This window comes from Pseudomonas sp. RG1 (assembly GCF_025910115.1).
Taxonomy (GTDB): domain Bacteria; phylum Pseudomonadota; class Gammaproteobacteria; order Pseudomonadales; family Pseudomonadaceae; genus Aquipseudomonas; species Aquipseudomonas atacamensis.
This window is the reverse complement of record NZ_JAPCIK010000043.1, coordinates 57672-115342: the sequence shown is the minus strand read 5'-3', so window position 1 is coordinate 115342 and position 57671 is coordinate 57672. Positions and strand designations below refer to the sequence as shown.

Below are 57671 nucleotides of genomic sequence, written 5' to 3'. Positions count from 1 at the left end.
CGCAGCGATCATCTCAAGTTTTTATCGTTTGGTGTCGCTGCCCCGGCTGTTGAACATCACACCGGTTGAAGGTGTACTGATGCTGTCGATGCTGGGCGGCGATGAGTGGATCAGCCGCTTCGCCGGTGTCCCTGTCATTCACGATGTTCCGGACGGTTTACCGGATGCGCTGGAACTGATCGAGGCTATGCAAAGTTGCGTGCAGTGGTGCGCGCAAAACAATCTGCCGGTGTCGTGGATGTTGCAGCATGCGGTCGACGCGCCACCGGTACAGGAACTGTCCGAACAGGATGAGCAGTTTTTCGAGCAGATTCGCAATTTGCTGCCGACGGCACAGCTGTCCAATAGCACTTTCCTCATGGCTGGCGTACCGACCGCCGGTGCTACCGACTGGATCGAATTCCTCGCGACGTCCGCCGACAGCCTGGGGCCGATAACCGATTTGTATGGTCTGATCCTGCCCTATGAGCAAGGCGCTGAGACGTATCCGGCCTTCGTCCTTCAAAAGATCTCATGGGCGGTCAATAGCGCCTTGGGTGAGATCGAGCCAGCATTGCGGCAGAACATCATCACCAGCATGGTCAGTGCTTTTCTACAGATGCGCGATGCTCAGACTTCGCTGGTAAGGGAGACGCTGGCGGCATACGCCGGCGTGGGTGTGGATCAAGCGTTGCTGGTCCTGGATTGGGCAGGCGTCACGGTGCATCAATTACTCCTGCATGTATTGGAGCGAACCGATATGCAAGCCGAGGCGTCCGGCCGTACACGCGACCGAGCCGCAAGCGCATCATTTGATCTGCTGGCTGAAATTCGTCGGCGCAGTGAGGTGGTGTCGACACTTGGGTTAAGCGCCGCGCTGTTGCAGGAATATCTGGATAGCGGCTACACGGACTGGCTTGTTCAGGCCGACAAACATACGTTGACGGTGCGCACTCTTTATTACCTGACGACGCTCACTCGCGCTTTTGCCCTCGCCTCAGCCGCGAGCGGCCAATCGCCACAGAAGCTTTTGGATTACCTGCGTCAGGTCAACGCATTGCCGGCAGTCAGCGGTGATGCGAAAAGGCTTGCGCAACAAGCGTCTGCCATCAAGCTGGCGAATTTTTTTGGCTGGAGCGTGCAGGAAGTGCGCGAATGTGTCAGCCGCATCGATGCCGACGGGATTCTGAAGAACCTCAGCCAGCTCGATTTGTTGATGCGCGTGCTGACGCTGTCCACCGCGACCGGTATGGATGCGTTAACGATTTTTCTGATCGGTAATCTGCCCGAGACGGTCGACAAAAGTTCCTACGCCAAGGCCGCTGAACATGCCCTGCTCGGCGAGTCCAGTGCGCAGGCGCCAATTGTGCATGCACCGGGCGACGTCACAGGGCTGGTCACGATGACGTGCGAAGTGGTGGATAACAGCACCGTTGTGGCCAATAAGCCAGGCGAAAAAGTCACTTACAAGGTGACCCTCAAAGACGCCAACGGGGAGCCGCTGAGTGGCGTCACCGTCCATTGGCGCGCCACTTTGGGCACCATTAAGGACGACACCACCCTGATCGACGGGACGCTTGTGGCCGAGTTTATTCCCGGCAATGTCATGGGTCACGACACGCCATTGCTCTGGCTGGATTTGTTCGAGCCGCAATATGCCCCTTCCATCGAGATCACGGCCGATTTCGCTACGCTGTTTTTCCCGCTTGAGGAACTTTCACCTACGCCTCTGGATACAGTGGAATACGGCCATGAAGTAGAACTTTATGCGGTGCTGGAAGACGCCTACGGAAACCGCGGACAGAACTCGCTGGTGGAGTGGTTCTGGACAATCGAAGCGCCCGCCAAGAGGGATGCCGTCACTATTCGGCCGGCGCAGGGTTTTACTGATCAGCAGGGGCTTACACGGGTTTTTGTTTCAAGCAGGACGGGCGGCACATTCGTGTTCAGTGTTCGCACTCAGTCTGGGGAAAGCGAAAGAATATTCACCAATGCCATCACGTTCGCCCGGAGCTAGTGGCAGGACGTTGCGTACTGCCTGGCGAACGTTTGTCCCCGGGCCATATTCCAAGGAGCGAGATCATGGCACTGAGTAACATTGGCGGGCTGCTGGAAAAACGTCGCTCGGCCCTGCTCGAATACTGCATTGGTCAAGTGGCCAATACCCGATACCCGTTTCTGAAAACGCCTGACGATCTGTTTGAATTGCTGCGCATCGACCCGCTTGACACCTATCAGGTGAAGAGTTCCAGAGTTGCCGAAGCGACAAGCTGTGTGCAGCAGTACATTCATGCGGTGTATCGAAAGCTGGAGCCAGGCTTTGGAGATCATGAGTTCGACAAGCGTCATCTGCACGAATGGATTTTTTACAGCAATTATTCCGATTGGGCGGCGATGCAAAAAATTCCATGCTATCCGGAAAATTTCATCATTCCATCAGTGCGACTGCGCAAAACCAGTCTGTTCAGAAATCTGGAAAACAACCTTAACCAGGCCCGTTTGAACAACGATACCGTGCAGGCTGCGCTGCAGGAGTATCTACAGGCATTCGAAAAAATTTGCGATCTCGATGTGATCAGCTGTTTCATGGATGGCATGACACCGGCCAAAGCCGATTACTACTTCCTGGGGCGGCAGCGAGTGCAGCCGTTTCAGTATTTTTGGCGCAAGGCCGAGATCGAACTGAGCCCGGCCAGCGCGGCGGTCAACCCGGCGGCCTGGAGTGAATGGCAAGCGGTGGAAATCCCCACCACCAATCAGGTGCTGGATATCCGCCCGGTGTTCTGGAATGGCCGGTTATGTGTGGTCTGGGCCGAATGGCGTGACGCGGTCGTCGGCAGCGCAGCGGAGGCTTTCAGCCCGAGCAAATTGGTGATCAATCTGGCATTCATGACACAGAACGGGCAGTGGTCGGCGCCGTTGTGTGTGCACAGTTCAGAGTGCAAGGACAACCTTTTGGCGAGCCCCCCCCGACTGATTGCGACTGTGCATGCTGATTACCTTAATCCGAAGGGCAAGTTGGGGATTCTGTTAAGTGGCAAGTTCTCTGAGAAGTCACCCGCAGATTCTCCACCGGAAGATTCTGCTGAAACGGATCTGACAGTGCATGCGATTTACGACGTGCTGATGCGCCCCCTCCTGGACGGTGGCGCGTGGCTGGATCTGGCACTTGAGGAGCGATTCGTCAGCAGCGATACGGTTCAGCACCCGCTCGACATTCAGGTTACTGCTGTCCCTCGCATAACGAACCATGGTTCTCTGACTCCCTATCTTGGTCTGAACGTTATGGCAACGCGCGTCGATGACAAGGATGTGCTGACGGTGCAGGGTTTCTGCAGTCCCACGGGACTTGAAAGCGCTACGTTGAATATGGTGCTGCAAGTGACGGGATCGTCTGATATCGATCCGCCGCCGATTAGTGAACTCCAGGATGCAAGCGGTGGCTGGACAACTCAAGCGTGGACTTCCTCGCGGACGAAAGGCACCTGGCCCACACCAGTCACGTTTTTATTCGCCTCTCCCAGTTCCCCTACAGGACAGAAAGAGTTCGACCTGACGATTGTCGATCTCATGGACTTCGTCCCGCCAACTCTGCACAGGAGCAGTGCAGGCACGGCACAGTTCCTGTCATTCAATCAAGCTGGACTGGCGTTGAAATACGTTCGGCTCAATTCATTATTCGGTTCGGAACTGGTAAGGCGTTCGAATATTTCCGTGGACGCCGTGCTGGACTGGTCCAACCAGTTCATTCTCGAACCGTCGCCGACCGGCGCAGAATTTGTTGAACTCAATGGTCCCTTCAACGGTGCCAACGGTCTGAATTTCTGGGAATTGTTTTTTCACCTGCCGCATTTGATTGCCACCCGGTTGCGTGATGAAGAGCGCTTCCAGGAAGCGCAGGACTGGCTGCATTACGTGTTCGATCCACAGGCAACCCAGGATCGGAAAGATCCGCCGGTCCCGATCATGAACCCGAAACCGGCGTACTGGCGTTGCCGGCCTCTGGATTTAGAGGGGGCGGGAAGTAATCCGGGGTGGGAAATCCAGAATCCCTCTGATCCGGATGCCATTGGCTATGCCGCACCCGCGCATTTTCAGATCCTGATGTTCACTGAGTATGTGGAAAACCTGATGGCGTGGGGCGATTGGTATTACCGCCAATTGACCCGTGACAGTCTGGTGGCCGCCAAGCTTTGCTACGTCCAGGCCGGGTTTCTGATGGGCAAGGCGCCCACCGCCGACACAGCGACTCGTTGGCAGACCGCCACCGTTGAAAACCTTCTGGCCCAGAGTGATTCACGACCGCCTCTTGAAGCGCTTGAAGATACGCAGGATTTCAACCTGGCGGATTACCCGATCGCTTCCGATACCCCGCCGATGCTGGGATTGTTGGCAAGCAAACCTTTTGAAATTCCGATCAATCAATCGCTGCTCGACCTGTTTGCAAGGCCGCAGCAACGGCTTGGTTACCTGCGCGACAATCTCACCATCGATGGCAAACCGCTGGACATATTGCTGTTCAGCCCGATGACGGATCCCAGGCAATTGCTCCGCGATCTGGCCGCTGGCAGCGCGGCCGGACCCAGACCGATGGGGGGGCGGCTGGTGGTCAATGCCTACCGTTGGCGTGTCACGTTCGAAGTCGCACTGCGTGGGGTACAGAGTCTGCGGGATTTCGGCAGTCTGGTGCTGCGACTGCTTGAACAACGCGACCGTGCCGAACAAGAAGAACTGCAGCAGAACCATCTGCTGGAGTTGGGCCGTTACGCCGAAACGGTGCAGGAACAATCCATCGCCCAACTGGAGGCGAATGTAACAGCGCTTCAGCAAAGCCGGGCAATGGCGCAGGAGCGGGCCGATGCCTATGCAACGCGTTACAACGAGAACGTTTCGCCGATCGAGTACCAGGTCATGGCCAGCCTGCAGCAGTCGAAAACATCAGCCCTGCAGGCCAAAGCCGTCAGAGTGGCAGGGGGCGTCATCGCGGCGTTGCCGAAAATCTATGGTACTTCCAACGGTGGCTTCAAGCCCGAACACGCATTCGATGCAATGGCTTTCGGTTTTGACGTCTCTTCGTCACTGCTGCAAATCGACGCCGACCGACAAGCCACGACCGAAGGCTATCGTCGCCGCCGCACTGAATGGGCGCTGCAACGCGATCAGGCGCTGGCGGAGGTGGGCGCAATCAATGCGCAGATCGAAGCGCAAAGCCATGCGGTCAACGCAGCAAGATCCAGCCTTGAACAGACGCTTCGGGCCAACAGTCAAGCGTTGACCATGTTCAACTTCCTCAAAAAACGCGCGAGCAATGCCGAATTGTTCGGCTGGATGCTTGGCCAGCTAAAAGCCCTGCACTACCAGGCGTACGACGCGGTCGTCAGTCTGTGCCTCAGTGCGCAGGCTTCGCTGGCTGCTGAAACCGGCGATTATGATGCACCGGTCCCTTTGCCTCAGGCCTGGCTCGATCACCGTTATGGTCTGGGCTCTGGCGAACAGTTGCACATGTATCTGCTGGACCAGGAACGCAGGCGCTTGCAAAGCTACGAGCGGCGGCTGGAGCTGGTCAAAACAGTTTCCTTGCGGCAGTTGTGCGACGACGGCATCGAGCCTCAAGAGGGCGTGAGCAGTTGGGCAGATGCACACCAGCAATTGATGGCAACAGGTGTATTGGAGTTCAGACTGACCCAGTTGCTGTTCGACCGGGATTACCCCGGCCATTTCTGCAGGCAGATCAGTTCAGTGGAGGTGGATCTGCCTGTCCTGACCGGTCCTTACGAGGATGTCCGGGCAACCTTGCTGCAGATCAGTAGCGTGACGGCGACCCGGCCCACCACACAGTCTGTGCAGTACCTGCATACGCCGACCTCAGGCGTACCTGGCGATCTGGTGTTCAACCTGCGCAGCGCTCAGCAGATCGTTTTATCGGTAGGGCTTTCCGACAGTGGCCTGACCCACCAGAAACCTGATGAAGGTTTACTCAACCCGTTTGAATGCACGGGTGCGGTTTCCCACTGGCGACTGAGTTTTCCTCGACCGCTAAAACAGCCACAAGCTGCAATGCTCAAATCCTTGACCGATATCATTATCCGCGTGCGCTACACCGCCAAAGCCGGCGAGCCGACGTTCGCCCAAAAAGTCACAGACCTGGTTACCAAGGCTGAAAACGCCAGTTTGAAGATGCCAGTCGAAGGAGCAGGCGACCATGAATGATCCCGTCGTGCAAAACAATCAGAATCTGGTGCTCAATGGTGACTTCAACGATCGGCTCAAAGAGTGGCGCCCCAGCGGGATGATTGGCCTGGCGAGAGAATTCTATGCTGACGAGTTAGTCAATTTCATGGAGGTCGGTGTCGGGGCTTCGGCTACACAGGTAATCAAGGCACCCAAGACCCCCGGCGCCCGCGCGGGTTACGAACTGACGTTTCTATGCGAACTGCGGCCCGGAGTTTCATGGTCGGGCGAATCGGGCTGGTTGCACATCCGCAAGAGCGGCGATGTGTTAATGAGCATCGAACTCACGGCAGAAGAAGGCCGGAAACAGGTGCACGAAGACGCCGGACTGGGGGCGGAGCAGCCGCTGGAATTCAAGCCCCGGGTGTATCAAAGATCACTGGATCAATTGGCGTTCGTCGAAGATGACGAATTGAGCTTCGAGGTCAGCGGTGTCCCGCGCAACGCTGGCGACCGTAGTTCGACAATCTGCATCACTCGAATCGACCTGCAGCTGAAGCTTGAACCGTTGCAACTGCAGACGGTGCGACTGGATGACGAAGTTTTGCCACCAGGCCAGACGTTACACCTTTGCCTGGGCGCTTCCCTTGGCGATGACCCGGACGGCTCTTTGTACATTGCGCATCGTCTGTCTTTTACCCCTGTAGACGGCAGCGTCTGGCTGGGTACGGATATCGCACTGATCATTCAGGGCAACCCATTGGAAGCAGTCAAGGCAACCCCTGACTGGGGAGTCGATCAACCGCTGCTGTCGCAGTGGTCGCTCGACTGCCCGGATATGGGAGAAGAGAAAAGTCATGACTTCACAATAAACCTGGTGAACCAGTACAACACCGAGCCTTATGCGATTGACGTGTCGCTGGGGCATCATCGATTGGCGCTTCGCGAAGTGCAGACCGCGGCGTATTACCCCGTCCTCGAGTATGCACAAAGCGTCCGGTTGGGCGTGCAGGTCCTTTCGTTCTACACCGGCCGTTCGCTTGATGGTCGAGAGGTCAGGTGGACGAGTATCGGGCAGGGCGTGCAGGGCACCGCAGTCACTGATGAACAGGGCCTGGCTTACTTCGATTTCGTCCCTGAGCAAGCCGGCGATTTTGTCATCACAGCGTCGGTCGACAGCGCTTATTACGGCAATGGCGAGGTGACTCACGAATTTCCAGTCACGGTGCTGGCGACCGACCCCTGGCGGGACTTGCGTTGCGTTGTCGAAGAGCAGGTAACCCTGTGGGACGCGACCGGTTATCCCAATCGCGGCACTGATTACCCCTTCATCGTGCGCTTGCCCGCCGACAGCCCTTTGCTGGCGACTGATCTATCGCTGCACTGGAGCGGCGTCGGGCATGAAGAGTTGAAGGTCACGGTCAACCCGCCACTCCAGCAACCGGTCGCTTTCAATGGCGACGATAGTCTCTGGACGCTGGCCTGCGAGGACTGGCTGGATGGTCGCTTCGAACTGTCATTGGTCTGCTCGAAGTTGTTACTGCCATCGCCGCGTAAACCCATGTCGCTGGCGCGCAACAAGGTCAGGATCGCTGACACGCGCGGCCCGAATATTTCGCCGGTTGTCGAGAACTACGAAAAGACCTTGATGCGAGTGCAGGTGGTGCATGTCACTGACAAAGGTGCCGGTGAGCCAGTAATTGATGCGTTCGTCGACTGGCAAACCCCCGAGGGTATTGTCAGGTCTCGTACTGGCAGTGGTGGCTGGGCCAGCCTGTATTACTGGCCGTTGAAGGCTTTGAGCAACGAGACGATTACTGCCAGTGTGAGAGCCTACGAAGGCGGGCCGGCAGATGGACACACGTTTTCGGTCACGGCGTTTGCACGAGACGAGTGGAAGGACAAGGTCAGGATCACGTTTGATGGCTTTCAAATTTCCAGTGACGGAATCGCTTGCAAGCGAGGCAAGACGCACATCCTGACGGTCCGTGCATATGAGAATAGCCCGCTGATTGGCGAGGCAATTAGGCTCGGTTGGCGCAACGCAAAGCCAGAGATCGGGCTTGCGGTGAGCGACCTTGATATGCCGAGAATATTGCGCGAAGGGGAAGATCTGAGTTGGTTGTTCAGCTCTGATCGTATCGAAAGTACCAGCAGTATTTTCGAGGTAAGTTTGCTCACCGACACTCTCACGAACAAGGATTTTTCTTGCCGACTGTTATCACCTGACCTCCATGAAGAAATGACCGTGGTCCTGGATCAGATGACCGATCTCAGGGGGCAGCCGCTCTTTCCGTGTATTGGCGCTATACATCGCTATATCTTCCGCACCAATGCGCTGAGTCCTTTAGTGGGTATCCCCATGGATTTGCTGTGGAGTGGAAGCCCGGCGGCAGAGCTCGGAATCGAGTTGAGCCCACCCCCCAATAGCGAAAATGTTGTGGACGACAGCGGGTTTACCTGGACGCTGGACTGTTCAAAAAGTACCAAACCCGGGGTTTTCAAACTTCAGTTCATTATCAGTTTCTTTGGCGTGAGCGACATCAATACGATGACCCTGGCCCACAATAAAATCACGATCGAAGACGTCCGTGCATCTGCGGTGGATCCGGTCATTGGGCAGGATCCTGCGTGGATGTGGCTGAAGGTACGCTCCCCTTATCGTCCCGACCTCCCTCTGGAGCAAGTGGCTGTTCAATGGACAGCCGACGGCAGCACCGAAGTGCACGGGACGGGGGCCGACGGCTGGAGTGGTTTTCCCTTTGCGCCAACCACGGCAGGTGAGCATGTGGTGACAGCGGCGGTTATCAGCCCTTATGACCGTTTTGAAGAGCGCCGCTCCATGCAGGTTCTAGCGCTGGAAGGGGATCCGTGGGACGGATTCGAATACAGTTTCGACTCCAGACCGTTTCAGCCGCTGGGTCAAAGCGCTGAATTCCCCCGGCGCAAGGGGCAGCATCAACTGAGCGTGAGTGCTCCGGCTGGCAGTGCGCTGCATGACCAATATCTGACACTGGGCATGACCGGCACCGGGCCGGCGGAATTGGGCTTGCGCTTCGAGGAACCACGTCTGGGTGATCCCAGGTTTTTTTCGGAAGCTGGAATGACCTATCGGTTCAACGCGGGCGACCTCAAGGACGGGAGTTTCGGCCTGCGCTTTGCCTCGGCGCGGTTGGCCAGGCTTTCTCCAGTTATTGCGATGTCGCTGGGGCAAGGCGCGCAGGTGGTAAAAATTGCGGATCGTTCGCGCAGCAGTCAGACGCTGTTTTGGGGCGAGGCTGTATCGGAGCGGATCACCATTGTGTCGGGCATCAGTGGCAGACCGATGGTAGGGATGAAGGTTGTCTGGCGCAGTCCGGACCTTGGTGAGGTGACCACCACTACCAACTTCTACGGTGAAGCGCGGATACGGTTCGTGCCGACAACACCGGGTGCGGCGCAACTGACCGCCACGGTGGGCGATGCGCTGTATTCGGAGTCGATTTCCTTAGCGTTTTTGCTGCACGAGCCCCGGGAGATCAAGGAACTGGTCAGCGATTATCCGAGCGGGTATCCGGGGCAACAGATGACCGCGCAAGTCCTGGTAGTGTCAGCGAGTACCGCGCAACCCTTGGCCAATGTTGAAGTGATGTGGGAGTACGACCGCACCTCGCTGCCGACAACCCTGACGGATGCCGAAGGCAAGGCAACGGCGCGCATTGTCTTGGACGGAGCAGGCGAGGCTGCGTTGCGGGCGTCGGTAAAGGGTGGTTTGGCTGGCTGGGTGGTAAAAACGCTCTGGTTGACCGTCACTGAGTGTCCAGCAGCGGTGGAATCCGTTGTTGCGTCGCCTAATCCGGTTCCCTTGCAGACCTACGTCTCCATGACCGCGCTGATTGTGGCCAAGGAGGGGCGAGAGCCCATGCCCAGACGGAAAATCCTTGTCTCCACTAATGGAGCACCGTTCACTGAGTCGTTTACCGATCACAGCGGGCGATACCAGGCTCACTGGCGGCCGATGAGCCTTACGGATCAGATTTCACTGGTCGTCAAAGTAGAAAACAGCGACGGCACTTCGGACAGCGACGCTGTGTATGTTGCAGTCACTAACTGATCGAATCTGTCAGATCGCAGCGGTCTTTTTCCAACTCATGTAGCTTGTCACCAGTCCGGCCCCCAGCTCGGCGGGCCGAACATCCATCACTGCAACGCCATGGGCAGTCAGCCGCTCATGGAGTTGCGAGCGGTCATTGAGAAAATCGATGGTGCCGCAGTAGGCTAATGCTTCGGGCAGTGTTTGCACTGGCGTCTGGCGTAACGTATCCAGCGCTTCCTCGCGCAGGCTCGCCACCAGCACCCGATGTTGCGCGCTCAACCGTCTGACCGCGCCCAGCACTTGATCATTGTCATCGCGCAGATTGGTCACCAGCACCACCAGTGCCCGGCGTTTTTGTCGGGCCAGTAACTGGCTGGCGGCGGCCTGATAATCAGCAGGGAACTGGGTGTTCCCAAGGTCATAAACAGCGTTGAGCAGGACGTTCAGTTGGCCGCTGCCTTTGACTGGCGCGACATGGCACGGCTTATCACCGGCGAAGGTACTCATGCCCACCGCATCCCCTTGGCGCAACGCCACATAACTGAGCAGCAGGCAGGCATTAAGCGCGTGATCGAAGTGCGACAGCTCACCATCGTGACTGCGCATCTGCCGGCCGCAATCGAGCAGGAAGATGATCTGTTGATCGCGCTCATCTTCGTACTCGCGGGCAATCGGCGTGCGCTGGCGGGCGGTGGCTTTCCAGTCGATCTGGCGCAGGCTGTCGCCCTCGCGAAATTCGCGCAACTGATGGAATTCCTGACCCTGACCGCGACGTTGCCGCTGACGTATGCCGAGCTGGCTCAGCCAGTTGTCGACGGCGCGCAACTCACCGCCGTAAAGCCGGGCGAAGTCCGGGTAGACACGGGTCTCGTCGCGGACGCTGAGCAGGCGTTTGCCGGACCATAATCCCAAGGGGCTGGGCAGGTTGACTTCGCACTGTTCGAAGCAGAAATGCCCGCGTTCGAGAGGTCGCAGACGGTAGGTGAGCTGACTGACATGGCCGGGTTGAAGCTCGACAACTGTTGGCAGATATTCAAACGCGAGGCCGTCGGGTACGTGGTCGAAGAAATTGATGTTCAGTGGCTCGGCAAACTCATGGGCGACCTCCAGCTTCACCTCTCCCCAGCGCCCGAGCGCCAGGCTGCCGGGCATCTGTCGTTTGATGCGCGGCGAGGGCAGGCGTCTGAGGCGTACGGCGTCGATAACCGCCAAGGCCAACAGCGCCAGGAGCAACCCCCAGTTGATCGAAATCAGGCTCGACGGGAGCTCTCTGCCGAGTGCCTGAAAGGCGCCAAGCACGATGCTGACGCCCAGCAGCAGCGCCAGCCAGATCAGCAGCAAACGCGAGGGTTTCACAGGCGCGGCGCCGGCACTTGATCGAGCAATTGCGCGAGCACCTGATCGACCTGCAGGCCTTCGATGTCTAGCTCCGGTGCGATGCGCACGCGATGGCGCAGCACAGCGAGTGCGCAGCCTTTGATGTCATCCGGAATCACGAACTCGCCGCCGCGCAACAATGCCCGGGCACGGGCACAGCGAACCAGTGCAATCGAGGCGCGCGGTCCGGCGCCGAGGGTCAGGCCCGGCCAGGTGCGCGTGCTGCGCGCCAGACGCACGGCGTAATCGAGGACCTGATCATCCAGCGGCAGATCGCTGGCAATACGCTGCAACGCCTGCACGTCTTTGGCTTGCAACACGGTGCGCAGCGGTTGCACATCGAGCATGTCGGCGCGGGTCGAACGACAGACCTGACGGACCATGTTCAGCTCCTGATCGGCGTCGGGGTAATCCATGCGCACCTTGAGCATGAAGCGGTCGAGCTCGGCTTCCGGCAGCGGATAGGTGCCTTCCTGTTCGATCGGGTTCTGTGTCGCCAAAACCATGAACGGTTGCGCGATGGGCAGGGCGCGACCTTCGAGTGTCACCTGGCGCTCCTGCATGGCTTCGAGCAGCGCTGCCTGGGTTTTTGCCGGGGCGCGGTTGATCTCGTCGGCCAGCAGCAGGTTGGTGAACAGCGGGCCTTTGCGCAGCTTGAACTGCTCGGTCTGCAGGTCATACACGGCATGGCCGGTAACGTCGCTGGGCATCAGGTCCGGGGTGAACTGGATGCGCGCGAACTCGCCGCCGAAGCATCGCGCCAGTGCCCGCACCAGCAAGGTCTTGCCCAGACCGGGCACGCCTTCGAGCAGCACGTGGCCGCCGGCGATCAGCGCGGTCAGGACATCGTCGACCACCGCATCCTGGCCGATCAGCGCCTTGTTCAATTCATTGCGCACTGCCTGCGCCAACTGGCTGGCACGCTGGCGCTGCTGGGCGGCGTGCGTCGCGCTGCCGGGCTCGATCTGTTCAGTCATAACGCGTTCCTCAAGGTTTGCAGATGAGCGACCTGCCGGCTGAATTCGGCGCTGGACAAACGCTGCTTCGGACGTGGGCTCAGGGCCTGGCTGATGGCGCGGGTGGGTTGCCGGGTCAGGCGCGATAACGCCAGCCATTGTTCGGCCACATTCAATTGATCGAAACCGGGATGGCGGCGGCGCGCGCGGCGCAGGATGTCTTGTTGCAAGGCTTGCAGCAGCGCTTGCTGGCCGTTGTGGCGCAGGAGGAAGTCGGCACTGGCACGCAGATGCTCCAGCAGTTGGCGCCGACCCGCTGGCGCCGGCATTTGCACCGGGCCGTGACGCACGCCGGCCTGCCACAACCACAAGCCGATCAAGGCGAGCAGGGCGACGATGGCCTGCGGGAAGTAGCGCCAGAGCAAGGTCCACAAACCATCGTGCGTCGTGTTGTAAATCAGCGTGACGTCGGTGTCGGCGCTCAGATACCAGAGTAGCCAGGCGTTGTCGTATTTGCCGATAGCGCCGGTTTTCCACAGCTCGGCATCGGTGACCACGGTGATCGTGCCAAGGCCGTACACCCGTTGCATCATGTGCGTGGCTTTGGCGCTGTTGGCCCAGGCTTGCGCGACATTATTCGGGTCGTCGAGGTGGAAGTCGGTGTCGAAACCGGCGTAGGCCGGCGCGTCTTCGTCTTCCAGGTACAGTTTGGTCAGTTTCGGGAAGCGGTCCTTTTCCACTTCCTCGGGAGGATCTTTCAAGTCCTTGCTCAGCGATTGGTGCAGTTGCACCTTGTCGAGCAGCAGATCATTGCTTTGCCCGGTTTGCGCATCCCACAACGATTCGGCGACGAACACCAGACGTCCTCCGGCGCGAGTCCAGTTCAACACCTGATCGACTTCACGCGGCGTCATCCGCGCGCGCTCGCCGAACAACAACAAGGTGTGGCTGTGCGGATCAATCTGCGGCAGCACCGCCAGGGTCTCGGCGTGATTGACCGCGAGGCCGCGCTCGCGCAGGAACATTTCTGCCGCCAGATAAGGATTGGCTTGCGCGGCAGGCGAGGGGCCGTGATCGACGGTTTCCTGATAGGGCCGGGCCTTGAGGTAGAGGAACAGGCTCAAGCCGCCAAGCAGCACAAGCGCCAGCGCAGCCAACGACCAGCCGATGCGCCGGTTCAATGCCCGGATCCTTTGCCGAACAATTCACGCCAGCCGTTGCACAGCTCTGCTTGCAGGTGCGCAGCTGGTAGTCGGTGCCCGTAGGCCATGTTCTGCCAGTGAACAGTGAGGTTGCGGCTGTAGGCGAGCAGGTCCGGGCGTTGCAATTGCTCAATGCGGTTGAGGATCTGGCTCTCGGTGTCGGCGGCTTTCAGCGTCAGGTCGAAATCCTGCAACAGATGGCTGAGCAGGCCGCGATAGAGCAGGCCCAGCGCGGCGCGAGGTTCGCTCAGCCACAATTGTTCGGCGCTGCTGGCAATGTCATCCGGCAGGGTTTCACGGTTCAGATCGAGGCCGAAGACTTGTGGCGACGCCGGCGGTTTGCTGCGCGCTGGCAGGTTCGGGCGGCGGCTGACGAAAGCCCGGAGGAATTCGCGATAACGCCAGATCAGCCAGCCCAGCGCGGCAATCAGCGCGCCCCACAACAGCACCTCAATCACGTTCGCCAAGGCATCAAGGTGTCGACCATCGAGCCAGCCGAGCAGGGTTTTCAGCCACTGCGGTGCCTCACCCGCTTGCGCGTCTTTGGCCGGACTTGCCGGGTCGTCGCCAAAGCGATAACGGGTGACGCTTTCCTTGTTCTTGAACGGCGGTTGTTCGAGCAGCGACTCAATGCTGTCGCGCGAGGCCTGACTGGTCAGCGGCTGATTGAGCAACCGTGGAGCATCCGGCGCATCGCTGGCCCACACCGGTTGCAGGTTCGGCAGCAGCAGACACGCCGCCAGCAACACGCCGAGCACGCCGTTGTTCAAGCGCTGGCGCAGACGGCGGAAGACCAGCTCGATGTCCCAGGCTTCCAGTTGTGTGCGGCGGTTCAGGTACAGGCTGAAACCGCAGGCGACATACACCGGTCCCCAGGCCACCAGGATCAGCGCGTAAAAAACGTTGGTCAGGTGCTCCAGCCAGCGCCAATCCTGATCGGCGGCTAGCAGAAGCGATTGCCAGTCCCAGTCGGTCTCGATCTGCTGCGGCAAGAGCATGTAGAACAGCAGCATCAAGCCGATCCACAGTGCGGTTTCCAGATGCACGCCGATAATCGTCAACCATTGCGCGGCGCCGCCGTTGCGTTGCAGTAGCACCTGCAGACGTTGTTGTCTGGCCTCGCCGTCGAGACCTTCGAGTTGCGTCACCGGCAGCACAAAGCTGCGACTCAGGCTCAGCCGGCGCCAGGTCAGACTCGCCAACAGTTGCGGCCTGAGCAGGCGCGGCCATTCACGCAAGGCTTGCTTGAGCGTCGGGGTTTCACCGAACAGCGCTTTGGAGAGGATGTACAGCGGCAGGCGTTCGTAGGCCGGTTTCAGCCACCAGAAAATGAACACCGCCAGTGATGGCGAATCCCACAGCAACAGGCTGAGCAGGGCGAACAGCGGCAGGGTGACTATCGCCCAACTGGTCATCAACAACCGCCGATGCTGCTGGCTCATCAACACGCCCAGGTCTATGGCTTCCCAGGTCGTGCGCGGGCGGATCACTACGCTGGCGTCACTCAGGCGCATGACGAATCCTTCCGGCAAATAGCAGATACACCGCGACGGCCAACCATAGCGCGGCGCCGACGGCGTATTTGGTCAGCGGCGTGACACTGGTTTTCGACGACCAGTAAGCCTCGATAAAGGCTGCGATCAACAGGAACAGCATCGCCCCACACACCAGCAACACGCTTTTGCGCGCGGCCAGGCGCAGCGCCTCGCCACATGTCAGGCGTCCGGGGGCGATCAGCGCCCAGCCCAGCTTCAGGCCCGCCGCTCCGGCGAGGGCGATGGCGCTCAGTTCGAACGCGCCGTGACCGATCACGAACGACCAGAAGGTCTGGCCGAAACCGATCTCGCTGAGATGCCCGGCCACCGCGCCGATGATCATGCCGTTGTATAGCAGAAAGAATCCGCTGCCCATGCCCATCAACAAACCGCTGGCGAATGTCTGAAAGGCGATGCCCGTGTTGTGCATCACGTAATAGCCGAACATCACCCAGTCTTCGCTGGCCGCCCGTTCGGCCGAGCGTCCGAGGTGGCCGGCAACGGGGTCGTACATGCCCTGCATCTCGCGCACCTGTTCGGCCGGAATCAGGTTGTAGATCAGTTCCGGGTTCAGATAAACCAGCACGCCGAAACCGATCAGGCTGCCGAAGAACAACAGGCTGGCGGCCGCAACGAAGCGCCACTGTTCGCGCACCAGTCGCGGGAAGTCCGCGAGGATAAAGCTGATGATGAGCGCCCCGAGGCGACTGCGATGCCAATAGAGCTGTTGATGGCCGCGCAGCACTTGCTGTTGCAATGAATCGATCAGAAAACTGCTGTAGCCGCGCGCCTGGGCCAGAGCCAGATGTTGGCAGAGACGTCGATAGGCCTTGGGAAAATCGCTGACTTGCGCTGTCTCCTTGCCGTGTTCGAGGCGTTCGAGCGCCACGGCGAAGCGCTCCCATTCGGCCTTGTGGCGACTTTCGAACAGGCTCTGCTTCATGGGGTCGGCCCCAACAAACCGCGCGCGATGCCGTTGAGTTCAGACACGGCCTTGGGCGCAGAGATGTGCAGCGGCTGCGCCAGCAATGCCGCCAGCTCGTTGACCCGTGCGGGAGAGAGCTCGGCCTGACGCTCGGCGAAACCGAGTACCGCGCGTTGTTCGCTCAAGGTCAGCGGAACGGGACAGCGACGAGGTTCGGCATAAGGCAATTGCGGTCGGCTCAGCGGCCGTTCGCTGTAAACCACCAACGTGCCGGCGGCAATGTCGCCGAGGCGTTTGAAGGTCGGGTGTTGCAGGCAACTGAGCGCACCGAGGAAATAGCCGAAGGGCAGTAGATCGACAAAGCGCAGCAGGTTGCGCAATAGCGAGGCCGACCAACCGATCGGCGTGCCGTCGTCGTGCACCACGCGCAAGCCCAGCCATTGTTTGCCCGGCGAACGGCCCTGACGCAGCACCTCGAACAACACCATGTACCACCAGCTGATGGCAAACAGCAGCAAAGAACCGAGGCCCATGCCGAGCTTGCCGAGAAATGCCAGCGCGATGAACAGCACGCCGAGGATCAAGCCGCGAATGCCCAGATCGATGGCAAACGCCACGGCGCGCACCATCAGCCCAGCGGGACGCAACGGCAGATCGATGCCTTCCGGCGTTTCGACCTGATGGCGCGTATCCAGCGGTGCTTTCCTTCGCGGTGCTGTGGGCTCGAGCATGGGCTACCTGATGTTCGCCTGTTCGGGGTGCAAGTGCGCCTGATGCTAGCAGCCTCTCGGGTGTGGGAGCGAGCCTGCTCGCGAATGTGGTGGGTCAGTCAGCCTGTGGGCAACTGACAGAAAGCCTTCGCGGGCAGGCTCGCTCCCACAAGGGCAATGCATTCAAGTTGTAGGAATCTGGAGAAATTGCTGTTCGAGGGCGACCAGGCTGGCCGTGGCAGCCCTGAAACGCCTAGACTTCGCCGATCTTCTGTTCAGGATTCGCCCGTGACTTCAATCTTTTGGTACGACTACGAAACCACTGGCATCAATCCGCGCAACGACCGACCGCTGCAGGTGGCCGGGATTCGCACCGACCATGCGCTCAACGAGATCGACGAGCCGGTCAACCTCTATTGCCAGCCCAGCGAAGACATCCTGCCGCACCCGGCGGCGTGCGCGATCACCGGCATCACCCCCGGCCAGCTCGCTGAAAAAGGCCTGAGCGAAGCCGATTTCATGACTCGCGTGCATGCGCAACTGGCCGCACCGGGGACCTGTGGCGCCGGTTACAACACCTTGCGTTTCGACGATGAGATGACTCGCTACAGCCTGTATCGCAATTTCTTCGACCCCTACGCCCGTGAATGGCAGGGTGGCAACAGCCGCTGGGATCTGATCGACGTAGTGCGCGCCGCTTACGCATTGCGCCCGGACGGTCTGGTCTGGCCTACCGATGACGAAGGCCGCGTGACCCTCAAGCTTGAACGCCTCACGGCGGCCAACAATATCGATCACGGGCACGCTCACGAAGCCCTGTCGGATGTGCGCGCCACCATCGCGTTGGCGCGGCTGATTCGCGAGAAACAACCCAAGCTCTACGAATGGCTGTTCCAGTTGCGCAGCAAACAGAAGGTGATGGATCAGATCCGCCTGTTGCAGCCACTGGTGCATGTGTCCGGGCGTTTCTCGGCGGCGCGCAGTTATGTCGGCGTGGTGCTGCCGCTGGCCTGGCACCCGAAGAATCGCAACGCCCTGATCGTCTGTGATCTGCATCTTGATCCGCAGGGGTTGCTGGACCTCGATGCGCAAGCCCTGCGTCAGCGTCTTTATACCCGTCGCGATGAGTTGGCCGAAGGTGAGTTACCGGTACCGCTCAAGCTGATTCATATCAATCGTTGTCCGGTTGTAGCGCCGCTGGCGGTATTGCGCGCACAAGACCAGCAGCGCCTTGGGCTGGACATGGCGCTTTATCAGGAGCGGACAGTGCGACTAACTGACGCACAACAAGTCTGGAAAGATAAAGTCGCGGCGATATATGCCAGCGAAGATTTCACTCCCAGCGAAGATCCCGAGCAGCAGTTGTACGATGGATTTATCGGTGATCGTGATCGTCGTTTATGCGAACAAGTTCGAACGGCCGACCCTGCGCAATTGGCGCAAGAGCAGTGGCCTTTCGATGATGAACGTTTGCCTGAATTACTTTTTCGATATCGAGCACGCAACTTTCCGGACACCCTGGATGTGGCCGAGCAAGAGCGCTGGAAATTATTTTGTCAGCAGCGCCTGACGCAACCCGAGGCAGGTGCGCCGAATACCGTGCAGTCATTTATCGAGGCCGCCGAGCAATGGTCGCTTAGTGCGTCACCGATGCAGCGAGAGGTGCTCAATGACTGGCAGAATTATGTCCAGGCATTACGCAAACGTTTGAATCTGTGAAATCGAACATGCCCGGACAATAAATTACGGGCATAAAAAAACGCCAGCGCTAGCTGGCGTTCTTTTGTTCGCGGATCGCTCTGCGAAGGCGTCGCGGCTTAGCCCAGCAGGGTCGCCCAGCCTTCAACCACGTCGCCGCCCCACTTGGCTTTCCACTCTTTCAGAGTCTTGTGGTTGCCACCTTTGGTTTCGATGACTTCACCGTTGTGCGGGTTTTTGTATTGCTTAACTTTGCGTGCACGCTTGGTGCCGGTAGTTTTTACTGCGCCGCCACGTGGAGCCTTGGATTTGGCTTCTGGATCCAGCAGCGCGATGATGTCACGCAGCGACTTGGAGTATTCACCCATCAGCGTGCGCAGTTTGCCTTCGAATTCCAGTTCGGCTTGCAGTTTGTCGTCTTCGGACAGGTTCTTCAGACGGGCTTGCAGCTCTTTGATGGCTTCTTCGGTGGCGCGATATTCGTTGATCAAGGACATGAGTACTACCTTTTGTAGAATGCTGAATGACAGGGGACAGTGCCGCAATAATAGTCAGGCTGTTTCATCAAGTAAACATTTAGATCAGCTTTTTATTTAAATGAGTTACAGGAATTAGCCGCGATTTGAATGTTCAGTTAAATAATGTGATGCAGTCAGCACAGATATTTACAGTTGTCTGACAAAAGCCCCGCTAAAGCGTCACGGTCTTGACGGAAGAGCTGCGTCAGAAAGCCGTTTCGCCATGCTTTGTCCCACCCGGCGCGTATGCGTACTGCAGTTTTCCTGCACAGTCGCTAGAATGGCGGCCTTTGTGAAGTTCTGGAGTTTCCCCCTCATGCGCACTTTTCGGCTGGTGATCTCTTGCCCGGACCGCGTTGGCATCGTTGCCAAAGTCAGTAATTTTCTGGCCTCTCATAATGGCTGGATCACCGAAGCGAGCCACCACTCTGACAATCAAGTGGGCTGGTTCTTCATGCGTCACGAAATCCGTGCCGATTCGCTGCCGTTCGGTATTGAAGAGTTGCGCGAGAAGTTCGCGCCGATCGCCGAAGAGTTCTCGATGGACTGGCGCATCACCGACACCGAGCAGAAAAAACGCGTGGTGCTGATGGCCAGCCGCGAATCCCACTGCCTGGCCGACCTGCTGCACCGCTGGCACAGCGATGAACTGGATTGCGAAATCGCCTGCGTGATCTCCAACCACGACGACCTGCGCAGCATGGTCGAGTGGCACGGCATCCCTTACTACCACGTGCCGGTCAATCCGCAGGACAAGCAGCCGGCATTCGACGAAGTGTCGCGGCTGGTCAAACAGCACGACGCCGAAGTGGTAGTGCTGGCGCGCTACATGCAGATCCTGCCGCCGGACATGTGCCGCGAATACGCGCACAAAGTCATCAACATCCACCACAGCTTCCTGCCATCGTTCGTCGGCGCCAAGCCGTATCACCAAGCGTCGCTGCGTGGTGTGAAACTGATCGGCGCAACCTGCCATTACGTGACCGAAGAGCTGGACGCCGGCCCGATCATCGAGCAGGACGTGGTGCGTGTCAGCCACAGCGACAGCATCGAAGACATGGTGCGTTTCGGCCGTGACGTCGAGAAGATGGTGCTGGCCCGCGGCCTGCGTTATCACCTGGAAGACCGCGTGCTGGTGCACGGCAACAAGACGGTTGTGTTCTGATCGAGCACGCCACGCTTGAAAAACCAGGGGCCTGGGCGTTGAATCGCTCAGGCCCTTGTCATTTGAGCCCGAGGAAAAGCCATGAGCGATCCACTGGACAAAGCCACTTCCAAAGCCCCCGCCACCCTTGGTGAAGGTTGCCTGAGTCGTTACGACCCGGATGACATGAGCCCGGACGACGGCACCGAATTCCCGGGGGCCGCCGAGCTTTGGGAGCAACTCCAGCAAGAGCAGGACGAACCTAAGAAGCCTGCCTGACGTTCATCAACTTCTTCAGCAACGGCTTGCCCAGCATCAACACGAACACCGGCCCGCCCACCAACAGATAGAAGTAATACGTCACCACGCGCCAGATCAGGATCGCCGCCGCTGCGGTGGACTTGCCCACCATGGGTGCGAGCAGCGCGGCCGAGGTCAATTCTGCGGCTCCCGCGCCGCCGGGTAATAGGCTGAACTGGCCGGCGCCGAGCGAGAGCATCTGCACCAGAAAGCTCCACGCCCACTGCAAATCCGCGCCGAGCCCGCGCAGGGCCAGATACAGCACGCTGTAGCGCAGCAACCAGTGCACGCAGGTCAGAGCAAAAACCTGAACCAGCGTTTGCCAAGGCAGTTTCAAGGTATCGGTAAATGCCGCGAGAAAGTGCAGCAACTTGCGCGCCCAGCGACGGCGAGTACTTGTCGTGATGTTCATCCCCGCCAACAGCCGCCCGCTCAGGCGAATCAACGCTCGGTGATAACGCGCGATCAACACGCAACTGAACAAACCGCCAAACAGCGAAACGGCGCTGACGGTCAGCAGCCACTCGAGACGAACGCTGAGGTGCTGGAACAGCGCGTAAATCAGAATCCCGCTCAGGGCGCAGAGAAAGAACAGCAGATCGCTGAGCTGATCCATGGCAAACACCGCGCTGCCCCGCGCCGGACGCACGCCGCAACGGGCGAGCAGAGCCATGATCGTCAGCGGCCCGCCGCTGCCGCCGGGCGTGGCGCAGTACGCGAACTCGGCCGCCATCACCACGCCGAGGCTTTTCAATGGCGCGACCTTTTCACGCTGGTCGCCGAGCAACAAACGCAGGCGCAACGTATTGATGCCCCAGCACAGCAGAATCATGCCGAACATGATCAACAGCCAGTTCAGCGGGAAGCTGCGCAGGCGCGCCCAGGTTTCGCCGCCGCCGAGCAGTACCGGAATCAGCACCGCCGCGAGCAGGCCGATCAGCAACAACAGGCTGCGCTTCATGCTGCGCGTTCCAGTTGTCCGCGCTGTCGGGCCAGCCAGTCGATTTTGGTCAGCGGCATGCGTCCTTCCGCCAGCAGCCGCTGCAACGTGTGCAACCAGTAATCGCGAGAAAAGCGGTGACGCATGTCCACCGGATGCAGCCCCAGGCGAATCACCGATGCCTCGCGCCAGCGCTGTTCACGCTGCTCGCTGACGATTTTCGACAAGCCGCGCCGCCAGGCACTGCGCGCGCTCCACACCAGCCCCGGTGCAGCGATAGCGCTGAAGTCGGGCAAGCGATAAAGGTGCTGCGGATCGCTGGTGTAGCTGAGCGGCAATTCACGCAAGGCCTGGCGGGTGCCGTCGCTCATCAGCCAGGCCGGAGCGACGAAACCCTGCACCGGCCAGTCGTAGCGCTGAAACATCTCCAGACCCGCATGCAGGCGGGCCAAGGCTGCTTCGCGGGACAAGCGATAGAACTCACCTTCATGGGTGTAGACCCGGCGCATGAACCAGTCGCGCGGGTTGTTCGGCAGGGGTTCCTGATCGTCGTGGTAGTAGCCGTGCAGCGCCAGTTCATCGCCTCGGGCGACACGGGCATCGAGCACTCGGCGAAACGCCGGGTTGGCGTCAAGGGCATCTTGGCGATGGAAGTCCGGCACCACCAACCACGTCATCGGCACATCACCCAAGGCATCGACAGCCTCGACGAAGGGCTGGTAATCCGCCCAGGTCGAGGGCGCCACATCATGCAACACCAGGCAAACAGCTTTCATTTCTTCAACCATTGGCCACCCGTGGCAGCGTATGGCCGAGCACGGCGTGGTAGTGGCTGAGCAGACTGTCGACCACGGTGTCCCAGGCGTAATGCCGTTCGACGTGCTGGCGCGCCTGTTGGCCGAGCCGATCGCAGCCGCGACTGAACAGCTCACGCACGGCATTGGCCATGGCCTGGGGATTGTTCGGCGCGCAGAGCAGACCGCAGGAATCGTTGACGATCTCTTCAAACGCCCCGGCCGCCACCGCCACCACGGGAATGCCGCAGGCCATGGCCTCAAGGATGACCAGTCCGAAGGTTTCCTGGTCGCCGGCATGCAGCAGCGCATCGGCGCTGGCCATCAGCCGCGCGACTTTCGGCGCCGGGCAGAATTCGTCGATGACGCTGACGTTGTCCGGCACCGCCGCAGGCATCGACGAGCCGACCAACAACAAGTGATAGCGCGGACCGAGGCGTTGCATGCACTTGAGCAGCACCGGCAGGTTTTTCTCCTTGGAACCGCGCCCGGCAAAGATCAGCAGGCGCGTGTCTTCGGCAATGCCCAGCTCAGCCCGCAAGCCAGGATCGCGGGCGTCGGGATGGAAAGTGTGCAGATCCACGCCTAGCGGTTGCACATGGACATTGCGTACACCAAGCCCGATGAGCTTGTCGGCCATGACCTGGCTCGGGGCGAGGACACGATCGAAATTGCCGTACAGACGAGTCACGTAAGCCTCGACATTCGCCGTGACCCAATGGCCCATGCGATTGCCCGCCAGCAGCGGCAGATCCGAGTGATAGAAGCCGATCACCGGCACATCCAGCTGCCGCCGCGCATCCAGCGCCGCCCATGCGGTGAGGTAGGGGTCGCCGACTTCGATCAGATCCGGCTGCAAATCCTGCAGGACGTTTCGCCATGGCGCCAGGCGCAGGGGGAAGCGATAGCCTTTGCCAAAGGGCAGGGCGGGCGCTGGAACCGTATAAATGCCGTCATGTTCACCCAGCCTCGCGCCGGGGATCAGCAGGCTGTGGCGAATGGCGTTGCGCTCGCCAAGGCGACGGTGTTTGGCATCAAGGTAAGTCCGCACGCCTCCGCTGGCCGGGGCGTAGAACATGGTGATGTCGGCGATATGCACGGTGAGCAACCCTCCGCTGTGTCGTTCTCCCTTGATTGACCTTTATCCAGAATAGATGTTCGGTCGGGATTGCGCGGTGGGGTGTCAGTCGGGTTTCGTTGAAAGGTAGATATTCGCGAGCAGGCTCGCTCCCACAATGGAATGCATTTTCCCTGTGGGAGCGAGCCTGCTCGCGAAGTGGCCAGTCGCCGCAGCTTAAATCCTGAAGCTGCCAACCAACTGCTTGAGACGCGAAGCCTGCTGCTCCAGATCCGAGCACGCGCGCAAGGTCGCTTGCAGGTTCTCTACACCCTCCTGGTTCAGCGTGTTGATCTCGGTGATATCGACGTTGATCGACTCAACCACCGCAGTCTGCTCCTCGGTCGCGGTTGCCACCGACTGGTTCATCCCATCAATCTCGCCAATGCGCAGGGTCACGCTGTTCAGGCGTTCGCCGGCGAGGTTGGCGATCTCGACGCTGTCCTGGCTGTGGCGCTGGCTGTCGCTCATGGTGCTCACCGATTCCCGGGCGCCGACTTGCAGCTCCTCGATCATGGTCTGCACCTGCTGTGCCGATTCCTGAGTGCGGTGCGCGAGGTTGCGCACTTCGTCGGCCACCACGGCGAAACCACGACCGGCCTCACCGGCGCGCGCCGCTTCGATCGCCGCGTTCAGCGCCAACAGGTTGGTCTGTTGGGAAATGCTGGTGATCACTTCGAGAATCTGGCCGATGTTGACGGTCTTGCTGTTCAGCGACTCGATGTTGGTGCTGGACGCGCTGAGCATGCTCGACAGTTGGTTCATCGCTTTGATGCTGCGCTCGACCACCTGCTGGCCATCTTCGGCCAGACCCCGGGCGTCGCTGGCCTGATTCGACGCTTGGGCGGCGTTGCGGGCAATTTCCTGGGCGGCGGCGCCGAGTTGATTGATCGCGGCGGCAACACTGCTGGTGCGCGAAGCTTGCTGGTCAGAGTTGTACATCGACGAGTTTGACGCTGCGACCACGCGCAAGGCGACCTCGTTGACCTGGCCGGTGGCCGAGGACACTTCGCGGATCGAACCGTGAATACGCTCGACGAAGCGGTTGAACGCGGTGCCGAGGATGCCGAATTCATCGTTATTGACGATGTTCAGGCGTTTGGTCAGGTCGCCTTCGCCGTCGGCGATGTCTTCCATGGCGCGGGTCATCACGTGCAGCGGCTGGATCAGCAGGCGGATCAGCATGCCGAGCAGGGCGATGATGATTGCTACCGCAATAATGGTTGCGATTACCGCTGAGGTACGGAATTCGCTGAGCATCGAGTAGGCCTGATCCTTGTCGATCGACAGGCCGATGTACCAGTTCACCGACGGCAGGCCTTTGATCGGGGCGAAGGTGACGATGCGGGTTTTGCCGTCGACGCTCACTTCGCTGAAATCGCTGCTGATGCGCGGCGTGTCCTGCGGGTAGGCTTCTTTCAGTGACTTCATCACCAAGGCCTTGTCCGGGTGGACGAGGATCTTGCCGTCAGCGCTGACCAGGAATACGTAGCCCATGCCGTCGAAATCCCGTGCGGCGAGGGTGTCGACCAGCGATTGCAGGCTCAGATCGCCGCCGACCACGCCGACGCTCTGCCCGGCCTTTTTCGACGCGGTGGCGATGGAGATGATCAACTGGCCGGTGGCCGCATCGATGTAGGGTTCGGTCAGGGTCGAGGTGCTGCTGCTTTCGGCACCTTTATACCAAGGGCGTACGCGCGGATCGAAACCGTCCGGCATCTTCACGTCCGGGCGGATGGTGAAATGCCCGGTGGCATCGCCCAGATAGGTGGCCATGAACGTCGAGGTCAGGCTTTTCTGTTCCAGCAGGCTGGCGACCGTGGCAGGTTCCGGGTTGATGGCGATGTTCTGCGCGGCGTTCTCGATCAGCAGGATGCGCCCGCTGAGCCAGGTCTGGATGTTGCCGGCGGTGACCTCGCCCATTTCGTTGAGGTAGTTGTTCAGATCATCGCGGATCGCATTGCGTTGCAGCCAGTCGTTGTACAACGTGAACGAGGCGAAAGCGGCAATGACGATGAGAGCGGCGGCAAGCAAAATCTTATGGCTGAAGCGCAGGTTTTTGTTCACGGCTTGGGGTTCCGCTAAGGTCTTAATGTCCTGGGCGTGCTTTGATAGAGACGCGCACTATGGGCAAGGTTGAAAAATTGATATTTCCGGCTCTCCTTAGGGAAATGTCCGACCCGATTTTCTGATGGGTCTATCCAATTTATGTATCGGCCATGTGTCATCAAAGATTAACCATTGGGTGAGAAAATGCCTGACTCTTCGCAACTCGTTATCGGCGCTGATCCGGCCGCGCAACCCATCGCTCAGGCCATGCGCCTGGCCAACCGCCACGGGCTGATCGCTGGCGCCACCGGCACCGGTAAAACCGTGACATTGCAGCGTCTGGCCGAAGCGTTCAGCGACGCCGGTGTGGCGGTGTTCGCCGCCGACATCAAGGGCGACCTCTGCGGGCTCGGCGCCGCTGGCAACCCGCAGGGCAAAGTGGCCGAGCGCATCGCCGGCATGCCCTGGCTCGGTCACACGCCGCAGGCTTATCCCGTCACGCTGTGGGACATCCACGGCGAATCCGGACACCCGCTGCGCACCACCCTGAGCGAAATGGGTCCGCTACTGATCGGCAGCCTGCTCGAGCTGACCGACAGTCAGCAGTCGGCGCTGTACGCTGCCTTCAAGGTGGCGGATCGCGAAGGGTTGTTGCTGCTGGATCTCAAGGATCTGAAAGCGCTGCTCAACCACCTCAAGGACAACCCGCAGTTGCTCGGCGAAGACGCGGCGCTGATGACCACCGGTTCCAGCCAGGCGCTGCTGCGCCGTTTGGCGACGCTGGAACAGCAGGGCGCCGAAGCCTTGTTCGGCGAGCCGGCGCTGCAACTTGAAGACATCCTGCAACCGGGCGCCGATGGCCGGGGACGTATCCATCTGCTCGACGCCAGCCGTCTGGTGCACGAGGCGCCGAAGGTTTACGCAACGTTCCTGCTGTGGCTGCTGGCCGAGTTGTTCGAGCAACTGCCCGAGCGCGGCGATGCTGACAAGCCGCTGCTGGCGCTGTTCTTCGATGAGGCGCACTTGTTGTTCGGCGACACGCCCAAGGCCTTGCAGGAGCGGCTTGAGCAAGTGGTGCGTTTGATTCGTTCCAAAGGCGTGGGCGTGTACTTCGTCACCCAGTCGCCAGCGGACCTGCCGGATGACGTGCTGGCGCAGTTGGGCTTGCGCATTCAACACGGCCTGCGTGCGTTCACCGCCAAAGAGCAGAAATCCCTGCGTGCGGTGGCGGATGGCTTTCGGCCGAATCCGGCGTTCGACAGTCTGTCGGTGCTGACTGAGTTAGGTATTGGTGAGGCGTTGGTCGGCACGCTGACCGAGAAGGGCACGCCGGAAATGGTCCAGCGTGTGTTGGTGGCACCGCCGCAATCGCGGATCGGTCCGCTGACTGAAACCGAGCGCACCGTGCTTATCGCCGGCTCACCGTTCAAGGGCCGTTATGACAAGCCGATCGATCGCGAGTCGGCCTACGAGATTTTGATGGGCCGCAAAGGGCTGGCGCCCGAGGCTGAAACACCAGCGGGCAAAGCGGCGGCCGAAGAGCCGAGCCTGGCTGATCGTGCGGGCGAATTCCTCGGCACGGCGGCAGGCCAGGCGTTGAAATCGGCCATGCGCCAGGCGGCTAATAACCTTGGCAAGCAGTTGGTGCGGGGGTTGATGGGGTCTTTATTGGGCGGCAGCAAGCGCCGCTGAACTGAGGAGAATCGGAGATCAAAACTGTGGGAGCGAGCCTGCTCGCGAAAGCGCTGTGTCGTTCAACATCAATGTCGTCTGACATGGCCTCTTCGCGAGCAGGCTCGCTCCCACATGGCAATGGTGTGCACGGTCAGGTTTTGCTTTTGGCATGCGCCGCCAACCGCTCCAGCGCCGCGCGCAATCCCGGATCGCTGATCCCGTCGGCCGTCGACTGAATCGTCTCCGCCGCACTGCTGGACAAATCCATGGTGTGTCCAACCGCCCGATGCTGGACGATCGGCGGGCGCACGCTGAATTTGATCCGCGTCAGGTTGGCGAACTCTTCGAACAATTGCAGCTGTCGTTGCAGACGTTTCTGCTGATAGCGCAGGCGCGTTGCCCAATGGCCGTCAGTGACCACCAGCGACAGCTCGCCTTCGCGCCACTTGGCTACCCGGCAATGCTCGCGGGCGGCCGGTTGCAGCTGGCTTTCGAGCAGGCGCTGCAAATGCTCCAGACGCTGGGCATGGCCGAGGATGGCCTTCAGCGGTTTGGCTTCACGTAACAGAACGGCGGGTGCTCTGGCCGTGAGAGGGCGAAACGCCATGATCGAACACCTGAAGGAACAGAGGCGCCATGGTAGCAGAAAGCTGCGGAACCTCTGGGCCATTGCTTTTGTCCCTGATTTGCTCATTAAATCAACGCCTGACTTCTTTCCCCCGACGGGTTGAAGTTGAGCAAAACGCCCCTATTTTAAGTGAGCCCCGTCAAAGCGCAGTGCCAGCATCGTGGAACATCGCCACTTTCCTCACCACCGTTTCCGGGTAGAATGCTCGTTCGCATGCGGCCATGAGGGCTGCACGGGCGACTCACGGGGCCGCCCTCCATCCCTTTAGTGTGGAAGATCCTGCCGATATGTTTGCGCCTTTGTTAAAGAAACTTTTTGGAAGCAAGAACGAGCGTGAAGTCAAACGCATGCTCAAGACGGTGCAGCTCGTCAATGCCTTCGAAGAGCAAATGGTGGCCCTTTCGGACGATCAATTGCGCGCCAAGACCGCCGAGTTCAAGGCCCGTATCGCCAAGGGGGAAACCCTCGACAAGCTGTTGCCGGAAGCCTTTGCCGTCGCCCGCGAGGCCGGCAAGCGTGTGATGGGCATGCGCCACTTCGACGTGCAACTCGTCGGCGGCATGACTCTGCACGAAGGCAAGATTGCCGAAATGCGCACCGGTGAGGGCAAGACCCTCGTGGCCACCCTGGGTGTTTACCTCAACGCACTGTCCGGCAAGGGCGTGCACGTTGTGACCGTGAACGACTACCTGGCCCGCCGTGACGCCAACTGGATGCGCCCGCTGTATGAATTCCTCGGCCTGACCGTCGGCGTCGTAACGCCGTTCCAGCCGCCGGAAGAGAAGCGCGCCGCCTACGCCGCCGACATCACCTACGGCACCAACAACGAATTCGGTTTCGACTACCTGCGCGACAACATGGCGTTCAGCATGGATGAAAAATTCCAGCGCGAACTCAACTTTGCCGTGATCGACGAAGTCGACTCCATCCTCATCGACGAAGCGCGTACTCCGCTGATCATTTCCGGTCAGGCCGAGGACAGCTCCAAGCTGTACATGGAGATCAACAAACTGATCCCGCAGCTGGAACTGCACGTCGAGGAAGTCGAAGGCCAGGTCACCAAGGCCGGTCACTACACCGTTGACGAAAAGACCCGTCAGGTCGAACTCAACGAAGCCGGTCACCAGTTCATCGAAGAAATGCTCACCCGCGTCGGCCTGCTGGCCGAAGGCGAGAGCCTGTACTCGGCGCACAACCTTGGCCTGCTGACCCACGTCTACGCCGGTCTGCGTGCGCACAAGCTGTTCAACCGCAACATCGAATACATCGTCCAGGACGGTCAGGTCGTGCTGGTCGACGAACACACCGGTCGTACCATGCCGGGTCGTCGTCTGTCCGAAGGCCTGCACCAGGCTATCGAAGCCAAGGAAGGTCTGAACATTCAGGCCGAGAGCCAGACCCTGGCCTCGACCACCTTCCAGAACTACTTCCGTCTGTACACCAAGCTGTCCGGCATGACCGGTACCGCCGACACCGAAGCGTTCGAATTCCACCAGATCTATGGTCTGGAAGTCATGGTCATCCCGCCGAACAAACCGTTGGCGCGTAAAGACTACAACGACCTGGTGTTCCTCACCGCCGAAGAGAAATATGCGGCGATCGTCGCGGACATCAAGGAAAGCATGGCCGCCGGTCGTCCGGTGCTGGTGGGTACCGCGACCATCGAGACCTCCGAGCACATGTCCGAGTTGCTCGTCAAAGAAGGCATCGAACACAAGGTTCTCAACGCCAAGTTCCACGAAAAAGAAGCTGAAATCATTGCTCAGGCCGGTCGTCCGGGTGCGCTGACCATCGCCACCAACATGGCCGGTCGTGGTACCGACATCCTGTTGGGCGGCAATTGGGAAGTGGAAGTCGCTTCGCTGGAAAATCCGACTCCTGAGCAGATCGCCCAGATCAAGGCCGACTGGCAGAAGCGTCACCAGCAAGTGCTGGAGTCCGGCGGTTTGCAGGTGATCGCTTCCGAGCGTCATGAATCGCGCCGTATCGACAACCAGCTGCGTGGCCGTGCCGGCCGTCAGGGCGATGCCGGTTCGAGCCGCTTCTACCTGTCGCTGGAAGACAGCCTGATGCGCATCTTCGCCTCTGACCGGGTGAAGAACTTCATGAAAGCCCTGGGCATGCAGCCGGGTGAAGCGATCGAGCACCGCATGGTGACCAACGCGATCGAGAAGGCGCAGCGCAAGGTTGAAGGCCGCAACTTCGACATCCGCAAGCAACTGCTCGAGTTCGACGACGTTAACAACGAACAGCGTAAAGTGATCTATCACATGCGTAACACGTTGCTGGCCGCTGACAACATCGGCGAAACCATCGCCGACTTCCGTCAGGACGTGCTCAACGCTACCGTCAGCGCCCACATTCCGCCGCAATCGCTGCCAGAGCAGTGGGACGTGGCCGGTCTGGAAGCGTCGATCGAAAGCGATTTCGGCGTGAAACTGCCGATCCAGCAATGGCTCGACGAAGACGATCACCTGTACGAAGAAACCCTGCGCGAGAAGCTCATGACCGAGCTGATGGCGGCGTACAACGAGAAAGAAGATCAGGCCGGTGCCGAGGCGCTGCGCTCGTTCGAGAAGCAGATCGTCCTGCGCGTACTCGACGACCTGTGGAAAGACCACCTGTCGACCATGGATCACCTGCGTCACGGCATTCACCTGCGTGGCTATGCGCAGAAGAACCCGAAGCAGGAATACAAGCGCGAGTCGTTCACGCTGTTCTCCGAGCTGCTCGATTCGATCAAGCGCGACTCGATCCGCGTGCTCTCGCACGTTCAGGTTCGTCGCGAAGATCCGGAAGCCGAAGAGCAACGCCTGCGTCAGGAAGCCGAAGCACTGGCGGCGCGCATGCAGTTCGAACATGCCGAAGCGCCTGGGCTGGATCAGCCGGAAGCGTTGGGTGAAGAGGTCGATGTGGCACTGGCCACCGCCGCTGCCCCGGTTCGCAACGAGCAGAAGCTGGGCCGCAACGAACTGTGCTACTGCGGTTCGGGCAAGAAATACAAGCATTGCCACGGGCAGATCCAGTAAAACCCGTTTCAATCGCTGAACACCCCGCGCCGCGACCGGCTCCTGCCGTCGCGGCGTTTTGCCATTTACCTCACCGTCCGTTCCCGTGGCGGTGCTGACATCATTGAGTAAGGAGCGCATTCATGGCTGTTGGTCTTGGTCCTTTGCCAACGTTGCACCCGGTTGCCGGTTTTGAACTCGGTATCGCCTCGGCCGGCATCAAGCGCCCGGGGCGCAAGGATGTAGTGGTGATGCGCTGTGCTGAAGGTTCGACCGTGGCTGGCGTGTTCACCCTGAACGCGTTTTGCGCCGCGCCGGTGATCCTGGCGAAAAAGCGCGTGCACAATGCCGTGCGGTACTTGCTGACCAACACCGGCAATGCCAACGCCGGCACCGGCGAGCCTGGCTTGGCGGCTGCCGAGCGCACCACCGCTAAATTGGCCGAGCTGGCCGGCGTCGATGCCAGCCAGATTCTGCCGTACTCCACTGGCGTGATCGGCGAGCCGCTGCCGGTCGAGAAGATCGAAGGCGCGCTGCAAGCTGCGCTGGATGATCTGTCGGAGAACAACTGGGAAGCCGCCGCCACCGGCATCATGACCACTGACACGCTGCCCAAGGGCGCCAGCCGCCAGTTCGAGCATGACGGCGTGACCATCACTGTCACCGGCATCAGCAAAGGTGCCGGCATGATTCGCCCGAACATGGCGACCATGCTGGGTTACATCGCCACCGACGCCAAAGTCTCCCGCGAGGTGCTGCACAACCTGATGCTCGATGGCGCGAACAAGTCGTTCAACCGCATCACCATCGACGGCGACACCTCGACTAACGATTGCTGCATGCTGATCGCCACTGGCAAGGCCGCGCTGCCTGAGATCACCCGCGCTGAAGGCGAGCTGTTCGCCAAGTTGAAACAGGCGGTATTCGAAGTGTGCATGGACGTCGCCCAGGCCATCGTACGTGACGGCGAAGGCGCGACCAAGTTCGTCACCGTTGAAGTGAACGGCGGCGGCAACCACCAGGAATGCCTGGACGTCGGTTACACCGTGGCCCACTCGCCGCTGATCAAGACCGCGCTGTTCGCCTCTGACCCGAACTGGGGCCGTATCCTCGCTGCCGTGGGTCGTGCCGGCGTGCCGGATCTGGACGTGAGCAAGATCGACGTGTTCCTCGGCGACGTGTGCATCGCCAGCCGTGGCGCTCGCGCCGCGACCTACACTGAAGCCCAGGGCTCGGCGGTGATGCAGCAGGAAGAAATCACCATTCGCATCGAACTGGGGCGCGGCGATTGCAGCGAAACCATCTGGACCACCGACCTGTCGCATGAGTACGTGAAGATCAACGCTGAATACCGTACTTGACCTGATCCGGGACCGAGCCGCTCCATTCGCGAGCAGGCTCGCTCCCACAGGGTATTCTCGCTGCAGCTCGGTTCTCTGTGGGAGCGAGCCTGCTCGCGAAAGCGGCGGTCCAGACACAACCCATTCAGAAGCATTCCTCTGACGAAAAGGCGCCACACCATGTCCCTGCACCTGATCATCGGCGACAAACTGCTTTCCTCCTGGTCCCTGCGTGCGGCACTGGCGCTGGACCTGACCGGCGCACCCTACAGCGAAGAGCTGATCAAGCTCGGCAAGCCCGACACTCGTGAGCGCCTGCTCAAGCATTCGCCGACCGGCAAGGTGCCGCTGCTGCAAACCACCCGTGGCACCATCGCCGATTCGCTGGCCATCGCTGAATATCTCGCCGAACAGTTTCCGTCCGAGCAACTCTGGCCGAGCGATACCTTCGCTCGCGCCCAGGCCCGCTCGGCCTGCGCACAAATGCACAGCGGCTTCTTCGCCATGCGTAACCACATGCCGTTCAACCTTAGCCAGGACGCACCGCTGAACCCGGTGCCGCCAGAAGTGAAGGTCGATATCGAACGCATGCTCGCGCTATGGGCCGAATGCCGCGCGGCAGCCACGGAAGAGGGGCCTTACCTGTTCGGTCGTGTCAGTCTTGCCGACGCGTTTTTCGCGCCGATCGCCGTGCGCTTGCGCACCTATCAGGTGAAGCTGCCAGCGGTTGACGAAGCTTATGTTGAAACCATCTACCAATGGCCCGCCTTCAAAGCGTGGCAAAAGGCTGGACTGGAGGAATTGAATCCGTGAAACGCGTCCACGTCGCCGCTGCTGTCATCCGTGACGGTGGCGGCAAAATTCTTATCGCCCGCCGTGCCGACACCCAGCATCAGGGCGGCTTGTGGGAATTTCCCGGTGGCAAGGTCGAGGCTGACGAATCAGTCCAATCGGCACTGGCTCGCGAGCTGCACGAAGAGCTGGGCATCGTCGTTGATGCTGCTCGCCCGCTGATCAAGGTTCGCCACGATTATCCGGACAAACAGGTGTTGCTGGATGTCTGGGAAGTATCAGCGTTCAGTGGTGAACCTCACGGCGCGGAAGGTCAGCCACTGGCTTGGGTCACTGCCAGGGAATTGATCAACTATGAGTTCCCGGCGGCCAACCAGCCAATCGTCGCGGCGGCGCGCTTGCCTGCCGAATACCTGATCACTCCGGAAGATCTGGAAGGTCCGGCCTTGTTGCGCGGCATCCAGAAAGCGATTGCCGGCGGGATCAAATTGATCCAGCTGCGCGCACCCAACGGCTACGACCCGAAATACCGTGATCTGGCGGTCGACGCGGTGGGCCTGTGTGCGGGCAAGGCACAGTTGATGATCAAAGGGCCCTTCGAATGGCTCGGCGATTTCCCGTCTGCCGGTTGGCACATCACCGCTGCGCAACTGCGTAAATACGCAGCGGCAGGACGTCCGTTGCCGGCGGAGCGCTGGCTCGCGGCGTCGTGCCATAACGCTGAAGAGCTGGCGCTGGCCGAGCAGATGGGCGTCGACTTTGTCACCCTGTCCCCGGTGCAGCCGACGCTGACGCACCCGGATGCACAGCCGTTGGGGTGGGAGCAGGCGCAGGCGTTGATCGACGGTTTCAGTAAACCGGTGTTTCTGCTCGGTGGAGTAGGCCCGGCGGAGCGCGAGAAAGCCTGGGGTGTTGGGGCTCAGGGTGTGGCGGGGATTCGGGCGTTCTGGCCAGAAGCTTGATTCTCGATTGAGGCTAGCGGCCTCTTCGCGAGCAGGCTCGCTCCCACAGTGGATTGCATTTCTCCAGTCAGAATGCAGGCAAATGTGGGAGCGAGCCTGCTCGCGATGGCGTCCTGTAAGGCGCTACTTTCCTTCAGGTTTCGCAGCCGGCTGCCACAAAATCTCCGCGACCCCCTGCCGCCGCGCAATCAACCGCGCCACAACAAACAGCAAATCCGACAACCGATTGATATACGCCAGGCCAACCCCGGCCAATGGTTCAACCGAGTTCAAATGCTGACACCGCCGCTCGGCACTGCGCGCCAGACTGCGGCAGACATGCGCCTGCGCAATCAGCATCGAACCGCCCGGCAAGATGAAGTTCTCCAGCGGCCCCAGCTCTTCATTCCACACATCGATCGCCGCTTCCAGCCGCTCGATTTCAGCCTCGTTCAACGCCTGATATTCCGGCATCGCCAGTTCACCGCCGAGGTCGAACAGGCGATGCTGACACGGCGCCAGCACTTCGATGATCTCATTCAGCCCCGGATGCACTGCGCGCTCGGCGAGCAAACCAGCGAGCAGCACGCCGATCTGACTGTTCAGCGTATCGACCTCGCCGATCGCCTCGATACGCGGGTGATCCTTGGGAACGCGACGGCCGTCACCGAGGCCGGTTTCGCCTTTGTCGCCGGTGCGGGTGTAGATCTTCGACAAGCGAAAGCCCATGGGTTACCTCGGTAGTGGATTGGTTTCGGTGGTCAGCGGCGCAGGTTGCGCCAGCGGCAGACGCAGGGTGAAGCAAGTGCCCTGGCCGGGCGCCGACTGCACTTCCATCTGGCCCTTGTGATTGTTGGTGATGATGAAGTACGACACCGACAGGCCCAGGCCGGTGCCTTGGCCGATTTCCTTGGTGGTGAAGAACGGCTCGAAGGTACGCTTGCGCACGTTCTCGCTCATGCCGATGCCGTTGTCTTCGACCTGGATCTCGGCCCACGGCGGATTGAGCCTGGTGCGCAGAATGATCCGGCCCGGCTCGCTGTCGTCTTCGCGCTGATGAATCGCCTGCGCGGCGTTTTTCAGCAGATTGAGCAACACCTGTTCCAGCTCGTTGGCGGTGCCCGGCACCGGACCGAGGGCAGGGTCGAACTGACGAATGATCGCCTGGCCCTTGAAGTCGAAGCCGATGGCCAGATCGAAGTCGTTACCGGCGATTTCCACGGCTTGATCAATCAATGCCGGCAGATCGCACGGCGCCATTTGCCGAGTGCTGCGGCGGCTGAAGCTGAGCATGTGCGTGACGATTTTCGCCGCGCGGGCGCCGGCCTGTTGAATGCCGTCGAGCAGTTGCGGGACTTCGCGGCCTTGCAGGTAGCGGTTCACCGTGTCCAGTTCGATGCCCAATTGTTCGGCGGTCTCGATGTTCTTCGGCAGATCCGCCGACAGACGCCGACGAATGTTCTGCACGTTGTGCAGGATCGCGCCGAGCGGGTTGTTGATTTCGTGGGCCATGCCGGCCGCAAGGCCACCGACCGAGAGCATTTTCTCCGACTGCACCATCATTTCTTCCAGCGACAGACGCTGAGTGATGTCGTCGATACGGATCACCACGCCACGCCCGGCACCGCCCATCAGCGGATAAAACGTCAGCGCATAATGCTTGGGTTCATCGTCCTTGAACCAGGTCACCCGGTCGACTTTGGCCACGGTGTGCTGTTCGACGGTGGCCTTGAGCTGCGGCAAAAACGGCTTGAGCGGTTCGAAGGCGAGGAAGATCGGCTGGTTCAGCGCCTCATCCAGGCGTGTGCCGGAGAGGGCGCTGGCTTCCTGATTCCATTGAGTGACGTAAAGCTGCTCGTCGAGAGCGATGAGCGCCGAGGGCATCGAGTCGATGATGCTGTTGAGGTAATTCTGGAAGCCGGTGAGTTTCTTCTCGATCTTGCTGCGCACCTGGACTTCCAGCTCCAGTTTGCGGTTGGTGTGGCGGGTTTCCTCGGCCAGCCCCTGCGCCTGATCGTAGGCGGCCTGTGAGTCGTCGCGTGCGCGTTTGAGCTGCTGCTCGCGGGCTTCGATGCGCGAAAGCATGGTGTTGAACGCCTCGGCCAGACTGCCGATTTCGTCATGGTTGCCGCGTGCAGCGCGCAAGGCGTAGTTCTCTTCGCGGGTGACCTGCCGGGACAATTCCTCCAGCTGGTGAATCGGCCGGGTAATCAGGCGCTTGATCTGCCGGGCGATGACCAGCCACAGCAGTACGCTGAAGATCAGGATGCCGAGGCTGGCGGTCAGGGTGCCGGTGTAGAACGCCATCGGCAGTTCGCTGCTGGCGACCAGCAACAGATGCCCCGGCGCGGCACCGGGGCGTGGCAGGGTGATCAGTTGGTTGCTGCGGAACTCGGTGAGTTGCCAGGCTTCGACGTGGCGGTAGCGCTCGGGGAGGCTGAGTTTTTCGCCGCGCTGCACTTGCGCCAGGCGTTCGCCCTTGCCGTCGTACAGGGCGGCGGCACGCAGCGGTGAATAACTGTCGAGCTCCTTGAGCAGGCGCTCGGCGCTGCGCGGTGACTCCAGCGCATCGCTGACCAGACTCGGATTGGCGATCAGCCGGCCGATGGTCTGCAGGGCCTGAGGCGCCATGCTTTCCTGAGAAATGTAGTAGGCGGCGCTGATAAAGGTCAGGTTGGCGACCAGCAGAACCGTGGTCAACAACACCAGCAGGGCAGCCAGCAGTTTCTGGCCGACCGGCAGGTTTTCAAGGCGCTGGCGCAATGGCATCAGGTTTATCGCAGCAGAGGAACAAGTCGTCAGCCTAGCGGCTGCTCAGTCGCTGGGCAATCCACGCTTGTGCAGATGAGCGATCAGGCGTTGCTGCAACTGGTGTAGATGCGGCAGATGCAACTGATGGCGCTCGGCAACTTTGCAGGCGTGGCCCAACAGATAGCTGATCTCGGTGCGGCGCTGGTTGGCGACGTCCTGATACATCGAAGAGTAATTGGCGGCGGTGGCGCGGATCACTCGTTCGACTTCCGCTTGCAGATTGTCCGCCGCAGCGGGTTGGCCGCAGCGTTCGAGCAGTTCGGTCAATTCGGCGCAGAGTGTGGCGACTTCGCAGTGATGCTCGCTCAGCCCGCCGTTACGGCAGTTGTGCAACACGGTCAGCGGGTTGATCGCGCAGTTCAGCGCCAGTTTGCGCCACAGGCGAGTAAGGATGTCGGCGCTCCATTCATGGGGAATGTTCGCCGCTTGCAGATCGTCCAGCCAGACCGGCGCCAGCGGATTTGCGCCATCGCCCAGCCAGTTGAACCCGTGACCGGCGAACACCACGCGCCAATCGCCATCACGGAACGCGCCCTCGGTGCTGGAGGCGCTGATGCAGCGCGCCTGTGGCACCCGCGCGGCGACGGCGTCCTGACTGCCGAGGCCGTTTTGCAGGAGGATCAGTTCGGCGTCCGGCGCGAGGCGGGAAGCGAGGCGGGCGACGGCCTCTTCGGCGTCATAGGCCTTGCACGCGACCAGCAAACGGCGAATTGGCTCGGGGCTGTCCGGGGTTTCGCCGGGAACTGCGTAGGTATGAGCTTGTCCGTTTTCTACCAGGGTCAAGCCGCCCACTGCCTCGTAGCTGTGCAAGCGCGCCGCATCGCGCAGGATCAGCCGCACCGGCAAGCCAGCGCGGGCCAGACGTGTCGCCCAGAGTGTGCCGAGGCTGCCGGCGCCGAGTACGTGCCAGGTGGTCGACATCAGTTTTTTGCTCGATTGCTTGCAGGCATGTGCGGCTCGCCGTATCGGTAGGAAAAGACCCGTTATAATGAGCCCGATTTTAACCGCAAGCCAAGCGCGCTCCATGCACATCGAGCGCGCCTTTTTATTGGAGAGATTACATGCCGTCGTTCGACGTGGTATCCGAACTGGACAAACACGAACTCACCAACGCGGTCGAGAACGCCGTGAAGGAACTCGATCGTCGTTATGACCTGAAAGGCAAAGGTAGCTTCGAGTTCAAGGAAAAAGACCTGACCGTCAGCCTCACCGCCGAAGCCGCTTTCCAGCTCGAAGCGATGATCGAAATCCTCAAGCTGGCGCTGACCAAGCGCAAGATCGACGTGCAGTGCCTCGAGGTCAAGGACGCTTACGCTTCCGGCAAGCTGATGAAGCAGGACGCCGTCCTCAAGGAGGGCATCGACAAAGAGCTGGCGAAGAAGATCGTCGGCCACATCAAGGAAGCCAAGCTCAAGGTCCAGGCTGCCATTCAGGGCGAGCAGGTGCGTGTCACCGGCAAGAAGCGCGACGACCTGCAGGAAGCCATCGCGGCCCTGCGTGCCAAGGAATTCGGCATGCCGCTGCAGTTCAACAACTTCCGCGACTAAGCTTTGTCTGAAGGCTATGTGGGAGCGAGCCTGCTCGCGAATGCGGTGTTTCATTCAGCGAAAAGTTGACTGACTCGCCGCATTCGCGAGCAGGCTCGCTCCCACAGTTGTTTTGAATACACCCCGGGAAGCCGGAAATCAGGAGATAGAACATGGATTTGAATGCGGAAGTGGACCACCTGGTCAAGGCGTCCCAGGCGTGGATCCCGATGATCATGGAATACGGCAGCCGCGTACTGCTGGCAGTGATTACCTTGGCCATCGGCTGGTGGCTGATCAACAAGGTCACGCAAAAACTCGGCGGTCTGCTCGCTCTGCGCAATGCCGATCTGGCGCTGCAAGGCTTTATCAGCAGCCTGGCCAACATCATTCTCAAGGTGTTGCTGATTGTCAGCGTCGCGTCGATGATCGGCGTCGAAACCACCTCGTTCGTCGCGGCTATCGGTGCTGCGGGTCTGGCGATTGGCTTGGCCTTGCAGGGCAGCCTGGCGAATTTCGCTGGCGGCGTGCTGATTCTGTTGTTCCGCCCGTTCCGCATCGGTGACTGGATCGAAGCCCAAGGCGTGGCGGGCACCGTCGACAGCATCCAGATTTTCCACACCGTGCTGCGTACCGGCGACAACAAGACCATCATCCTGCCCAACGGCAACCTGTCGAACGGCATCATCACCAACACCAATCGTCAGCCAACGCGCAAAGTCGTGTTTGATGTCGGCGTGGATTACGAAGCGGATCTGCAGAAGGCCCGTCAGGTATTGCTGGATCTGGCCAAGGATCCCCGCGTCATGCAGGACCCGGAGCCACAGGCAGTGATTTCGACATTGGGCGACAGTTCGATCACTGTTTCCCTGCGCGTATGGGTTAAAACTGCGGACTATTGGGATGTGATGTTCATGTTCAATGAACAGGCGCGAGATCGTTTGAAGGCTGCGGGCATTGATATTCCATTTCCGCAGCGAGTTATACGCGTAGTGCAGGAATCTGCCACGCAGTAATCGTCTTTGAAGTTGGCTTGGCAGTCAGCAACTAATATAGAGCCAGAGCAGTGTGCACACTCTCGGGTTTTTTTTGGCGCGATAAAACTATGCTGGCTAATAAGTAGTTGGCTAATGTTTTTTCTGTTTGATCAGTTATTCATCCATAAAAAAACCGCCCTCCTGATTCAGGAGGGCGGTTTTGTTAGAGCAGAGCTCTACAGTACGTCAGCTTCGCATCCTTATTAGAGGATGTTCAGTGGGTACTCGATGATCAGACGGGTGTCGTTGTTATCAGACGAGTAACCGCTGTAGGCACCGTTGGAGCGGTACATGGCGTAACGCAGACGGAACGACAGGTCTTTGGCCGGACCTTCCTGAACCACGTACTTGGACTCGGCGTTCCACTCGTTCTCTTTACCTTCACCCAGACCGTTGGTCTTGATGTTGTCACCCATCACATAACGGGTCATGAAGCTCAGGCCAGGTACGCCGTAAGTCTTCATGTTCAGGTCATAGCGAGCCTGCCACGATTTTTCTTCGCGGCCCACGAAGTCGGAAATCTGGATGGAGTTGGCCACGAAAATTGTACTGTTGCCGTCAACACCATAGTAGTAAGCGTTGTCGCCGCTCGACTGCTGGTAAGCAACGGTGAACTTGTGGGCGCCCAAGCTGTAAGCTGCTGCCAAGGACCACAGGTTGTTGTCTACGCCACGGGTATCGTTGTCGTCGGTCTCGTCGCCAATTGCACTGACCAAGTCGCCGCGTTTGTCGCCTTTGGTGTGGTAACCGTTGAAGTCGAAGTTCAGCGACTGCTCGTCGTTGATCGGCAAGGTGTAGTTGAGGTTGACGTAGTACTTCTTGAAGTAGTCTTCAGCGTCGGAAGCAGCCAATGCACCGGTGAAATTGTCTGTGAAGGCGTAGCTGGCACCGAAGATGTTGATGCTGGTCAGGCCTTTGCCGCCATTGCCATCTTCATCCGGCAGACCGGCGATGCTGTCGCGGCCCATGCCGGTCTGCTTGCTCAGCGCTGTGAAGCGACCTGCGCTCAGTTCCAGGCCTTTGATCTCTTTGGAAGTGATCAGGGTACCGGTGGCGACTTCTGGCAGCAGACGGCTGTCGTCAGTGGCGAAAACCGGGCTGGCAACGAATTGCTGACCGTATTTCAGAACGGTGTCGGATACACGGAATTTGACTGCGCCGCCGACCTTGCCCTGGGATTTCTCAGGGTTGCCATCGCTGTCGTTGGCGAACAAGCCGTTACCACGACGACCCGAACCGCCGTCCAGTTTTACCGAACCCATGGCCATGGCGTCGAGACCGAAGCCTACGGTGCCTTGAGTGAAGCCCGACTCGTAAGTCAGCAGTTGGCTGAGACCGCTATCCTGGCGATAGCCACTTTTGAAAGTGCCGTCACCGTTGGAAACGTTGCCCGCGCCATTTTTGTAGTCGCGGTTCATGTATTCGAAACGAGTCTTCAGTTTCAGGCTCTGATCTTCCAGGAAACCTTTGGCTTCATCCTGAGAAGACGCCATTGCGAACTGCGAGGTGCCTGCTGCAACAGCCAGGGCGATCATGCTCCACTTCATCACGCGCATCGTGATTTGCTCCTTTGGTTTTTAGAAGAGTACTGCCGTCCCACCTGTTTTATTATCTGGGCGGCTCTTTCTTTTTGTGTCGGCGCAAACTTATATCACGCCGACATTGTTGGCGATACTTGCGAAATCAACCTTTCAGCTTCTTTACGGCGTTGTCGCAGAAGGAGCGCTGGATGTCGCAAATCCACAGTACCGATGCAACCGGGCTGACAACTTTATCGCTGTTTCCGGGCCTTTTTGCATCGCTAAAAAAGAGTCCCTGGCAAAACACTTGAATCTCCATCGGGCAACCCTGCCACTGTTTTTATTGGCTTCAGGCGACCACTTCCAGTGGTGCGCTTATAGTCCATACCGTTACGAATGCAACAAGCGTGCACAAACCGCAAAAACGCTGCGGTTATTTTTCTGTGTGCAGCTCTCAGATGTGAAAACCTTGTGAAAACGGGGGCTCGGGGCTGTTTTGTTACGGGCTTGACGACGATCCCCCAATGGTGTTGCAACGCACCAAAGCCGCGCAGGACAACCAAAAACGTTACCGGTTCACCCCGCATTGAGTATTTGGCGGATGCCCGACCCACTGAGCGTAGACGTGTTGTGCAGTTTTGGTGCAAAAAAATCACAATCGGGCCCGAGTAAAACTGGCGCCGCCCGATTCGAGGGTCGACAGATCAGGGGTTTTCATGCGGATCTTCACGTCAAGGCTCATGTCCGGGGCTGTATTGGTGCGTCGGCGAGATAAATGTCTTATGTCGGCGCGCTTACTGAATTACTGTCGGAGGGAAGCGTGAAGCCCGCTGCATTCGCAGGTATGCTGCCGTTCTGTCGCTTGGCGCGCTGCTTTTACGGCGCCGCCGCTAAGCTGAGTCATAGGATCAGCGGGAGTGCTCACAGTGTTTGCTTTGGATTCACAACTTCAACAGGACGCCCTGGTCATCGGCGACTTTCCGTTGTGCCGGCTGTTGCTGTCCAACGACAGCAATTACCCTTGGTTCATCCTGGTACCTCGTCGCGAGGATATCAGCGAGTTGTTTCAGTTGGATGTCGCCGATCAGCAACAGCTATGGCGGGAAACCACCACCCTTGCCGAGTTACTCAAGGATTCGTTCGACGCCGACAAGCTGAACGTGGCAACCCTGGGTAACGTTGTCAGTCAGTTGCACATGCATGTCATTGTGCGTAAACGCGATGACGCCGCCTGGCCGGCGCCGGTCTGGGGCAGGCACCCGGCCAAGCCGTACAGCGCGGAACAGGTAGCAGCCATTCGCGAGCGCTTGCGTCTGGTGCTGACCGAAGAATTTACCTTTGTGGAGGGCTGAGTCATGAGCCTTGAAGAGCGCGTAACCGATCTGGAAAGCCGTCTGGCCTTTCAGGATGACACCATTCAGGCTTTGAACGATGTGCTGGTGGCCCAGCAGAGAGTCATCGAGCGCCTGCAATTGCAGATGGAGGCGCTGATCAAGCGTCACGAAGAAATGGTCGGGCAGTTCGGTGCTTTTGAAGAAGATGCGCCACCGCCGCATTATTGAGTCATTCGGCAGGCATAAAAAAACCGCGAACAGCCAAGCTGTTCGCGGTTTTTTTTGCTTTGGATCAGCGACGCGGCAGAGCGGCGATCACGTCCTCGGCTTGCAGGCCCTTGTCGCGGTTCATCACCGAGAACTCGACGCGCTGGCCTTCGACCAGAACACGGTGGCCTTCGCCACGAATGGCGCGAAAGTGCACGAAAATATCATCACCGGAATCCCGGGAGATAAACCCGAAACCCTTGGAAGTGTTGAACCACTTCACGGTGCCGGTATCGCGATTGCTCATGTCATAGGTGGTCGGCGCAGCGGCCGGTGACGATTTGTAGAAGCTCACGGCCAAATGCAGAAGCACGGCAACCAGAGCGATCACCAGGCTGAACAACACCGCCGGCTGGCCAGCGATGACCGGCATCGGCGCGATCAGGGTCAAAGTTTGCAGGACGACAGTCAGTACCAGAAGGGCGCTGACCAGATTTTGCAGATGCTGGCGCGGGCCTTTGTTCCAGTAGGGAATCACTGGAGCGATGACCAGGTTCAGCAGGCCGAAAAAGGCCAGGTAAAGTGCATCGGGCTGTTGCAGGTAAGGAACGGCTTCGGCTTTCAGGCTGGGTATGAACGACAGCAGCAAGGCTGCTGCGCCCATTAGCAGGTGGACGATTTTCAACATTTTGATTGGCTCACGTTATGACGGCTCACAAGGAAGAGCTGAAGGCGCACGGTTCGCTTCAGGACAAAATAAGAGGCGGTGGACACGTACACGGCATCAGCCTATGCGCAACGCCCCGGAAAATAGGGCATGGCGACACACTGCCTATTTAACAGCAAAGCCTGCGGCTACTCAAATCAGCCCGGCCAGCGGCAGAGAAACGGTCGATTTGTCGCAGTCAGATCACGGATTGATAGCTGCGAGCGGGCGCTTGCCTTGCTAAAGTGGGGCTGAACCTGCTGGATGAATTCAATCACTGTTAGGGGGTAAGCATGGCAATTGATATCGGTATCAGTGAAGAAGACCGCAAATCCATCGTCGAAGGGCTGTCGCGACTGCTGTCGGACACCTATGTGCTGTATCTGAAAACCCATAACTTTCACTGGAACGTCACCGGCCCGATGTTCCGCACGCTGCACCTGATGTTCGAAGAGCAATACAACGAGCTGGCGCTGGCCGTCGATTCGATCGCCGAGCGTATCCGTGCGTTGGGCTTCCCGGCGCCGGGTGCCTACGCGACCTACGCGCGTCTTTCTTCTATTAAAGAAGAAGTCGGTGTGCCGAGCGCCGAAGACATGATCAAGCAATTGGTCGAAGGCCAGGAAGCGGTGACGCGTACCGCGCGCGGCATTTTCCCGCTGCTGGACAAGGTCAGCGACGAGCCGACCGCTGACCTGCTGACCCAGCGCATGCAAGTGCACGAGAAAACTGCGTGGATGCTGCGCGCGCTGCTCGAGGAATGACCCGGCCGCTGCGGACGACGTGAGGTCGTCCGCATGCTCTCCAGACTCTTACCGTTGTCGTTGGCTTATCCTACGAGGCTGGTCAACAAGTCGTATGGCGCTAACTTTGTCACTGGGTTTTTATGAGGGCGCAGGATGTTGCCTTATAAATCAGCAGTCATGGCAAAGGAGTGTCAACGCTATGGTAGAAGGAGACAGGCGAAGCGACAGGATGTCGGCTTCGCGGCACGTAATTAAAGTCGACCCGTTTGTCAGCGAGTTCGACATGAATCTGATCCGGCCGCTGTCGCGGTCGATTCGCCTCAACGGTTTTGCGACCTGCCTGCGCCTGGAGCAGGTCTACTGGAATATTCTCGGCGGCATGGCCGAGGACAATCATTGTTCGGTCAGCACACTGTTATCCCACGTCGATCGCGAGGTGCATCTGCGTTATGGCGGGGTGAAGAATTTCAGTGCGCTGGTACGGGTGGTTTGTGTCATGAACGGGATCAAAGATCTCGCACCCGCCGTTTCGCGCTGAAACGGCGGTTGCAACGAGGTTGCAGGCTGTGCAGCGTTACGGCTGCACAGCCTGCATTTAATCGATATAATCCCGCGCTTTCGCCGCAAAGCCCTGCGCGCGGCAGCAATCTGATCGCCGAGACACCTCCATGCCAATGTACGATTACCAATGTGCTTCCTGTGGTCATCAGTTGGAAGCCATTCAGAAGATCAGCGACGCACCGTTGGTCGATTGCCCTGCCTGCCAGGCGCCCGAACTGAAGAAGCAGCTGTCCATGCCGGGTTTTCGCCTCAGCGGCAACGGTTGGTACGAGACCGACTTCAAGACCGGAGCCAAGAAGAATCTGGCCGGTGGCGACAAAGCTGACTAGGGTTCAAACCCTGAACGAACGACACGCGTGAGTTGCCGCCTTGCTTGATGGCGGCGGGATCTCCACCGAATTTCGAATTACGAGAAGCGAACCACACCATGATGCGCAGCCACTATTGCGGCCAACTGAACGAAAGCCTGGAAGGCCAGGAAATTACCCTTTGCGGATGGGTTCACCGTCGCCGCGACCACGGCGGGGTGATTTTCCTCGACATCCGTGATCGTGATGGTCTGGCCCAGGTGGTGTTCGACCCGGATCGCGCCGAGAGCTTCGCCGCTGCCGATCGCGTGCGCAGCGAATACGTCGTGAAGATCACCGGCAAGGTGCGTCTGCGTCCGGCCGGCGCGACCAACGCCAACATGGCTTCGGGCATGATCGAAGTGCTCGGTTATGAACTGGAAGTGCTGAACGAGTCGGAAACCCCGCCGTTCCCGCTCAACGAGTTCTCCGACGTCGGCGAAGAAACCCGCCTGCGCTATCGCTTCCTCGATCTGCGTCGTCCGGAAATGGCCGAGAAGCTGCGTCTGCGTTCACGCATGACCACCAGCATCCGTCGCTTCCTCGACGAGAACGGCTTCCTCGACGTCGAAACGCCAATCCTGACCCGGGCCACTCCGGAAGGTGCGCGTGACTATCTGGTGCCGAGCCGTACCCACGCCGGTTCGTTCTTCGCCCTGCCGCAATCGCCGCAGCTGTTCAAGCAACTGCTGATGGTGGCCGGCTTCGACCGTTACTACCAGATCGCCAAATGCTTCCGTGACGAAGACCTGCGTGCCGACCGCCAGCCGGAATTCACCCAGATCGACATCGAGACCAGCTTCCTCGATGAAAAAGAGATCATGGGCCTGACCGAGCAGATGATCCGCAACCTGTTCAAGGAAGTGCTGAACCTGGAATTCGGCGAATTCCCGCACATGACCTTCGAAGAAGCCATGCGCCGCTACGGTTCGGACAAGCCGGACCTGCGTATTCCGCTGGAACTGGTCGACGTTGCCGACCAGCTCAAGGAAGTCGAATTCAAGGTCTTCAGCGGCCCGGCCAACGATCCGAAGTGCCGCATCGCCGCACTGCGCGTTCCAGGCGGGGCGAGCATGCCGCGCAAACAGATCGACGACTACACCAAGTTCGTCGGCATCTACGGTGCCAAGGGCCTGGCGTACATCAAGGTCAACGAGCGTGCTGCCGGTGTTGAAGGCCTGCAATCGCCGATCGTGAAAAACATCCCTGAAGACAAGCTCAACGTGATCCTTGATCGCGTTGGCGCAGTCGATGGCGACATCGTGTTCTTCGGTGCCGACAAGGCCAAGATCGTCAGCGAAGCCCTGGGCGCGCTGCGTATCAAACTCGGTCACGACCTGAAGCTGCTGACCTGCGAGTGGGCGCCAATGTGGGTCGTCGACTTCCCGATGTTCGAAGAGAACGACGACGGCAGCTTCTCGGCGTTGCACCACCCGTTCACTGCACCGAAGTGCACCCCGCAGGAACTCGAAGCCAACCCGGCCGGCGCACTGTCCCGTGCGTACGACATGGTGTTGAACGGCACCGAGCTGGGCGGCGGTTCGATCCGTATCCACCGCAAGGAAATGCAGCAAGCGGTATTCCGCCTGCTGGGCATCAACGAAGCGGAACAGGAAGAGAAGTTCGGCTTCCTGCTCGACGCGCTGAAGTACGGTGCACCGCCGCACGGTGGTCTGGCCTTCGGTCTGGACCGTCTGGTGATGCTGATGACCGGCGCCCAGTCGATCCGTGAAGTGATCGCCTTCCCGAAAACCCAGAGTGCTGCCGACGTGATGACGCAGGCCCCGGGCGTAGTGGATGCCAAGGCATTGCGCGAGCTGCATATTCGCCTGCGCGAAACGCCAAAGGCTGAGTAAGACGGGCCTGAAGGCGCATCTTCGGATGCGCCTTTTTTCTTTCTCAGGTCGAATTTTTCAATTGCCGGCCGCTGCCTCGGCGGGGCGGGCAAGGTTTCAAAGAGCATTCGGAGCAAGTTATGGCAGGTCATTCCAAGTGGGCAAACATCAAGCACCGCAAAGAACGTCAGGATGCCAAGAGGGGCAAGATCTTCACCAAGTGGATCCGTGAACTGACCGTTGCGGCCCGTCAGGGTGGCGGTGATCCGGGTTCCAACCCGCGTCTGCGTCTGGCTCTGGACAAGGCGTTGAGCGCCAACATGAGTCGCGACATCATTGACCGTGCCGTCGCGCGCGGTGCCGGCGCCACTGAAGCGGACAACGTTGAAGAGCTGACCTATGAAGGCTACGGCCCGGGCGGTGTGGCGGTGATGGTCGAGTGCATGACTGACAACCGCAACCGTACCGCCGCAGCGGTGCGTCACGCGTTCAGCAAGTGTGGCGGCAACCTCGGCACCGACGGTTCGGTGGCCTATCTGTTCGAGCGCAAGGGCCAGATCAGTTTCGCCCCGGGTGTCGATGAAGACGCACTGACCGAAGCGGCGCTGGAAGCCGATGCTGATGACGTGGTCACCCACGACGACGGTTCGATCGATGTGTTCACCTCGTTCACCGGTTTCTATGCGGTGCGCAACGCGCTGGAAGCGGCCGGGTTCAAGGGCGATGATGCGGAAATCGTCATGCAGCCGACCACCAGCGCCGAGCTGGATCTGGAAGGGGCGGAGAAGGTGCTCAAGCTGATCGACATGCTTGAGGATCTGGATGACGTGCAGAACGTCTACTCCAATGCGGACATCCCGGAAGACGTCGCCGCTCAGCTTGGCTGATAAGCGACTAGTCTTCCCTGTGGGAGCGAGCCTGCTCGCGAAAGCGGTGTGTCATTCAGCACCTGTATCTGCTGACATACCGCCTTCGCGAGCAGGCTCGCTCCCACATTTGCTATTGGCTGTCAGGTAAATCGTTTTATGAATCTGCAGGCGTTATGACTCTAATTCTTGGTATCGACCCCGGTTCACGCATCACCGGTTACGGGATCGTTCGCGATACCGGGCGCGGCGGCTGCATCTATGTGGCCTCGGGCTGCATTCGCACCGGCTCCGGCGAGCTGCATGAACGTCTGCAGATCGTCTATCGCGGCGTGCGCGAAATCATCAAGACCTACGGCCCGGTGACCATGGGCATCGAAAAGGTGTTCATGGCGAAAAACGCCGACTCGGCGCTGAAGCTCGGACAGGCGCGGGGCGCTGCGATTGTCGCCGGCGCCGAAGAGTGTCTGGAAATCGCCGAGTACACCGCCACGCAAGTCAAACAGGCCGTCGTCGGCACCGGTGCGGCCAATAAGGAGCAGGTGCAGATGATGGTCATGCACATGCTCAAGTTGACCAGCAAGCCGCAGATCGACGCCTCCGACGCCCTCGCGATCGCCATTTGCCATGCGCACACGCGCTCAAGCCTGCTGCCGCACGGGCTGGGAACCGCACGCAGTCGTGGCGGGCGCCTGCGTCTCTGATAGCATCAGCATCAATTTTCCTGAAAGTGGCTTTGCGGTGCCTGTGTTGCCGGCGCGCAAGCCACCTTCAATCGTCGCCAGCCCACGGCTGGCCAGCGCTCAAGGATTCAAAACGTGATTGGACGCTTGCGCGGCACCCTGGCTGAGAAACAGCCGCCGCACCTGATTCTCGATGTCAATGGCCTCGGCTATGAGGTGGAAGTGCCGATGACCACGCTTTATCGGTTGCCGTCGGTCGGTGAACCGCTGACCCTGCACACCCATTTGGTCGTACGCGAAGATGCGCAATTGCTCTATGGTTTTGCCGGCAAGCGTGAGCGAGACTTCTTTCGCGAGCTGATCCGGCTCAACGGCGTCGGACCGAAACTGGCGCTGGCGTTGATGTCGAGCCTGGAAGTCGATGAGCTGGTGCGCTGCGTGCAGTCTCAGGACACTTCGGCGTTGACCAAGGTGCCGGGGGTTGGCAAGAAGACCGCCGAGCGTCTGCTGGTGGAATTGAAAGATCGCTTCAAGGCCTGGGAAACCTCGCCGGCGATGTTCGCGCTGGTGCCGAATCAGCCGGACGGCCCGGCGCCGGTCAACAGCGCCGAGACCGATGCGGTCAGCGCGTTGATCTCGTTGGGCTACAAGCCGCAGGAAGCGAGCAAGGCGATTTCCGCGATCAAAGACAAGAACCTGAGCAGCGAAGACCTGATCCGCCGCGCTCTGAAGGGAATGATTTAAGTGATTGAAGCTGATCGTCTGATCGCCGCCGCGCACAGCCCGCGCGAGCGCGAAGAAGTCCAGGACCGGGCCATCCGCCCGGTCAGCCTGGCCGACTACATTGGCCAGCCGACCGTGCGCGAGCAGATGGAGCTGTTCATCCAGGCTGCCCGTGGCCGCAGTGAATCCCTCGATCACACCCTGATCTTTGGCCCACCGGGGCTGGGCAAGACCACGCTGGCCAACATCATTGCCCAGGAAATGGGTGTGTCGATCAAGAGCACCTCCGGGCCAGTGCTGGAACGCCCGGGTGATCTGGCCGCGTTGCTGACCAATCTTGAGCCGCACGACGTGTTGTTCATCGACGAAATCCATCGTCTGTCGCCGATCGTTGAAGAAGTGCTGTACCCGGCGATGGAAGATTTCCAGCTCGACATCATGATTGGCGAGGGGCCGGCGGCGCGTTCGATCAAACTCGATCTGCCGCCGTTCACTCTGGTCGGCGCCACCACCCGCGCCGGCATGCTGACCAATCCGCTGCGTGATCGCTTCGGTATCGTCCAGCGCCTGGAGTTCTACAGCACAGCGGATCTGGCAACCATCGTCAGTCGTTCGGCGGCGATTCTCGGTCTGCCGCTGGACCCGGAAGGTTCGTTCGAGATCGCCCGTCGCGCCCGTGGCACGCCGCGAATTGCCAACCGTCTGCTGCGACGGGTGCGCGACTTTGCCGAAGTCCGCGCCAAGGGTCACATCACCAAAGCGGTGGCGGATCTGGCGCTGAACCTGCTGGATGTCGACGAGCACGGTTTCGATCATCAGGATCGACGCCTGCTGCTGACCATGATCGAGAAGTTCGACGGCGGCCCGGTCGGTATCGACAGTCTGGCGGCGGCGATCAGTGAAGAACGCCACACCATTGAAGACGTGCTCGAACCGTATCTGATCCAGCAGGGCTATATCATGCGCACGCCACGGGGCAGGGTGGTGACGCGGCATGCCTATTTGCATTTCGGTTTGAATGTTCCGTCACGCATGGGCGAGATGCCCGTGGCAGACGAGTTTCTCGACGCCGTCGACGATTGATACACATTTGTTGGTGATTTATTCAGGGTTTGTACTGTCAGACGACGGTACTTTTGCGTTAAAGCTTTGAAACCACGAAAAACAGTTGTCTGGCCGGATTGGCAACCTGAGGAGTAAGCACTAGAGTATGCGCGCGCAAAACGGGCTTGAGCCGTTCGCACATCGTTGTCGCGTTTATTACGAGGACACCGATGCGGGCGGCATCGTGTATTACGTTAATTACCTCAAGTTTATGGAACGGGCTCGAACCGAGCGGCTACGGAAACTGGGCTTTGCCCAATCTGTGCTTGCCGGAGAGGACCTGTTGTTCGTCGTGCATTCCAGCGAAGCGCGCTACCACGCGCCGGCGCGACTGGACGACGAATTGCTGGTAAGCGCTGATGTAATCGAATTGAACCGTGCCAGCCTGCGCTTCAAACAGCAGGTCAGGCGGGCCACGGATAATGTGCTGCTCTGCGAAGGGCAGTTTTTGGTGGCCTGCGTGCGCACCGACAGTTTGAAACCCCGGGCCCTTCCCGAAGACCTGCGTGCGGCCTTCGCCGACGCGGTCGGCCCGGGTACACACTCAAAGCAGGAGATAAAGCGTGGAAGCTAACGTCGTCGACCATTCCTCCATGTGGAGCCTGGTCAGCAATGCCAGCATCGTGGTGCAGTTGGTAATGTTGACCCTGGTGGCCGCATCGGTGACCTCATGGATCATGATCTTTCAGCGCAGCAACTTGCTGCGTGCCGGTCGACGCGCCCTGGAGAGCTTCGAAGAGCGCTTCTGGTCCGGTATCGACCTGTCCAAACTGTACCGTCAGGCTGGCAGCAACCCTGATCCGGATTCGGGCGTGGAGCAGATCTTTCGTGCCGGTTTCAAGGAATTCTCCCGTCTGCGGCAGCAGCCAGGTGTCGATCCTGAAGCCGTGATGGAAGGTGTCGCCCGTGCCATGCGCGTGGCCATCTCGCGCGAAGAAGAGAAGCTCGAGCAGAGCCTGCCGTTCCTCGCCACCGTCGGTTCGGTCAGCCCGTACATCGGTCTGTTCGGTACCGTGTGGGGGATCATGAACTCCTTCCGCGGTCTGGCCAGCGCTCAGCAAGCGACCCTCGCCACCGTTGCTCCGGGTATCGCCGAAGCCCTGATCGCCACCGCGATCGGCCTGTTCGCTGCGATCCCGGCGGTCATCGCTTACAACCGTTTTGCTGCGCGCAGCGAAACCTTGCTGGGCCGCTACTACACCTTCGCCGATGAATTCCAGGCGATCCTGCACCGCAAAGTGCACACCAGCGAAGAATAAGCAGGTATTTCCCGATGGCTTTAATCGCTCGAGCTCGCAAAAAGCGCAAGCCGGTCGCCGAGATGAACGTGGTGCCCTACATCGACGTGATGTTGGTGCTGCTGGTCATCTTCATGGTGACCGCGCCGATGCTCAATCAGGGCGTGAAAGTTGATCTGCCCAAGGTTTCCAGCGAAGCCTTGCCGCAGGACAACAACACCCAGGTCCTGACCATTTCGATCAAGGCTGACAAGACCTACTACTGGAACCTTGGCAGCGAAGTCGACACCGAGAAGCAACAGGACAGGGCCATGACCCTGCCACAGATGACTGACGCGGTGACCAAGATCATCCGCGCCGGCACCGAGGGCGGCAAACGCACCCAGGTGTTCATTCGTGGTGACAAGACTGTCGACTACGGCGCCGTCATGGGTGCCATGGGCGGGTTGCAGAAAGCCGGGGTCGGTAACGTTGGTCTGATTACCGAGGCCCCCTGATGCAGCAACAGCGAGAGCCGTCCGCCTCGGAAAGCTACTTCTGGCCTAGTGTTCTGGCAATCGTCCTGCACGTGCTGGTGTTCGGCATGCTGTTCGTCAGTTTTGCCTTCACGCCCGAACTGCCGCCGGCCAAGCCGATTGTCCAGGCGACTCTATACCAGCTGAAATCGAAAAGTCAGGCGACCACCCAGACCAATCAGAAGATTGCGGGTGAGGCGAAGAAATCCGCCGCGCGCCAGACCGAAGTCGAACAGATGGAACAGAAAAAGATCGAGCAGGAAGCGGTGAAGGCGGCGGAACAAAAGAAAGAGGAAGCGGCTCAAAAGGCCGAGGAAGCCAAGAAGGCCGACGAGGCGAAGAAAGCGGACGAAGCGAAAAAGGCTGATGAAGCCAAGAAAGCCGACGACGCGAAGAAAGCCGAAGCGAAAAAGGCCGAAGAGAAACAATTGGCTGATATAGCCAAGAAGAAGGCCGAAGACGAAGCGAAGAAGGCTGCTGAGGAAGAGGCGAAGAAAGCCGCTGCCGAAGAAGCCAAGAAGAAGATCGTCGAAGACGCGAAGAAGAAAGCCGCCGAAGACGCCAAGAAGAAAGCTGAAGCTGAAGAGGCGAAGAAGAAAGTCGCCGAAGACGCGAAGAAGAAAGCTGCTGCCGATGCTGCGAAGAAGAAAGCGCAGGAAGCGGCACGCAAATCTGCCGAAGACAAAAAGGCCCAGGCCCTGGCAGATCTGCTTTCCGACACGCCGCAGCGTCAGCAGGCCCTGGCCGATGAGCAGGGTGACGAGGTTGCCGGCAGTTTCGATGACCTGATTCGCGCTCGCGCAGCGGAAGGCTGGGCTCGTCCTCCTTCGGCGCGCAAAGGCATGACGGTCGTGCTGCAAATCGGCATGTTGCCGGACGGCACGGTGACTTCGGTCAGCGTGGCCAAGTCCAGCGGTGACGGTCCGTTCGATGCTTCGGCAGTCGCGGCAGTGAAGAATATTGGACGTTTGACAGAAATGCAGGGAATGAAGCCGAGCGATTTCGCTCCGTATCGTTCATTCAAGATGACATTCACACCTGAGGATCTAGCCTTGTGAGAAACCTTCTTCGAGGAATGCTGGTCGTGATCTGCTGCATGGCAGGGATCGCGGCGGCAGATGAAAAGAACATTCTGGTCACCAGCGGCAGCGACCGGGCCACTCCGATCGCCGTCGTACCGTTCGGCATGCAGGGCGGTGCCGTGCTGCCGGATGACATGGCTGAAATCATTGGCAACGATTTGCGCAACTCGGGCTATTACTCGCCGATTCCGAAAGCCAACATGATCAGCCAGCCAAGCCAGCCGAGCGAAATCATCTTCCGTGACTGGAAGGCGGTGGGTGCTCAGTACATGATGGTCGGCAGCATCGCTCCAGCGGGCGGTCGCCTGCAGGTGCAGTGGGCACTGTTCAACGTCGCCACCGAGCAGAAAGTGGCGGACGGCAGTGTTTCCGGTACGACCGACCAGATCCGTGACATGGCGCACTTCATCTCCGATCAGTCGTTCCAGAAGCTGACCGGCATTGAAGGTGCCTTCTCGACGCGCCTGCTGTACGTGACGGCCGAGCGTTTCTCCGAGAAGAACACCCGTTACACCCTCCAGCGCTCCGACTATGACGGTGCCCGCGCAGTGACTCTGCTGCAATCGCGCGAGCCGATCCTGTCGCCGCGTTTTGCACCAGACGGCAAGCGTATCGCCTACGTGTCGTTCGAGCAGAAGCGTCCGCGCATCTTCATGCAGAACATCGACACCGGTCGCCGTGAGCAGATCACCAACTTCGAAGGCCTCAACGGCGCGCCAGCCTGGTCGCCGGACGGCAATCGCCTGGCGTTCGTGCTGTCGAAAGACGGTAACCCGGACATCTACGTAATGAACCTCGGTTCGCGTCAGATCAGCCGCGTAACCAATGGCCAGGGCATCAATACCGAACCGTTCTGGGGCAAGGATGGCTCGACCATCTATTTCACCTCGGACCGTGGCGGCAAGCCGCAAATCTATAAAACCAGCGTCGGTGGCGGTGGTGCCGAGCGTGTGACGTTCGTGGGCAACTACAACGCCAACCCGAAACTTTCGGCTGATGAAAAGACTTTGGTGATGATCCATCGTCAGGATGGCTTCACCAATTTCAAGGTGGCAGCTCAGGATCTGCAGCGGGGTAGTGTAAAGATCCTCACTGATAGCACTCTGGACGAGTCACCTACTGTTGCGCCCAACGGCACCATGGTAATCTACGCCACCCGCCAACAGGGCCGGGGAGTCTTGATGCTCGTGTCCATTAATGGGCGCGTGAGGCTCCCGCTTCCTACCGCTCAAGGCGAAGTCAGAGAACCGTCCTGGTCCCCTTACCTGAAGTGAGCGGGCGCTACACGTTTTACTTAACACACTGGGGTTCATTAGGAGTTTCACGATGGAAATGCTGAAGTTTGGTAAATTTGCTGCGCTGGCTCTGGCCATGGCTGTAGCTGTAGGTTGCTCGTCCAAAGGCGGCGACAACGCCGGTGAAGGCGCTGTTGATCCAAACGCTGGTTACGGCGCAAACACTGGTGCCGTTGACGGTTCCCTGAGCGAAGAAGCTGCTCTGCGCGCAATCACCACCTTCTACTTCGAATACGACAGCTCGGACCTGAAGCCAGAAGCCATGCGCGCTCTGGACGTTCACGCCAAAGACCTGAAAGCAAACGGCGCTCGCGTTGTTCTGGAAGGCAACACCGACGAACGTGGTACTCGTGAGTACAACATGGCACTGGGCGAGCGTCGTGCGAAAGCCGTTCAGCGCTACCTGGTACTGCAAGGTGTTTCCCCAGCTCAGCTGGAACTGGTTTCCTACGGCGAAGAGCGTCCAGTTGCTACCGGCAACGACGAGCAGTCCTGGGCCCAGAACCGTCGCGTCGAACTGCGTAAGTAATTCGATATGCGAACGTGCCGTCGTGCTGTAACTGTTCTGGCTCTCAGCCTCGCGCCGCTTGCGGCGTGGGCTGCGGTTCCTGTGGTCGATGACAACTCCGGTTATAACAATAGCGGGAGCAGTTATCCGCCTGCGGGTTACGGTACGAACGGCGCCTATGCCGGGGGAGCGGCTTCGGCCCCTGCCTCGGCACAAGGCATGCTGTTCAACCAATTGCAACAGATGCAGGATCAGATCTCGCGCCAACAGGGCGTGATCGAAGAACTGCAGAATCAGGTTTCGCGCATGAAGCAGGAATCCCTGGAGCGATACCAGGATCTTGATCGGCGCATAGGATCCGGCGTTGCACCAGCCGCGACTCCCGAGAATTCTTCTGCCGGTGGCGATGCAAGTGCTGCTGCCGGTGCTGCCGCAGGCGCGGGTGCTGCTGCGGCAGCCCAGGCACCTGCCGCGGGTAGCGAACCGGCTGATCCGGCCAAGGAAAAGCTGTATTACGATGCCGCTTTCGACCTGATCAAAGCCAAGGATTTCGACAAGGCCAGCCAGGCCTTCGCCGCTTTCCTGCGCAAATACCCCAACAGCCAATACGCGGGCAACGCCCAGTACTGGTTGGGCGAAGTGAACCTGGCCAAGGGTGATCTGCAAGGTGCAGGTCAGGCCTTTGCCAAGGTTTCGCAGCTGTATCCCAAGCACAACAAAGTGCCGGACTCGCTGTACAAGCTGGCTGACGTAGAGCGCCGCCTCGGTCACACCGACAAGGTCAAAGGCATTCTGCAGCAGGTGGTGTCCCAATATCCGGGCACTTCCGCCGCGCAGCTGGCCCAGCGTGATTTACAGCGCATGTAAGCCTGTTCATCCGTGTTTTGAAGAAACCCGCGCTTGTCGCGGGTTTTTTCGTTAGAATTCACGCCCTTTTTCTGAAACACGCTTCTTGTGGTCTACGCGTTGGCGGGATTGCCTGAAGTGCCTGACGGAGGCGGACAGCCTGTTTAGCTGTTACGCCCGTGGCGACTATGCAAGACACATTGAGAATTACCGAAGTTTTCTACTCCTTGCAGGGTGAAACTCGGACTGCCGGGCTGCCCACGGTTTTCGTGCGCCTGACCGGTTGCCCGTTGCGTTGCCAGTACTGCGATAGCGCTTACGCGTTCAGCGGCGGCACCGTCCGCACCCTCGACGACATCCTTGAGCAAGTGGCCGGATATCGTCCGCGCTACGTTTGTGTCACCGGCGGTGAGCCGTTGGCTCAGCCGAATGCCATTCCTTTGCTTGAGCGGTTGTGTGATGCCGGCTACGAGGTGTCGCTGGAAACCAGCGGCGCCCTAGACGTATCCGCTGTCGATCCGCGTGTCAGTCGCGTCGTCGATCTGAAAACGCCGGGCTCGAAAGAAGCCCACCGAAACCGTTACGAGAACATCGAACTGCTGACCCGCAACGATCAGGTGAAGTTTGTCATCTGCTCGCGGGAAGACTACGACTGGGCGGTCTCCAAGCTGATCCAGTACGGTCTCGACCAGCGCGCCGGCGAAGTACTGTTTTCGCCGAGTCACCACGACCTGAATGCTCGGGAACTGGCGGACTGGGTAGTGGCGGATAACCTGCCGGTACGCCTGCAATTGCAGCTGCATAAATATCTTTGGAACGACGAGCCGGGGCGCTGAGATGACTGAACAACTGAACACCACTGAAAAACGTGCAGTCATTTTGCTGTCCGGCGGCCTCGACTCGGCCACCGTCGTGGCGATGGCACGCGCCGAAGGCTACGCCTGCTACACCATGAGCTTCGATTACGGCCAGCGGTCCCATGCCGAATTGCATGCCGCCGCCCGGGTGGCTCGCGATCTGGGTGTGGTCGAGCACAAGGTCATCGGGCTGAACCTCAATGGCATGGGCGGCTCGGCGCTGACCGACACCAGCATCGACATTCCGGAAGAGCTGGGCGAAGGCATTCCGGTGACTTACGTGCCGGCGCGCAACACGGTGTTCCTGTCGTTGGCATTGGGTTGGGCCGAAGTGCTCGGCGCCCGCGACATCTTCATCGGCGTCAATGCAGTGGATTATTCCGGCTACCCGGATTGCCGTCCCGAGTTCATCGAATCGTTCGAGCGCATGGCCAATCTGGCGACCAAGGCTGGCGTGGAAGGCAATGGCTTCCGCATCCAGGCGCCGCTGCAGAACCTGAGCAAAGCGCAGATCGTTCAGGCCGGCGTTAAGCTCGGCGTTGATTACGGTCTGACGGTTTCCTGCTATCAGGCAGACGATGAAGGCCGCGCTTGCGGCAAATGCGACAGCTGCCGCCTGCGCGCTGAAGGCTTTGCTGCGGCGGGTGTAAGCGATCCAACCCCTTATTTTTGATCTTTTTCAAAAAAGGTGTTGAATAGTCCTTAAAAATCAGTATTATACGCGCCACCACACAGCGGGTCGTTAGCTCAGTTGGTAGAGCAGTTGGCTTTTAACCAATTGGTCGTAGGTTCGAATCCCACACGACCCACCATATTTGGCGGTTTAGAAAATCCGGAAGGCCCACGAAAGTGAGGATTTCCGGGTTTTTTTTTGCCTGCGATTCGGGCGTTCGATGTTTCAGCGCGGCCACACCTGACGCAGGTCAGAATCATCTTTTGTATCAACGGGATATTCTGTAGCCTTGCGCAGCTTCAACGCTGTCCCGTGCCTGATGATACTCACTCTCCCGGCGGTACCCTCTAGTGGTCCGGAGCCGGGTGTATACTCGACTTTCGCGCGAATGCGCCTGCAGGTCTTGCGAACATGACGCAGATTTCCGAACGCCTTCTGGTTCAAGCCCACCTCGACGCCAAACAGCCGAAACCGCTGACGGCAGAAGAGGAGGCTTATTACCGTTCCGCCATCGCCGCCGAGCTCAGGGCTCAGGACGCGGTGCTGGTCGCCCACTTCTATTGCGATCCGGTGATTCAGGCCCTGGCCGAAGAAACCGGCGGCTGTGTTTCCGACTCCCTGGAAATGGCCCGCTTCGGCAACGCCCATCCGGCCAAGACCGTGGTGGTCGCCGGCGTCAAGTTCATGGGCGAGACGGCAAAAATTCTCAATCCGGAAAAACGCGTGCTGATGCCAACTCTGGAGGCGACCTGCTCGCTGGACCTGGGATGCCCGGTCG

Annotated in this window: 51 protein-coding genes and 1 tRNA gene (2 of these 52 cut by a window edge); 35 read left to right on the top strand and 17 right to left on the bottom strand. The window is 59.5% G+C overall.

Going from position 1 to position 57671, the window contains the following annotated elements; genetic code table 11:
- From OK411_RS22015 to OK411_RS22005, 3 genes are all read left to right on the top strand, one after another.
- On the top strand, positions 1-1996 hold the 3' portion of the coding sequence (locus OK411_RS22015; RefSeq protein ID WP_264365689.1) for a Tc toxin subunit A. Its footprint begins 1652 nt before the window's first position; the window shows 1996 of its 3648 coding nt (coding positions 1653-3648); its start codon lies off the left edge, out of view; its stop codon occupies positions 1994-1996.
- 65 nt (positions 1997-2061) lie between these two features.
- Positions 2062-6189, top strand: coding sequence for a neuraminidase-like domain-containing protein (locus OK411_RS22010; RefSeq protein ID WP_264365688.1), 4128 nt, complete (start codon positions 2062-2064; stop codon positions 6187-6189).
- Positions 6182-10243, top strand: coding sequence for an Ig-like domain-containing protein (locus OK411_RS22005; RefSeq protein ID WP_264365687.1), 4062 nt, complete (start codon positions 6182-6184; stop codon positions 10241-10243). The genes OK411_RS22010 and OK411_RS22005 overlap by 8 nt, the downstream gene beginning before the upstream one ends.
- Before the next feature lie 9 nt (positions 10244-10252).
- On the opposite strand, the gene OK411_RS22000 is transcribed toward OK411_RS22005, so the two are convergent.
- Genes OK411_RS22000 through OK411_RS21975 form a run of 6 tightly spaced genes read right to left on the bottom strand, consistent with a single transcriptional unit; the run spans position 10253 to position 16951 of the window.
- Positions 10253-11581, bottom strand: coding sequence for a DUF58 domain-containing protein (locus OK411_RS22000; protein ID WP_264365686.1), 1329 nt, complete (start codon positions 11579-11581; stop codon positions 10253-10255).
- Positions 11578-12579, bottom strand: coding sequence for an AAA family ATPase (locus OK411_RS21995; protein ID WP_125925603.1), 1002 nt, complete (start codon positions 12577-12579; stop codon positions 11578-11580). The genes OK411_RS22000 and OK411_RS21995 overlap by 4 nt, the downstream gene beginning before the upstream one ends.
- Complete coding sequence (locus OK411_RS21990) at positions 12576-13739, bottom strand: DUF4350 domain-containing protein (protein WP_264365685.1); 1164 nt, start codon at positions 13737-13739, stop codon at positions 12576-12578. The genes OK411_RS21995 and OK411_RS21990 overlap by 4 nt, the downstream gene beginning before the upstream one ends.
- Positions 13736-15274 (bottom strand): DUF4129 domain-containing protein, encoded by a 1539-nt coding sequence (locus OK411_RS21985; protein WP_264365684.1) that lies wholly within the window; start codon positions 15272-15274, stop codon positions 13736-13738. The genes OK411_RS21990 and OK411_RS21985 overlap by 4 nt, the downstream gene beginning before the upstream one ends.
- Complete coding sequence (locus OK411_RS21980; protein WP_264365683.1) at positions 15261-16238, bottom strand: stage II sporulation protein M; 978 nt, start codon at positions 16236-16238, stop codon at positions 15261-15263. The genes OK411_RS21985 and OK411_RS21980 overlap by 14 nt, the downstream gene beginning before the upstream one ends.
- Positions 16235-16951 (bottom strand): RDD family protein, encoded by a 717-nt coding sequence (locus tag OK411_RS21975; RefSeq protein WP_264365682.1) that lies wholly within the window; start codon positions 16949-16951, stop codon positions 16235-16237. Before OK411_RS21975 ends, OK411_RS21980 begins: the two co-directional genes overlap by 4 nt.
- Before the next feature lie 267 nt (positions 16952-17218).
- On the opposite strand from OK411_RS21975, the gene sbcB reads away from it, so the two are divergent.
- Positions 17219-18649, top strand: coding sequence for an exodeoxyribonuclease I (sbcB, locus tag OK411_RS21970; protein ID WP_073471968.1), 1431 nt, complete (start codon positions 17219-17221; stop codon positions 18647-18649).
- Between the two features lie 98 nt (positions 18650-18747).
- Here the strand turns inward: sbcB and mvaT are convergent, their stop codons facing one another.
- Positions 18748-19125 carry a histone-like nucleoid-structuring protein MvaT gene (mvaT, locus tag OK411_RS21965; protein ID WP_016773476.1) on the bottom strand — a complete coding sequence of 126 codons (378 nt, stop codon included), beginning with the start codon at positions 19123-19125 and terminating at the stop codon, positions 18748-18750.
- 337 nt (positions 19126-19462) lie between these two features.
- On the opposite strand from mvaT, the gene purU reads away from it, so the two are divergent.
- Entirely contained in the window at positions 19463-20311 is an 849-nt protein-coding gene (gene purU, locus OK411_RS21960; RefSeq protein ID WP_041479808.1) for a formyltetrahydrofolate deformylase, read from the top strand.
- 81 nt (positions 20312-20392) lie between these two features.
- Positions 20393-20569: a hypothetical protein gene (locus OK411_RS21955; RefSeq protein ID WP_016773478.1), complete on the top strand. Its 177-nt coding sequence runs from the start codon at positions 20393-20395 to the stop codon at positions 20567-20569.
- Here OK411_RS21955 and OK411_RS21950 read toward each other — a convergent pair.
- From OK411_RS21950 to OK411_RS21935, 4 genes are all read right to left on the bottom strand, one after another.
- Positions 20553-21551, bottom strand: a complete 999-nt coding sequence (locus OK411_RS21950; protein ID WP_264365681.1) for a lysylphosphatidylglycerol synthase transmembrane domain-containing protein — start codon at positions 21549-21551, stop codon at positions 20553-20555. The genes OK411_RS21955 and OK411_RS21950 overlap by 17 nt on opposite strands.
- Complete coding sequence (locus OK411_RS21945; RefSeq protein WP_264365680.1) at positions 21548-22318, bottom strand: DUF2334 domain-containing protein; 771 nt, start codon at positions 22316-22318, stop codon at positions 21548-21550. The genes OK411_RS21950 and OK411_RS21945 overlap by 4 nt, the downstream gene beginning before the upstream one ends.
- On the bottom strand, positions 22311-23402 hold the full coding sequence (locus OK411_RS21940) for a glycosyltransferase family 4 protein (protein WP_177421651.1): 1092 nt from the start codon (positions 23400-23402) through the stop codon (positions 22311-22313). The genes OK411_RS21945 and OK411_RS21940 overlap by 8 nt, the downstream gene beginning before the upstream one ends.
- 216 nt (positions 23403-23618) lie before the next feature.
- Positions 23619-25508: a methyl-accepting chemotaxis protein gene (locus OK411_RS21935; protein ID WP_071173370.1), complete on the bottom strand. Its 1890-nt coding sequence runs from the start codon at positions 25506-25508 to the stop codon at positions 23619-23621.
- Between the two features lie 186 nt (positions 25509-25694).
- Between OK411_RS21935 and OK411_RS21930 the strand changes: the two genes are divergently transcribed.
- On the top strand, positions 25695-27182 hold the full coding sequence (locus OK411_RS21930; protein WP_041480025.1) for a helicase HerA-like domain-containing protein: 1488 nt from the start codon (positions 25695-25697) through the stop codon (positions 27180-27182).
- Positions 27183-27315: 133 nt separating this feature from the next.
- Here the strand turns inward: OK411_RS21930 and OK411_RS21925 are convergent, their stop codons facing one another.
- Complete coding sequence (locus tag OK411_RS21925) at positions 27316-27771, bottom strand: DUF721 domain-containing protein (RefSeq protein ID WP_041479804.1); 456 nt, start codon at positions 27769-27771, stop codon at positions 27316-27318.
- A 308-nt stretch (positions 27772-28079) separates the two neighbouring features.
- On the opposite strand from OK411_RS21925, the gene secA reads away from it, so the two are divergent.
- The 4 genes from secA to OK411_RS21905 all read left to right on the top strand — a co-directional run bounded on the left by secA (position 28080) and on the right by OK411_RS21905 (position 33894).
- Positions 28080-30821, top strand: coding sequence for a preprotein translocase subunit SecA (secA, locus tag OK411_RS21920; protein WP_038861039.1), 2742 nt, complete (start codon positions 28080-28082; stop codon positions 30819-30821).
- A 122-nt stretch (positions 30822-30943) separates the two neighbouring features.
- Positions 30944-32161 (top strand): bifunctional glutamate N-acetyltransferase/amino-acid acetyltransferase ArgJ, encoded by a 1218-nt coding sequence (argJ, locus tag OK411_RS21915; protein ID WP_136492847.1) that lies wholly within the window; start codon positions 30944-30946, stop codon positions 32159-32161.
- 159 nt (positions 32162-32320) lie between these two features.
- Positions 32321-32953, top strand: a complete 633-nt coding sequence (locus tag OK411_RS21910; RefSeq protein WP_024014096.1) for a glutathione S-transferase family protein — start codon at positions 32321-32323, stop codon at positions 32951-32953.
- Positions 32950-33894 (top strand): Nudix family hydrolase, encoded by a 945-nt coding sequence (locus tag OK411_RS21905; RefSeq protein ID WP_264365679.1) that lies wholly within the window; start codon positions 32950-32952, stop codon positions 33892-33894. Before OK411_RS21910 ends, OK411_RS21905 begins: the two co-directional genes overlap by 4 nt.
- Positions 33895-34017: 123 nt before the next feature.
- On the opposite strand, the gene OK411_RS21900 is transcribed toward OK411_RS21905, so the two are convergent.
- Genes OK411_RS21900 through OK411_RS21890 form a run of 3 tightly spaced genes read right to left on the bottom strand, consistent with a single transcriptional unit; the run spans position 34018 to position 37605 of the window.
- Entirely contained in the window at positions 34018-34602 is a 585-nt protein-coding gene (locus OK411_RS21900) for a cob(I)yrinic acid a,c-diamide adenosyltransferase (RefSeq protein ID WP_264365678.1), read from the bottom strand.
- Between the two features lie 3 nt (positions 34603-34605).
- A complete protein-coding gene (locus OK411_RS21895) occupies positions 34606-36642 on the bottom strand; it encodes a HAMP domain-containing sensor histidine kinase (RefSeq protein WP_016773489.1) in 2037 nt (678 codons plus the stop codon).
- 45 nt (positions 36643-36687) lie between these two features.
- Positions 36688-37605: a putative 2-dehydropantoate 2-reductase gene (locus OK411_RS21890; protein WP_125917125.1), complete on the bottom strand. Its 918-nt coding sequence runs from the start codon at positions 37603-37605 to the stop codon at positions 36688-36690.
- A 140-nt stretch (positions 37606-37745) separates the two neighbouring features.
- On the opposite strand from OK411_RS21890, the gene OK411_RS21885 reads away from it, so the two are divergent.
- Together OK411_RS21885 and OK411_RS21880 are read left to right on the top strand one after the other, a co-directional pair.
- Positions 37746-38231, top strand: coding sequence for a YajQ family cyclic di-GMP-binding protein (locus tag OK411_RS21885; RefSeq protein WP_110646614.1), 486 nt, complete (start codon positions 37746-37748; stop codon positions 38229-38231).
- A 152-nt stretch (positions 38232-38383) separates the two neighbouring features.
- Positions 38384-39226, top strand: coding sequence for a mechanosensitive ion channel family protein (locus OK411_RS21880; RefSeq protein ID WP_016773492.1), 843 nt, complete (start codon positions 38384-38386; stop codon positions 39224-39226).
- A 224-nt stretch (positions 39227-39450) separates the two neighbouring features.
- Here the strand turns inward: OK411_RS21880 and OK411_RS21875 are convergent, their stop codons facing one another.
- Complete coding sequence (locus OK411_RS21875; protein ID WP_056787902.1) at positions 39451-40803, bottom strand: OprD family porin; 1353 nt, start codon at positions 40801-40803, stop codon at positions 39451-39453.
- A gap of 76 nt (positions 40804-40879) precedes the next feature.
- Here OK411_RS21875 and OK411_RS21870 point away from each other — a divergent pair, with 76 nt between their 5' ends.
- The 3 genes from OK411_RS21870 to OK411_RS21860 all read left to right on the top strand — a co-directional run bounded on the left by OK411_RS21870 (position 40880) and on the right by OK411_RS21860 (position 42329).
- Positions 40880-41242 (top strand): hypothetical protein, encoded by a 363-nt coding sequence (locus tag OK411_RS21870; RefSeq protein ID WP_185757830.1) that lies wholly within the window; start codon positions 40880-40882, stop codon positions 41240-41242.
- Between the two features lie 451 nt (positions 41243-41693).
- Positions 41694-42119 carry an HIT family protein gene (locus tag OK411_RS21865; protein WP_264365677.1) on the top strand — a complete coding sequence of 142 codons (426 nt, stop codon included), beginning with the start codon at positions 41694-41696 and terminating at the stop codon, positions 42117-42119.
- A gap of 3 nt (positions 42120-42122) precedes the next feature.
- The gene (locus OK411_RS21860) at positions 42123-42329 is read left to right on the top strand and encodes a SlyX family protein (RefSeq protein WP_016773495.1); all 207 of its coding nucleotides are present in this window, start codon (positions 42123-42125) and stop codon (positions 42327-42329) included.
- Positions 42330-42393: 64 nt separating this feature from the next.
- Here OK411_RS21860 and OK411_RS27055 read toward each other — a convergent pair whose 3' ends face one another.
- A complete protein-coding gene (locus OK411_RS27055) occupies positions 42394-42996 on the bottom strand; it encodes a cold-shock protein (protein WP_016773496.1) in 603 nt (200 codons plus the stop codon).
- Positions 42997-43307: 311 nt separating this feature from the next.
- On the opposite strand from OK411_RS27055, the gene OK411_RS21850 reads away from it, so the two are divergent.
- The 19 genes from OK411_RS21850 to nadA all read left to right on the top strand — a co-directional run.
- A complete protein-coding gene (locus tag OK411_RS21850; protein WP_016773497.1) occupies positions 43308-43778 on the top strand; it encodes a Dps family protein in 471 nt (156 codons plus the stop codon).
- Between the two features lie 181 nt (positions 43779-43959).
- Positions 43960-44298 carry a ribbon-helix-helix domain-containing protein gene (locus OK411_RS21845; protein ID WP_038861040.1) on the top strand — a complete coding sequence of 113 codons (339 nt, stop codon included), beginning with the start codon at positions 43960-43962 and terminating at the stop codon, positions 44296-44298.
- A gap of 130 nt (positions 44299-44428) precedes the next feature.
- Entirely contained in the window at positions 44429-44650 is a 222-nt protein-coding gene (locus tag OK411_RS21840) for an FmdB family zinc ribbon protein (protein ID WP_016773499.1), read from the top strand.
- A gap of 98 nt (positions 44651-44748) precedes the next feature.
- Positions 44749-46524 carry an aspartate--tRNA ligase gene (gene aspS / locus OK411_RS21835; protein WP_039758189.1) on the top strand — a complete coding sequence of 592 codons (1776 nt, stop codon included), beginning with the start codon at positions 44749-44751 and terminating at the stop codon, positions 46522-46524.
- Positions 46525-46643: 119 nt separating this feature from the next.
- On the top strand, positions 46644-47390 hold the full coding sequence (locus OK411_RS21830) for a YebC/PmpR family DNA-binding transcriptional regulator (protein WP_076563942.1): 747 nt from the start codon (positions 46644-46646) through the stop codon (positions 47388-47390).
- Between the two features lie 155 nt (positions 47391-47545).
- Positions 47546-48073, top strand: coding sequence for a crossover junction endodeoxyribonuclease RuvC (gene ruvC, locus OK411_RS21825; RefSeq protein WP_016773501.1), 528 nt, complete (start codon positions 47546-47548; stop codon positions 48071-48073).
- Positions 48074-48187: 114 nt separating this feature from the next.
- A complete protein-coding gene (gene ruvA / locus OK411_RS21820) occupies positions 48188-48796 on the top strand; it encodes a Holliday junction branch migration protein RuvA (protein ID WP_024014088.1) in 609 nt (202 codons plus the stop codon).
- Positions 48797-49858 carry a Holliday junction branch migration DNA helicase RuvB gene (gene ruvB / locus OK411_RS21815; RefSeq protein ID WP_024014087.1) on the top strand — a complete coding sequence of 354 codons (1062 nt, stop codon included), beginning with the start codon at positions 48797-48799 and terminating at the stop codon, positions 49856-49858.
- Between the two features lie 127 nt (positions 49859-49985).
- A complete protein-coding gene (gene ybgC / locus OK411_RS21810; protein ID WP_016773503.1) occupies positions 49986-50453 on the top strand; it encodes a tol-pal system-associated acyl-CoA thioesterase in 468 nt (155 codons plus the stop codon).
- Positions 50443-51138, top strand: coding sequence for a protein TolQ (gene tolQ / locus OK411_RS21805; RefSeq protein WP_008080223.1), 696 nt, complete (start codon positions 50443-50445; stop codon positions 51136-51138). The genes ybgC and tolQ overlap by 11 nt, the downstream gene beginning before the upstream one ends.
- Before the next feature lie 23 nt (positions 51139-51161).
- Positions 51162-51614: a protein TolR gene (gene tolR / locus OK411_RS21800; RefSeq protein WP_160767866.1), complete on the top strand. Its 453-nt coding sequence runs from the start codon at positions 51162-51164 to the stop codon at positions 51612-51614.
- The gene (tolA, locus tag OK411_RS21795) at positions 51614-52690 is read left to right on the top strand and encodes a cell envelope integrity protein TolA (protein WP_016773505.1); all 1077 of its coding nucleotides are present in this window, start codon (positions 51614-51616) and stop codon (positions 52688-52690) included. The genes tolR and tolA overlap by 1 nt, the downstream gene beginning before the upstream one ends.
- 17 nt (positions 52691-52707) lie before the next feature.
- The gene (tolB, locus tag OK411_RS21790) at positions 52708-53988 is read left to right on the top strand and encodes a Tol-Pal system beta propeller repeat protein TolB (RefSeq protein ID WP_016773506.1); all 1281 of its coding nucleotides are present in this window, start codon (positions 52708-52710) and stop codon (positions 53986-53988) included.
- Between the two features lie 52 nt (positions 53989-54040).
- Complete coding sequence (gene pal, locus OK411_RS21785; protein ID WP_003178634.1) at positions 54041-54538, top strand: peptidoglycan-associated lipoprotein Pal; 498 nt, start codon at positions 54041-54043, stop codon at positions 54536-54538.
- Positions 54539-54544: 6 nt separating this feature from the next.
- Positions 54545-55384, top strand: a complete 840-nt coding sequence (gene ybgF / locus OK411_RS21780) for a tol-pal system protein YbgF (protein ID WP_024014085.1) — start codon at positions 54545-54547, stop codon at positions 55382-55384.
- 167 nt (positions 55385-55551) lie between these two features.
- Positions 55552-56199, top strand: coding sequence for a 7-carboxy-7-deazaguanine synthase QueE (gene queE, locus OK411_RS21775; RefSeq protein ID WP_016770671.1), 648 nt, complete (start codon positions 55552-55554; stop codon positions 56197-56199).
- Position 56200: 1 nt separating this feature from the next.
- Complete coding sequence (gene queC / locus OK411_RS21770) at positions 56201-56893, top strand: 7-cyano-7-deazaguanine synthase QueC (protein ID WP_217878729.1); 693 nt, start codon at positions 56201-56203, stop codon at positions 56891-56893.
- Between the two features lie 63 nt (positions 56894-56956).
- Positions 56957-57032: transfer RNA gene (locus tag OK411_RS21765), tRNA-Lys, on the top strand.
- A 272-nt stretch (positions 57033-57304) separates the two neighbouring features.
- Positions 57305-57671, top strand: partial view of a quinolinate synthase NadA gene (nadA, locus tag OK411_RS21760; RefSeq protein WP_024014083.1) — the start only. Its footprint extends 692 nt past the window's final position; 367 of the gene's 1059 nt are visible here — the first part of the coding sequence; its start codon is at positions 57305-57307; its stop codon lies off the right edge, out of view.

What these genes read in the sequence shown, in the direction of transcription:
- OK411_RS22010 (WP_264365688.1), top strand. Translation starts at nt 2,062, where the DNA reads ATGGCACTGAGTAACATTGGCGGGCTGCTGGAAAAACGTCGCTCGGCC.
- OK411_RS22005 (WP_264365687.1), top strand. Translation starts at nt 6,182, where the DNA reads ATGAATGATCCCGTCGTGCAAAACAATCAGAATCTGGTGCTCAATGGT.
- OK411_RS21995 (WP_125925603.1), bottom strand. Translation starts at nt 12,579, where the DNA reads ATGACTGAACAGATCGAGCCCGGCAGCGCGACGCACGCCGCCCAGCAG.
- OK411_RS21985 (WP_264365684.1), bottom strand. Translation starts at nt 15,274, where the DNA reads ATGCGCCTGAGTGACGCCAGCGTAGTGATCCGCCCGCGCACGACCTGG.
- OK411_RS21980 (WP_264365683.1), bottom strand. Translation starts at nt 16,238, where the DNA reads ATGAAGCAGAGCCTGTTCGAAAGTCGCCACAAGGCCGAATGGGAGCGC.
- OK411_RS21975 (WP_264365682.1), bottom strand. Translation starts at nt 16,951, where the DNA reads ATGCTCGAGCCCACAGCACCGCGAAGGAAAGCACCGCTGGATACGCGC.
- mvaT (WP_016773476.1), bottom strand. Translation starts at nt 19,125, where the DNA reads ATGTCCTTGATCAACGAATATCGCGCCACCGAAGAAGCCATCAAAGAG.
- purU (WP_041479808.1), top strand. Translation starts at nt 19,463, where the DNA reads ATGCGCACTTTTCGGCTGGTGATCTCTTGCCCGGACCGCGTTGGCATC.
- OK411_RS21955 (WP_016773478.1), top strand. Translation starts at nt 20,393, where the DNA reads ATGAGCGATCCACTGGACAAAGCCACTTCCAAAGCCCCCGCCACCCTT.
- OK411_RS21950 (WP_264365681.1), bottom strand. Translation starts at nt 21,551, where the DNA reads ATGAAGCGCAGCCTGTTGTTGCTGATCGGCCTGCTCGCGGCGGTGCTG.
- OK411_RS21945 (WP_264365680.1), bottom strand. Translation starts at nt 22,318, where the DNA reads ATGGTTGAAGAAATGAAAGCTGTTTGCCTGGTGTTGCATGATGTGGCG.
- OK411_RS21940 (WP_177421651.1), bottom strand. Translation starts at nt 23,402, where the DNA reads ATGTTCTACGCCCCGGCCAGCGGAGGCGTGCGGACTTACCTTGATGCC.
- OK411_RS21930 (WP_041480025.1), top strand. Translation starts at nt 25,695, where the DNA reads ATGCCTGACTCTTCGCAACTCGTTATCGGCGCTGATCCGGCCGCGCAA.
- OK411_RS21925 (WP_041479804.1), bottom strand. Translation starts at nt 27,771, where the DNA reads ATGGCGTTTCGCCCTCTCACGGCCAGAGCACCCGCCGTTCTGTTACGT.
- secA (WP_038861039.1), top strand. Translation starts at nt 28,080, where the DNA reads ATGTTTGCGCCTTTGTTAAAGAAACTTTTTGGAAGCAAGAACGAGCGT.
- argJ (WP_136492847.1), top strand. Translation starts at nt 30,944, where the DNA reads ATGGCTGTTGGTCTTGGTCCTTTGCCAACGTTGCACCCGGTTGCCGGT.
- OK411_RS21910 (WP_024014096.1), top strand. Translation starts at nt 32,321, where the DNA reads ATGTCCCTGCACCTGATCATCGGCGACAAACTGCTTTCCTCCTGGTCC.
- OK411_RS21900 (WP_264365678.1), bottom strand. Translation starts at nt 34,602, where the DNA reads ATGGGCTTTCGCTTGTCGAAGATCTACACCCGCACCGGCGACAAAGGC.
- OK411_RS21895 (WP_016773489.1), bottom strand. Translation starts at nt 36,642, where the DNA reads ATGCCATTGCGCCAGCGCCTTGAAAACCTGCCGGTCGGCCAGAAACTG.
- OK411_RS21890 (WP_125917125.1), bottom strand. Translation starts at nt 37,605, where the DNA reads ATGTCGACCACCTGGCACGTACTCGGCGCCGGCAGCCTCGGCACACTC.
- OK411_RS21885 (WP_110646614.1), top strand. Translation starts at nt 37,746, where the DNA reads ATGCCGTCGTTCGACGTGGTATCCGAACTGGACAAACACGAACTCACC.
- OK411_RS21880 (WP_016773492.1), top strand. Translation starts at nt 38,384, where the DNA reads ATGGATTTGAATGCGGAAGTGGACCACCTGGTCAAGGCGTCCCAGGCG.
- OK411_RS21875 (WP_056787902.1), bottom strand. Translation starts at nt 40,803, where the DNA reads ATGCGCGTGATGAAGTGGAGCATGATCGCCCTGGCTGTTGCAGCAGGC.
- OK411_RS21860 (WP_016773495.1), top strand. Translation starts at nt 42,123, where the DNA reads ATGAGCCTTGAAGAGCGCGTAACCGATCTGGAAAGCCGTCTGGCCTTT.
- OK411_RS27055 (WP_016773496.1), bottom strand. Translation starts at nt 42,996, where the DNA reads ATGTTGAAAATCGTCCACCTGCTAATGGGCGCAGCAGCCTTGCTGCTG.
- OK411_RS21850 (WP_016773497.1), top strand. Translation starts at nt 43,308, where the DNA reads ATGGCAATTGATATCGGTATCAGTGAAGAAGACCGCAAATCCATCGTC.
- OK411_RS21845 (WP_038861040.1), top strand. Translation starts at nt 43,960, where the DNA reads ATGGTAGAAGGAGACAGGCGAAGCGACAGGATGTCGGCTTCGCGGCAC.
- OK411_RS21840 (WP_016773499.1), top strand. Translation starts at nt 44,429, where the DNA reads ATGCCAATGTACGATTACCAATGTGCTTCCTGTGGTCATCAGTTGGAA.
- aspS (WP_039758189.1), top strand. Translation starts at nt 44,749, where the DNA reads ATGATGCGCAGCCACTATTGCGGCCAACTGAACGAAAGCCTGGAAGGC.
- OK411_RS21830 (WP_076563942.1), top strand. Translation starts at nt 46,644, where the DNA reads ATGGCAGGTCATTCCAAGTGGGCAAACATCAAGCACCGCAAAGAACGT.
- ruvC (WP_016773501.1), top strand. Translation starts at nt 47,546, where the DNA reads ATGACTCTAATTCTTGGTATCGACCCCGGTTCACGCATCACCGGTTAC.
- ybgC (WP_016773503.1), top strand. Translation starts at nt 49,986, where the DNA reads ATGCGCGCGCAAAACGGGCTTGAGCCGTTCGCACATCGTTGTCGCGTT.
- tolA (WP_016773505.1), top strand. Translation starts at nt 51,614, where the DNA reads ATGCAGCAACAGCGAGAGCCGTCCGCCTCGGAAAGCTACTTCTGGCCT.
- tolB (WP_016773506.1), top strand. Translation starts at nt 52,708, where the DNA reads ATGCTGGTCGTGATCTGCTGCATGGCAGGGATCGCGGCGGCAGATGAA.
- pal (WP_003178634.1), top strand. Translation starts at nt 54,041, where the DNA reads ATGGAAATGCTGAAGTTTGGTAAATTTGCTGCGCTGGCTCTGGCCATG.
- ybgF (WP_024014085.1), top strand. Translation starts at nt 54,545, where the DNA reads ATGCGAACGTGCCGTCGTGCTGTAACTGTTCTGGCTCTCAGCCTCGCG.
- queE (WP_016770671.1), top strand. Translation starts at nt 55,552, where the DNA reads ATGCAAGACACATTGAGAATTACCGAAGTTTTCTACTCCTTGCAGGGT.
- queC (WP_217878729.1), top strand. Translation starts at nt 56,201, where the DNA reads ATGACTGAACAACTGAACACCACTGAAAAACGTGCAGTCATTTTGCTG.